Annotated in this window: 47 protein-coding genes (2 of these 47 cut by a window edge); 26 read left to right on the forward strand and 21 right to left on the reverse strand. The window is 38.9% G+C overall.

Annotated elements, in window-relative coordinates:
• On the reverse strand, positions 1 to 1,725 hold the 5' portion of the coding sequence (locus ABFX33_RS20750) for a M56 family metallopeptidase (protein ID WP_346087978.1). The gene continues 360 nt to the left of window position 1, outside the view; only the first 1,725 of its 2,085 coding nucleotides appear in the window; its start codon is at positions 1,723 to 1,725; the stop codon falls past the left edge of the window.
• A gap of 4 nt (positions 1,726 to 1,729) precedes the next feature.
• On the reverse strand, positions 1,730 to 2,092 hold the full coding sequence (locus tag ABFX33_RS20755; protein WP_120260072.1) for a BlaI/MecI/CopY family transcriptional regulator: 363 nt from the start codon (positions 2,090 to 2,092) through the stop codon (positions 1,730 to 1,732).
• Positions 2,093 to 2,409: 317 nt separating this feature from the next.
• On the opposite strand from ABFX33_RS20755, the gene ABFX33_RS20760 reads away from it, so the two are divergent.
• The 14 genes from ABFX33_RS20760 to ABFX33_RS20825 all read left to right on the forward strand — a co-directional run bounded on the left by ABFX33_RS20760 (position 2,410) and on the right by ABFX33_RS20825 (position 17,334).
• The gene (locus ABFX33_RS20760; RefSeq protein ID WP_346087979.1) at positions 2,410 to 3,780 is read left to right on the forward strand and encodes a hypothetical protein; all 1,371 of its coding nucleotides are present in this window, start codon (positions 2,410 to 2,412) and stop codon (positions 3,778 to 3,780) included.
• Between the two features lie 5 nt (positions 3,781 to 3,785).
• Positions 3,786 to 4,793 (forward strand): SPFH domain-containing protein, encoded by a 1,008-nt coding sequence (locus tag ABFX33_RS20765; RefSeq protein ID WP_346087980.1) that lies wholly within the window; start codon positions 3,786 to 3,788, stop codon positions 4,791 to 4,793.
• 6 nt (positions 4,794 to 4,799) lie between these two features.
• Positions 4,800 to 5,045 (forward strand): hypothetical protein, encoded by a 246-nt coding sequence (locus ABFX33_RS20770; protein ID WP_104383962.1) that lies wholly within the window; start codon positions 4,800 to 4,802, stop codon positions 5,043 to 5,045.
• Positions 5,046 to 5,236: 191 nt separating this feature from the next.
• Positions 5,237 to 6,523 (forward strand): citrate synthase, encoded by a 1,287-nt coding sequence (locus tag ABFX33_RS20775; RefSeq protein WP_108635060.1) that lies wholly within the window; start codon positions 5,237 to 5,239, stop codon positions 6,521 to 6,523.
• Between the two features lie 315 nt (positions 6,524 to 6,838).
• Positions 6,839 to 7,912, forward strand: a complete 1,074-nt coding sequence (gene nuoH, locus ABFX33_RS20780; protein ID WP_346087983.1) for an NADH-quinone oxidoreductase subunit NuoH — start codon at positions 6,839 to 6,841, stop codon at positions 7,910 to 7,912.
• Between the two features lie 3 nt (positions 7,913 to 7,915).
• Positions 7,916 to 8,479 (forward strand): NuoI/complex I 23 kDa subunit family protein, encoded by a 564-nt coding sequence (locus ABFX33_RS20785; protein WP_120260076.1) that lies wholly within the window; start codon positions 7,916 to 7,918, stop codon positions 8,477 to 8,479.
• 4 nt (positions 8,480 to 8,483) lie between these two features.
• Entirely contained in the window at positions 8,484 to 9,026 is a 543-nt protein-coding gene (locus ABFX33_RS20790; RefSeq protein ID WP_346087985.1) for an NADH-quinone oxidoreductase subunit J family protein, read from the forward strand.
• Positions 9,023 to 9,331, forward strand: coding sequence for an NADH-quinone oxidoreductase subunit NuoK (nuoK, locus tag ABFX33_RS20795; RefSeq protein ID WP_104383957.1), 309 nt, complete (start codon positions 9,023 to 9,025; stop codon positions 9,329 to 9,331). The genes ABFX33_RS20790 and nuoK overlap by 4 nt, the downstream gene beginning before the upstream one ends.
• Positions 9,332 to 9,334: 3 nt before the next feature.
• A complete protein-coding gene (locus ABFX33_RS20800; protein ID WP_346087986.1) occupies positions 9,335 to 11,389 on the forward strand; it encodes an NADH-quinone oxidoreductase subunit 5 family protein in 2,055 nt (684 codons plus the stop codon).
• A gap of 3 nt (positions 11,390 to 11,392) precedes the next feature.
• Positions 11,393 to 12,994, forward strand: coding sequence for a complex I subunit 4 family protein (locus ABFX33_RS20805; protein ID WP_346087987.1), 1,602 nt, complete (start codon positions 11,393 to 11,395; stop codon positions 12,992 to 12,994).
• 6 nt (positions 12,995 to 13,000) lie between these two features.
• Entirely contained in the window at positions 13,001 to 14,482 is a 1,482-nt protein-coding gene (locus tag ABFX33_RS20810) for an NADH-quinone oxidoreductase subunit N (protein WP_346087989.1), read from the forward strand.
• Between the two features lie 110 nt (positions 14,483 to 14,592).
• Positions 14,593 to 15,198 carry a DUF4254 domain-containing protein gene (locus tag ABFX33_RS20815; protein WP_120260081.1) on the forward strand — a complete coding sequence of 202 codons (606 nt, stop codon included), beginning with the start codon at positions 14,593 to 14,595 and terminating at the stop codon, positions 15,196 to 15,198.
• A 4-nt stretch (positions 15,199 to 15,202) separates the two neighbouring features.
• Entirely contained in the window at positions 15,203 to 16,228 is a 1,026-nt protein-coding gene (locus ABFX33_RS20820; protein WP_346087990.1) for a glycosyltransferase family 9 protein, read from the forward strand.
• On the forward strand, positions 16,225 to 17,334 hold the full coding sequence (locus ABFX33_RS20825) for a glycosyltransferase family 4 protein (protein WP_346087991.1): 1,110 nt from the start codon (positions 16,225 to 16,227) through the stop codon (positions 17,332 to 17,334). Before ABFX33_RS20820 ends, ABFX33_RS20825 begins: the two co-directional genes overlap by 4 nt.
• On the opposite strand, the gene ABFX33_RS20830 is transcribed toward ABFX33_RS20825, so the two are convergent.
• From ABFX33_RS20830 to ABFX33_RS20840, 3 genes are all read right to left on the reverse strand, one after another.
• Positions 17,331 to 17,996 (reverse strand): glycosyltransferase family 32 protein, encoded by a 666-nt coding sequence (locus tag ABFX33_RS20830; RefSeq protein WP_346087992.1) that lies wholly within the window; start codon positions 17,994 to 17,996, stop codon positions 17,331 to 17,333. The two genes, ABFX33_RS20825 and ABFX33_RS20830, sit on opposite strands and share 4 nt — an antisense overlap.
• A 4-nt stretch (positions 17,997 to 18,000) precedes the next feature.
• Complete coding sequence (locus ABFX33_RS20835) at positions 18,001 to 19,071, reverse strand: glycosyltransferase family 4 protein (RefSeq protein ID WP_346087994.1); 1,071 nt, start codon at positions 19,069 to 19,071, stop codon at positions 18,001 to 18,003.
• A gap of 103 nt (positions 19,072 to 19,174) precedes the next feature.
• Positions 19,175 to 20,353 carry a glycosyltransferase family 4 protein gene (locus tag ABFX33_RS20840; RefSeq protein ID WP_346087996.1) on the reverse strand — a complete coding sequence of 393 codons (1,179 nt, stop codon included), beginning with the start codon at positions 20,351 to 20,353 and terminating at the stop codon, positions 19,175 to 19,177.
• Positions 20,354 to 20,698: 345 nt separating this feature from the next.
• Between ABFX33_RS20840 and ABFX33_RS20845 the strand changes: the two genes are divergently transcribed.
• Genes ABFX33_RS20845 through ABFX33_RS20860 form a run of 4 tightly spaced genes read left to right on the forward strand, consistent with a single transcriptional unit; the run spans position 20,699 to position 24,735 of the window.
• Positions 20,699 to 21,865 carry a glycosyltransferase family 4 protein gene (locus ABFX33_RS20845; RefSeq protein ID WP_346087998.1) on the forward strand — a complete coding sequence of 389 codons (1,167 nt, stop codon included), beginning with the start codon at positions 20,699 to 20,701 and terminating at the stop codon, positions 21,863 to 21,865.
• Positions 21,866 to 21,867: 2 nt separating this feature from the next.
• Positions 21,868 to 22,887, forward strand: a complete 1,020-nt coding sequence (locus tag ABFX33_RS20850; RefSeq protein WP_346088000.1) for a glycosyltransferase family 2 protein — start codon at positions 21,868 to 21,870, stop codon at positions 22,885 to 22,887.
• A 2-nt stretch (positions 22,888 to 22,889) separates the two neighbouring features.
• Positions 22,890 to 23,747 carry an alpha-1,2-fucosyltransferase gene (locus tag ABFX33_RS20855; protein ID WP_346088002.1) on the forward strand — a complete coding sequence of 286 codons (858 nt, stop codon included), beginning with the start codon at positions 22,890 to 22,892 and terminating at the stop codon, positions 23,745 to 23,747.
• Between the two features lie 19 nt (positions 23,748 to 23,766).
• A complete protein-coding gene (locus ABFX33_RS20860) occupies positions 23,767 to 24,735 on the forward strand; it encodes a DUF6492 family protein (protein WP_346088003.1) in 969 nt (322 codons plus the stop codon).
• On the opposite strand, the gene ABFX33_RS20865 is transcribed toward ABFX33_RS20860, so the two are convergent.
• Genes ABFX33_RS20865 through ABFX33_RS20875 form a run of 3 tightly spaced genes read right to left on the reverse strand, consistent with a single transcriptional unit; the run spans position 24,698 to position 27,142 of the window.
• The gene (locus ABFX33_RS20865) at positions 24,698 to 25,786 is read right to left on the reverse strand and encodes a DegT/DnrJ/EryC1/StrS family aminotransferase (protein ID WP_346088005.1); all 1,089 of its coding nucleotides are present in this window, start codon (positions 25,784 to 25,786) and stop codon (positions 24,698 to 24,700) included. The two genes, ABFX33_RS20860 and ABFX33_RS20865, sit on opposite strands and share 38 nt — an antisense overlap.
• The gene (locus ABFX33_RS20870) at positions 25,752 to 26,153 is read right to left on the reverse strand and encodes a sugar 3,4-ketoisomerase (RefSeq protein WP_346088007.1); all 402 of its coding nucleotides are present in this window, start codon (positions 26,151 to 26,153) and stop codon (positions 25,752 to 25,754) included. The genes ABFX33_RS20865 and ABFX33_RS20870 overlap by 35 nt, the downstream gene beginning before the upstream one ends.
• On the reverse strand, positions 26,153 to 27,142 hold the full coding sequence (locus ABFX33_RS20875; protein ID WP_346088009.1) for a glycosyl transferase: 990 nt from the start codon (positions 27,140 to 27,142) through the stop codon (positions 26,153 to 26,155). The genes ABFX33_RS20870 and ABFX33_RS20875 overlap by 1 nt, the downstream gene beginning before the upstream one ends.
• Before the next feature lie 129 nt (positions 27,143 to 27,271).
• Here ABFX33_RS20875 and ABFX33_RS20880 point away from each other — a divergent pair, with 129 nt between their 5' ends.
• Complete coding sequence (locus ABFX33_RS20880; protein ID WP_346088011.1) at positions 27,272 to 27,763, forward strand: SixA phosphatase family protein; 492 nt, start codon at positions 27,272 to 27,274, stop codon at positions 27,761 to 27,763.
• Between the two features lie 47 nt (positions 27,764 to 27,810).
• Here the strand turns inward: ABFX33_RS20880 and ABFX33_RS20885 are convergent, their stop codons facing one another.
• The 7 genes from ABFX33_RS20885 to ABFX33_RS20915 form a co-directional block, all read right to left on the reverse strand.
• On the reverse strand, positions 27,811 to 30,384 hold the full coding sequence (locus ABFX33_RS20885) for a phosphatidylglycerol lysyltransferase domain-containing protein (RefSeq protein WP_346088013.1): 2,574 nt from the start codon (positions 30,382 to 30,384) through the stop codon (positions 27,811 to 27,813).
• An 83-nt stretch (positions 30,385 to 30,467) separates the two neighbouring features.
• Positions 30,468 to 32,987: a DUF5686 and carboxypeptidase-like regulatory domain-containing protein gene (locus ABFX33_RS20890; RefSeq protein WP_346088014.1), complete on the reverse strand. Its 2,520-nt coding sequence runs from the start codon at positions 32,985 to 32,987 to the stop codon at positions 30,468 to 30,470.
• A 51-nt stretch (positions 32,988 to 33,038) separates the two neighbouring features.
• Complete coding sequence (locus tag ABFX33_RS20895) at positions 33,039 to 33,734, reverse strand: AcvB/VirJ family lysyl-phosphatidylglycerol hydrolase (RefSeq protein ID WP_346088016.1); 696 nt, start codon at positions 33,732 to 33,734, stop codon at positions 33,039 to 33,041.
• Positions 33,735 to 33,767: 33 nt separating this feature from the next.
• Positions 33,768 to 34,586 carry a DUF4249 family protein gene (locus ABFX33_RS20900; protein WP_120260102.1) on the reverse strand — a complete coding sequence of 273 codons (819 nt, stop codon included), beginning with the start codon at positions 34,584 to 34,586 and terminating at the stop codon, positions 33,768 to 33,770.
• Between the two features lies 1 nt (position 34,587).
• Positions 34,588 to 37,158 (reverse strand): TonB-dependent receptor, encoded by a 2,571-nt coding sequence (locus tag ABFX33_RS20905; protein ID WP_346088017.1) that lies wholly within the window; start codon positions 37,156 to 37,158, stop codon positions 34,588 to 34,590.
• 18 nt (positions 37,159 to 37,176) lie between these two features.
• On the reverse strand, positions 37,177 to 38,190 hold the full coding sequence (locus tag ABFX33_RS20910; protein WP_346088019.1) for a FecR family protein: 1,014 nt from the start codon (positions 38,188 to 38,190) through the stop codon (positions 37,177 to 37,179).
• A gap of 2 nt (positions 38,191 to 38,192) precedes the next feature.
• Entirely contained in the window at positions 38,193 to 38,807 is a 615-nt protein-coding gene (locus ABFX33_RS20915; protein ID WP_223582039.1) for an RNA polymerase sigma factor, read from the reverse strand.
• Between the two features lie 234 nt (positions 38,808 to 39,041).
• Here ABFX33_RS20915 and ABFX33_RS20920 point away from each other — a divergent pair, with 234 nt between their 5' ends.
• From ABFX33_RS20920 to ABFX33_RS20945, 6 genes are all read left to right on the forward strand, one after another.
• A complete protein-coding gene (locus ABFX33_RS20920; protein ID WP_346088605.1) occupies positions 39,042 to 41,042 on the forward strand; it encodes a thioredoxin domain-containing protein in 2,001 nt (666 codons plus the stop codon).
• Positions 41,043 to 41,079: 37 nt separating this feature from the next.
• Positions 41,080 to 41,577: an FKBP-type peptidyl-prolyl cis-trans isomerase gene (locus ABFX33_RS20925; RefSeq protein WP_077438840.1), complete on the forward strand. Its 498-nt coding sequence runs from the start codon at positions 41,080 to 41,082 to the stop codon at positions 41,575 to 41,577.
• A gap of 193 nt (positions 41,578 to 41,770) precedes the next feature.
• On the forward strand, positions 41,771 to 43,042 hold the full coding sequence (locus ABFX33_RS20930; protein WP_346088020.1) for a S41 family peptidase: 1,272 nt from the start codon (positions 41,771 to 41,773) through the stop codon (positions 43,040 to 43,042).
• 179 nt (positions 43,043 to 43,221) lie between these two features.
• Positions 43,222 to 44,721 carry an MAC/perforin domain-containing protein gene (locus ABFX33_RS20935; RefSeq protein ID WP_346088022.1) on the forward strand — a complete coding sequence of 500 codons (1,500 nt, stop codon included), beginning with the start codon at positions 43,222 to 43,224 and terminating at the stop codon, positions 44,719 to 44,721.
• 554 nt (positions 44,722 to 45,275) lie between these two features.
• Positions 45,276 to 45,965 (forward strand): SMUG2 DNA glycosylase family protein, encoded by a 690-nt coding sequence (locus tag ABFX33_RS20940; RefSeq protein WP_346088024.1) that lies wholly within the window; start codon positions 45,276 to 45,278, stop codon positions 45,963 to 45,965.
• A 648-nt stretch (positions 45,966 to 46,613) separates the two neighbouring features.
• Positions 46,614 to 47,348, forward strand: a complete 735-nt coding sequence (locus ABFX33_RS20945; RefSeq protein WP_346088026.1) for a hypothetical protein — start codon at positions 46,614 to 46,616, stop codon at positions 47,346 to 47,348.
• A gap of 225 nt (positions 47,349 to 47,573) precedes the next feature.
• Here the strand turns inward: ABFX33_RS20945 and ABFX33_RS20950 are convergent, their stop codons facing one another.
• The 6 genes from ABFX33_RS20950 to mnmC2 form a co-directional block, all read right to left on the reverse strand.
• Complete coding sequence (locus ABFX33_RS20950; protein ID WP_346088028.1) at positions 47,574 to 48,719, reverse strand: metallophosphoesterase; 1,146 nt, start codon at positions 48,717 to 48,719, stop codon at positions 47,574 to 47,576.
• A gap of 11 nt (positions 48,720 to 48,730) precedes the next feature.
• Positions 48,731 to 50,182 carry a RagB/SusD family nutrient uptake outer membrane protein gene (locus ABFX33_RS20955; protein WP_346088029.1) on the reverse strand — a complete coding sequence of 484 codons (1,452 nt, stop codon included), beginning with the start codon at positions 50,180 to 50,182 and terminating at the stop codon, positions 48,731 to 48,733.
• 113 nt (positions 50,183 to 50,295) lie between these two features.
• Entirely contained in the window at positions 50,296 to 53,616 is a 3,321-nt protein-coding gene (locus ABFX33_RS20960) for a TonB-dependent receptor (protein ID WP_346088030.1), read from the reverse strand.
• A gap of 161 nt (positions 53,617 to 53,777) precedes the next feature.
• Entirely contained in the window at positions 53,778 to 54,971 is a 1,194-nt protein-coding gene (locus ABFX33_RS20965) for a FecR domain-containing protein (protein ID WP_346088031.1), read from the reverse strand.
• A gap of 197 nt (positions 54,972 to 55,168) precedes the next feature.
• Positions 55,169 to 55,747, reverse strand: coding sequence for an RNA polymerase sigma factor (locus ABFX33_RS20970; RefSeq protein ID WP_257087267.1), 579 nt, complete (start codon positions 55,745 to 55,747; stop codon positions 55,169 to 55,171).
• A 112-nt stretch (positions 55,748 to 55,859) separates the two neighbouring features.
• Complete coding sequence (gene mnmC2, locus ABFX33_RS20975) at positions 55,860 to 56,525, reverse strand: tRNA (5-methylaminomethyl-2-thiouridine)(34)-methyltransferase MnmC2 (RefSeq protein ID WP_346088033.1); 666 nt, start codon at positions 56,523 to 56,525, stop codon at positions 55,860 to 55,862.
• A 420-nt stretch (positions 56,526 to 56,945) separates the two neighbouring features.
• Here mnmC2 and ABFX33_RS20980 point away from each other — a divergent pair, with 420 nt between their 5' ends.
• Positions 56,946 to 57,671 carry the 5' portion of a dicarboxylate/amino acid:cation symporter gene (locus ABFX33_RS20980; protein ID WP_346088035.1) on the forward strand. 534 nt of this gene lie beyond the right edge of the window, so the window shows 726 of its 1,260 coding nt (coding positions 1-726); it begins with the start codon at positions 56,946 to 56,948; its stop codon lies off the right edge, out of view.

Genomic DNA, 57,671 nt, shown 5'->3' on the forward strand with positions numbered 1-57,671 from the left:
ACCAGTAAACGTAGTTGCTTTGCCTTGACTCCCATCTGTTTTGGATTTCCCCTCAAATGTTACCGTCTTAACATCCTGCTTGTCTTCATTCGCTTTATAAAAGGCAGCAAGTGGCAGAGTCTCTCCTACTTTATTTTCAGACTTGAGTTCCTTAGCAACTTTACTGACCTTATCCGGATTTTCCCTAGCCCATTTTTTTGTGGTCACTTCAATAACACCATTTTTCCCTTCACGTCCATATTTTACCATAGCTGAAGCATCCTTTAAAACATTAATACTTTCAATATTATTGGGATCAACACCCTTCATATCCTCAGAACTCATCTTAACCCCATCAATCACATACAAAACATCAACAGGATACTTTATCGTATGGGATTTTGTTGTACCAACGGAGTCCTGCTTAACTTGAAAACCCACCACCTTGCCCTGAAGGTTATTTTCAGATTTTTTTGTGGCATTTCCGGCTTTAGTCGTAAGCAACACAACACCTTTTTCTCCTTTTTCTCCATAGATTGCTGTAGCTGACTTGTCTTTCAATACAGTTATTGATTCTATTCGTTCCTGAGCAACTGCATCCAGTTCCTTTTTGCTAACAACTACCCCATCCAACACAAATAATGGATTTCCAATTACGGCAGAAGTACCTCTCAGTCTCAGAGAACCAATCTGATCGCTTAATAAATCAGTTGTATTCTTTGATCGGCTTGTATCGATCTTCACCGTATCCGTCCCCATAACCTCTTTCAATAACTTTCCTGCTTCGCCAGCCATCTTCACTGACAACGTGGAATCCCGCTGTTGATCGTCCAATTTAAGAAGCGTAGTTTCATTAGCCTTTTCAACAACCCCTTCTATGCTGCCCTCCGCTTTGCTTACAGTAAATGCTGCCCCCATTAGTAAGAATATAGGCAAAAGGAAGGCATATTTACTCAGTTCTATCTTGGATGATCTTTTCTTATTCATCATCATAATGCGACGTTTTAATAGTTTAAAATTAAATTGATTGCTCAACCCTATTGAAGTGCCCTTTTTGGACACATTCAACAGGCTATATTGGTACGTCTGTTTGTCAATTCCTTTATTGAGCACCTGTTGATCAGTCAGAAACTCCAAATTTTGGCGAATGGCCCTGCGCATGAACCAGACGAAAGGATTGTACCAACAACACACCAATATCATTTCAAACAATAAAATATCCAAGCTGTGAAGGCCTTTCACATGGATATCCTCATGCTTAAAAATATCTTTCAGTTCAGCATCCATATGCTGCCCTTTATTGACATAGATTTTATTTAAAAACGAAAATGGAACAATAGGAATAAACACATTCCGAAAAAAATATGTTTTCCATTGATCCGCAGTGGAATGAAAATGAATCCTCAATAAACTCAATAATTGAAATAGGAACTTCAGCAATAACAACACTGCCCCCAAAATAAACACCATCTCCACCAATCCCGCCAATGTAAGCTTTTCTTGAACCTCTTGTTCCTCTATATAAAATGAAATCTGCTCACCGACCAAGCCCATGTCTAACCCACGCTGTACAAACAATGATTTTAAATCCAAAAAAGGGTAAATAAAAGCAAATAATCCGCCTATTAAAAAATAGCCTCTATTTAATGAATAGAATGTCAAACCCTTCAATAGCCCTACATAACCTAAGTAGATTATGCTCAACAACAGATTGACTTGTATGATATAGGTCAGTAGATTTTCCATTGTATTAAGATTTGTTGTTTTTGATCATATCCATGATCTCCTTAAGTTCGCCCTCAGTCAGCTTTTCCTCTTTCACGAAAAAAGAAACCATCTCTTTGTAAGAATTCTTGAAATAATCACCCACAAAAGAATTCATAAACTTAGCTTTATAATCCTGCTCACTGACCATAGGCTCATAACGTTTTGCATTAGCATAACGCACCGCTTTCACAAAGTCCTTACGCTCCAAATTCTTTACTGTCGAGGCCAGTGTCGTATAAGGCATTTTCTCGCCCTTGACATTATCTAAGATCTCTTTAATAAAACCTCCATTTAGGCTCCAGATAGATTGCATTGCCTGCTCTTCTTGTGCTGTTAACTTTTCCATGTCTTAATCTTTCTTTACTATTCTTTCACCAATCTACGAATAATTCGTAAATATCAAAAATATATTTTTATTTATCATGTAACCTATCTAAGCGGGTCATAGCCCAAATATTCTTTGTAACATTACAATCGCTATCATTTCTCGACGTATTTAAAATCAGTCCCATCGAATATAAGTTGACTGGCCGAAAATTTGCTATTCCTTATTTATTATTTATAACTTTCACCTGTAAATCATATTCTTCCAATACACAAATTCCATCTTGGTAGAAATGATATTTTAAACAGCGGTAATTCAAAACAAATACAACAAGATAAATGGCCAAAAGCATCAAAGCGATCAAATGTCCTCATTGTGGCAGCATAAAAGTCAGCACAATACGCCCCGACTATTACAAATGTGACAGTTGTGGAACGGAGTTTTTCTTAGATAGCGATGATATCAATATCAATCACAATTACAACTATCCGCGCAACAACCCGGATCAGTATAAACCAATACGTATCGTATTATTTGCTGTTGTGGGCTTTATTGCCCTCATGTTTTTAATCGGAGCCTTAAGTGCCATTTTTTCTAAAAAACCTGAACCGAATTATTCGACCTATAGTTCGTCCAACACTGCCGACAAAAAAGAAGAAGCCATTACCCTGGAATGGAATTATGCCTCAAACGAATTATTTTTGGATAAAAACAATATTCCCCATATTGTCGTGGTGGGCAATGTCCGGAATTCAAAAGCAAGATTTGACGAAGGCAAAGACAATAAAGTCTATATCGGATTATTTGACCCTAAAACTGGTAAAAAGGAATGGATAAAACAATTGATGGATACTCCCGTCGAATTATCGAGTAGCGACGTTAAATTACAGGTCTTTGAAGACCAAAACCTATACATCATCGTCAAATCCAAGTATATCTATCAATTGGACAGAAATAGCCTAACCTACAAAAGTGTTCTTGAAAATTATGTCAAAGATGCACCATCACTCAGCACGGGCATTGCCAAAGTTGAATTTAAATACGAAGATTATGGATCTTCCTATCAAATTATAAACAATGAAGGGCAAAATCTTGCCTATTACCCTTTAATCAATAAATCTATACCGGATAAGCAACTTTACGATGAAAGAAGGAAAAAACTTCCCAATCCAACGACAAAAACGGAATTCACTTTTTCAAGTAAATCCAGTTATTACCCCGAGGAAAAAATTCAGTTAATCCAATACAGTTACCAATATCAATATGGATTTCCCAAAGATAGTCCGCGCTTTTCCTGGGATAAAGATTATGGCGGATCAGGCATTTTTACCGACCGCGATCCTTACAAAAAGGTACTGATCAATCCTTGGCAATTTAAAGGAGCCCGTCTGATTAGCTTTAAAGATTTCACACCGGGAAGACTCTATTTTGAACCTGTCGTGCTTGCTCAGAATGACAAAACACTTTTGATTGCATACAAACCAACACCAGCGGAAGATGATCCTCTACAAATCCAACTATTGGATATTTCTACTGGTGCTATACAGAAAACAATCAGCACAGAACTTAAATCCATTTATGGAAATGGCTCCCTGCTCAAAGATGGTTTTATTGTCAAAGGTTCAAGCGACTATTACTATTTTGATAATAGCGGAAAACAAATCAATAAATTCGAAGGGTATAATCCCAAATTCGACTCATTAAATTAAACATTATGGGACTATTCAATCTTTTTAACAACCAACTATCAGAGGTCATTGAGTGGAAAAATCAAGACCCCCGTGTATTATGGTATAAATTTCCTTCCGAAAGAAATGAAATTAAAAATTCCAGTAAACTTATTCTTGCCCCAGGACAGGGCTGTATCCTTGTTTATGAAGGGAAAGGTGAAAGCTTGCTCACAGAGGCCGGTACCTATAATTTAAAAACGGATAACCACCCTTTCTTTACAACCTTGGCCAGGTTGAGACAAAATTTTGAGTCTGAACACAAGCTGTATATTTACTTCTTTCGTACTGCAGCTATTGTCAATCAGTCTTGGGGGACAGGAAATCCAATAAAATACATTGACCCACAATATAATCTTCCAGTGGAAATAGGCTTGAACGGTACTTTTTCTTACATTATCAAAGAACCCGTACATTTCTATAAAAACATCGTTGCCAATCAAAACACAGTCAGCACAGCAGCGATTCAGGATGTTATCAACAATCGGATTCCGCAACAGATTATCGCGCAGATTGCCCAAAAGAAATTGGGTTATAATGAAATCGATAGCCAACTCCCCGTTTTGTCCATTGGCATAAAAGCGGCTGTCGAACAGGATTTTAAAGATCTCGGATTAGAAATTACAGATTTTAAGATCCTAGGAACTCAGTTTGACGCGAACACACAACGTAGAATTGGTGAAATTGCTGATTTGACGACGCAAAATCAGGCCGCGCAGCAAGCAGGCTTGAGCTATGTGGAATTGGAAAAATTGCGCGCGCTCCGGGATGCCGCAAAAAATGAAGGTGGTCTGGCCGGCATTGGCGCACAACTGGGTGTCGGCATGGAGCTGGGAAAGCAATTTGATCTTCAAAAAGAAGATATCAAAGACAATATACAAGAAGAGGGTGATTTTGTCGAAAAACTGCAAAAACTACAATTACTGCTACGTGAAAACATCATCACACAGGACGAATTCGACACACTCAAAAAACAGATTCTCAACAAAATATAACCCATCATGAAATACATCTTTGGTATATTATTCACCTTGGTTATCCTATTTGTAGCCACCTATTTTCTATTGGGGCTCTGGGGTATCCATTTCCTGGATGCTGAAAATTTCAGCAAGATCCTATGGACAACAGGTATCCTTACCCTTACATCTATTATTTTGGTCTGCTTCGTTATCTTGCCTTTTTTTGGTTCGGGCAAAAACGGAAAATATGAGGATAAAGGAAAAGTCGCCCAGCGAAAAATAGATTAACGTTTTAGGTATAATAAGATAGTGTTAAATTTGAATAAACTATTTGCTTATTTGAGTAAATAGTTATTCAATATTATCCAAAATGACGCAATGATGTCATTTAAATTCCAAAAGAACTTTCAGTTTTAAATATCAAATAGTTAAATTTGTGAGATTAGCATACAAAATCAGATATAAGATAACATATAAACATGTCAGATAAAGCATCTATAAATTTAGACGGCACTTCTTATGACCTTCCGGTCATTGTCGGTACTGAAAATGAAAAAGCAGTTGATATTTCAAAATTAAGAGATCTAAGCGGATTTATTACGTTAGACCCAGGATACAAAAACACGGGTGCAACAAAAAGTGCGATTACTTTCCTTGACGGTGAAACAGGTATATTGAGATATAGAGGATATCCAATTGAGCAATTGGCAGAGAAGTCTACGTTCTTGGAAGTTGCTTATTTATTGATCTACGGAGAACTTCCGAAAAAAGAGGTATTGGAAAAATTCAGAGCTGACATCAAAAAGCAAATGATGATCCACGAAGATATGAAGAATTTCTTCGCTGGATTCCCATCCAAATCCCACCCAATGGGCCAACTTTCTTGTTTAGTGGGCGCATTATCAGCATTTTATCCTGAATCTTTAAATCCAAACTTAACTGACGAAGAAGAAGATCAAACGATTATCAATCTTTTGGCTAAAATGCCTACTATCGTTTCCTGGATTCAAAAGAAATCTTTAGGTCATCCAGTAGTTTACCCTAAAAACAATTTGGGTTATATTGACAACTTCTTGAATATGCTATTCGGCGAAGTTAACGACGAAAAAACATTCGATCCGGTTGTCATCGATGCTATGCACAAATTGCTTATTTTACATGCTGACCACGAACAAAACTGTTCGACATCAACAGTTCGTATCGTAGGCTCATCCAATGCGAATCTTTATGCTTCTGTTGCCTCTGGTATCAATGCATTATGGGGTCCTTTACATGGTGGTGCCAATCAAGCGGTAATCGAAATGTTGGAAGCGATCAAAAATGATGGTGGTGATGCTGAAAAATACCTTGCAAAAGCCAAAGATAAAAATGATCCATTCCGTTTAATGGGATTCGGTCACCGTGTATACAAAAACTTCGATCCACGTGCTAAAATTATCAAAAAAGCATGTGACGATATTTTAGAAAAATTAGGTGTTCAAGACCCAGTATTGGATATTGCTAAGAAACTAGAAGAAGCAGCATTGAATGATCAATACTTTATCGATAGAAAACTTTATCCAAACGTCGATTTCTATTCAGGTATCATCTATCGTGCGTTAGGATTTAAAGCAGATATGTTTACCGTATTATTTGCTTTGGGTCGTCTTCCAGGATGGATCGCACAATGGAAAGAAATGCGTGAAAACAAAGAGCCTATCGGCCGTCCAAGACAAGTATATGTTGGACATACCGAACGTAATTACGTTGAGTTCTCAAATCGTTAATTCGATTGATCTCCATAAAAAAAAGCATCCCAAGGGATGCTTTTTTTTATGGAGATCAGGTTACAGCGTCTATTCAAAAACACTATGCGATAGCATGTTATATAAACAAAATGTGTATTATATTTATGAGAATATCATCAGCCAGCGGCTTACACAATCGAAATCTTAATACTCAAATCTAAATACTAGCATCCCTAATATGTCACGATAATCTACTTGTTAAGTATATTTTAATTTTTCCCTATCGAAATTCCCTGTTTTTCGTTAAGTTTGCGTATTCATTGGACGCTTATTAAAAATCATTATAAATAAGACTTGTTAGATACAATACTACATATCTTGGTTCCCATTGCTATTTTCACCTTTATAGCAGCATTTACCTTATTTGCAGTATATGCCGAACGTAAGATTGCGGGATTTGTCCAAGATCGTCTCGGACCAATGGAAACCGGGAAATATGGCAGTCTCCAGACCATAGCCGATATCCTTAAATTGCTTCAAAAAGAATTAATCACCCCTTCTTTAGCCGATAAAGTTCTCTTTAGAATTGCCCCAATTATTATTTTTGTAGCAGTCTTTACTGGATTTGCTGTTATTCCTTGGGCCAAAGATTTTATTCCAGCCAATACACACACGGGATTATTCTTTATCATGGCTATTATCTCTATTGATGCCTTAGGGATTCTAATGGCTGGTTGGGGATCCAACAACAAATATTCACTGCTCGGATCCATGCGTGCAATTGCCCAAATGGTATCCTATGAAATACCGGTCGGGCTCTCATTGATCACCGTAGTGATGCTAACACAGACCCTAAACCTCAATGAAATTGCTATTGGTCAAGGCATTCTGACCAACGGAAGCATCAAGTTTTTAGGCTTTTGGGAAGTCAATGAGATTGGTGGTTTCTTCGCTTGGAATATTTTTCAAGCCCCACATTTAATTATAACCTACATCATATTTTTTATCGCAACACTTGCTGAATGTAACCGGGCTCCCTTTGATATTCCGGAAGCGGAATCCGAATTGGTTGGTGGTTTTCACACGGAATATGGTGGGATTCAATTTGCCTTTATTTTCCTTGCCGAGTATGCCATGATGTTTTTGGTAGCGATGCTGGGTGTTGTCCTGTTCCTAGGTGGCTGGAATACACCTCTCCCAAATATTGGGGCGATACGATTGGCAGATTGGACAACAGGCCTAGCCTGGGGAATCTTTTGGACCTTAGCCAAGTCATTATTTATTGTAGGGGTACAAATGTGGATTCGGTGGACTTTACCCCGATTACGTGCCGATCAATTGATGAGCTTATGTTGGAAGGTATTGACACCCTTAGCTTTTATTTGCATGGCAATTTCGGCCATTTGGAGAATTTTAATTATAGCATAAGATATGATATTTAAGACGGCTTCCCACGCATTTCGTACGGCAATCAAAGGATTATCTTTGACTGTCAAACACTTGTTTGGCGCTCGACGTTCGCGTCAGGAATTAAATATCAAAAACGACAACTACTTCGACCGTCAAGAGGGCATTGTCACCGTACAATATCCCGCCGAAAAAATGCCTATCCCCGAAGTCGCTCGCTATCAATTGCAAGTAGATATTGATGATTGCATCGTCTGTGACCTTTGTGCCAAAGCATGTCCTGTAGATTGTATTGAAATTGAAGCAATCAAATCACCAGAAGCGATCGGAAAGACTTCAGACGGTAGCGTCAAGCGGTTATATCCAGCCAAGTTCAATATTGATATGGCCAAATGTATGTATTGTGGACTATGTACGGTTGTCTGCCCTACCGAATGCATTGTCATGACCAATGAATATGATCGTAGCTCGCAAAAGCTAACTGATCTGATCTATGGCTTTTCAGACATGACCGACGAACAAGTTGCACAACGAAAAGCAGAATGGACACAATTTCAAGCTGAAAAGGAGGCGGCAAAGCAAAAATAAAAGTATGGAAACTATTTTATTTTATGCCTTTGCCACACTGGCAATCGGATCTGCCCTTTTACTGGTAAATCTTAAAAATATAGCCCGCGCCTTATTTCTATTTTTCATTGTACTCTTTGCCATGGCTGGCCTATACCTATTTGCACTGGCAGATTTTGTTGCTATCACACAGATCATGGTCTATGTAGGCGGTGTGCTGATCCTTATGCTATTTGCCTTTATGCTTTCCAACAAAGAACTATTGAAAGATCTTCAAGACAGCAGTGGCTCATTTTTGAGCATGCCCAGGTGGCAAGCAGTTGTATTGGCAATAGGTTTTCTAATACTCATGATCTTTGGTATTGCAGAATGGCATCAGTCCATTCCTACCTGGATCCAACAAGCCAAAGAAAATAATACTGAGATTATTCCAACAGATAATAATATCCAACAAATTGGATTACGGTTTATGACCTTTTATGTACTACCCTTTGAAGTCATATCGGTCTTTTTAATGATGGCGCTTATTGGAGCATCACATTTATCCAGAAAGGAGCGCAACAGATGATTACATTAACGCATTTTTTAGTTGTCAGTGCTTGCATCTTCTGTATCGGCCTTTATACCGTTCTTTCCAAGAAAAATGCCATTATGATTTTGGTAGGTATCGAATTGATGATTAATGCGGCTATTCTAAACTTTGTAGCTTTCGGCAAATACGATAAGGTCAGTTATGGCGGACAGATTTTCGCCCTATTTGCTATTGTTCTTGCTGCTGCTGCGGTTGCGGTTGGCTTAGCATTGGTGTTAAATGTCTATAGACACTATAAAACCATCAATCCGGATGAAATCAATGAATTAAAAGATAAGTAAGAATTGGATCAACTGGCTCACATATCACCTCTATACACAGCACTGTTTACAGTCGCTGCGCCATTTATTGCATTTCTATATCAGGCAGTAGCGGGCAAGCGCGATCAGTCAGGGATTATCTCCCTGATCGCCATTATCTTTAGTTTTATATTTGGCGGACTTACCTGGTTAGCAATCTGGAATAATCCAATGGTCTCTGCCCAAATAAACTGGTTTACCATCGGTGAAGCTACTTTTAAAGTCGGCATCCTATTAAATAACCTGAATGTACTCATGCTGTTTCTGGTCCCAACAGTTGCCCTTCCGGTACACATCTATTCGAGAGCGTATATGAAAGGGGATTCGGGAATCCATCGCTATTGGATGTATCTTAGTCTCTTCTGTTTTGCTATGTTGGGATTGGTCGTTATGGATAGCCTATTGCTCATGTATATCTTTTGGGAATTGGTAGGTTTCGCCTCTTACCTCCTTATTGGTTTCTGGTTCACACGCGAAACGGCTGTACAGGCCAACAAGAAAGCATTTATCGTAAACCGCATCGGGGACCTCGGTTTTCTGATCGGCCTAGCCATAATATTTACACAATTTAAAACCCTCAATCTGGTCGACCTTTTTGGTGAAGGAGGTCTTATTTATCAATCTAGCATCACTGGCGGACTATGGGTTTCTCCGGTCAACAGCATGGACCAGATTTGGTTAACGATAGCCGGACTGGCATTTTTCCTTGCCGCTATGGCCAAGTCAGCTCAATTTCCTTTACATGTATGGCTACCTGATGCCATGGAAGGGCCAACATCAGTATCTTCACTCATCCATGCTGCCACAATGGTTGCAGCAGGTGTGTTTTTACTCGCCACCGTATTTCCGTTATTCAACGAAAGCGCTTTGTTGTTTATTGCTATCATAGGTACGATTACAGCGGCTTCCGCTGCTTATTTTGCATTAGGTCAATACGATATTAAACGTATCCTAGCCTTTTCAACTATTTCACAATTGGGCTTTATGATGGTGGGAATTGGGATAGGAACCTGGGATGCAGCATTATTCCATTTGGTCACACACGCCTTCTTTAAATGTCTCTTGTTCCTGTCCGCGGGAGCTATTATTCATGAGATGGCACATCTCAAATCACACAGCCAGCTTGACTTCGATCCACAAGACCTGAGGAACATGGGCGGACTGAAGAAATACATGCCGAAAACTTTTATCCTGATGAGTATTGCCTCATTGGCACTAGCTGGGTTTCCACTCACATCAGGTTACCTTTCCAAAGATAGTATTATCATATCTTCCTTTGAATGGGCTTTGTCAAAAGGCGACTTGTATCTCATTATACCAATAAGTCTTATTACAGTCAGTATTCTAACCGCGTTTTATATTGGTCGCTTAATCCTTAAGGCATTTTTCGGCGATTTTCGAATGCTGGAGCAAGTCAAGGGTAAATTGCATGGAACCGTCCTGCATGAAGCACCAAAAACCATGTTGATCCCTATGTTTATATTGGGTATTTGTTGCCTATTCCCACTATTTTCACTCAATCCATTATCCTACCACGACTCCTGGTTGATGGATGGTCTATTATTGGATGAATATACCTTTGCTCCAAGCCATAGCGCTCACCTGATTATTCCATTGATCTTATTGATCGGTTCCGCCATCAGTTGGACAATCGGCTGGAAATGGTATGTACAACATAAATACCCCCTCAACGCAAATAGTTTTGCACTGAAAGCATCGCTCAATCAAGGTTATATCAATGAGCTATACCAATGGATATTTGTTAATGGCACACTAAAACTGGCTCAGTTCTGTTATTGGTTTGATCGCTTTGTTGTAGATGCCCTAGTCGCTTTTATTCAGTTTATCATCTTATCCTTCTCCCAGTTGAGTGTGTGGATAGACAAATATATTGTAGACGGCTTTGTCAATGCTGTTGCTTCTGTAGCCTACTGGACTGGTAACCAAGTTCGCTTGGTACAGAACGGCAAACTACAGACGACATTGTATTCCGTTTTTCTATTCGTTTTACTTGGTTTAATTTATCTTATATTTTTTTAGGAAATGCCTATTTTATCCTTACTGATATTTTTACCGCTTCTGGCGACGGCGTTTATCCTCGCCCTACCGACACGATATAAATCGAGTTACAAATATATTGCCTTAGCATTTACAGCAGTGCAATTTGTACTTGCGGGCATATGCTATGCAAAATTTGACGCGAGCCAAACAGGGATCCAGGACTTGGCAGGATACCAATTTGTTGAACAACTTCCCTGGATTCGTCTGAATCTGGGCGCTATCGGAAAACTAGAAATAGATTATCTCATCGGAATAGACGGTATTTCCATGCCATTATTACTCTTGAGCGCTTTTGTCATGCTGATGGCGATCGGTGCCTCCTGGAATATACAGAAAAGCCCCAAAGGATATTTCGCCTTACTTATGGTACTCAACATGGCTGTAATGGGTATTTTCTGTGCGTTGGATTTCTTCCTGTTTTATTTATTCTATGAGGTCATACTCCTGCCACTCTACTTCCTGATTGGTATCTGGGGCGGGGCGCGCCGTGAATATGCTGCCATAAAATTCTTTCTCTATACACTCTTTGGTTCGGTATTTATGCTATTGATCATTGTAGGCTTATATTTTTCGGTTATCAACCCCGTAACCGGAGCACATACCTTCAATATGATCTACATGATGAATCCCCAGAACTATTTAGGAGACTCGATCTTCTCTTGGGATGGTTATCAGGAAATATTGGGTATTTCGGCCAGATTGATTGGTTTTGTGGTGCTCTTTTTTGCTTTTGCGATCAAAGTACCGATAGTACCATTACACACCTGGCTACCTGACGCACACGTAGAGGCACCAACACCAGTATCCATTATTTTAGCAGGTATCCTGTTGAAAATCGGTGGCTATGGTATTATCCGCATCTGCTATAGCATCTTCCCGGACATGGCTGCACTATCCAATTGGTGGCTTGGACTGATCGGCGTCATCTCCATTATCTATGGGGCATTAAACGCCCTGACTCAAAAAGATTTAAAAAGGATGATCGCCTATTCATCGGTCTCTCATATGGGTTTTGTATTGCTTGGCATAGCCTCATTGACAGCCGAAGGGGTTTCTGGTGCGATGTTCCAGATGATTTCCCATGGTTTTCTATCAGCGGCACTTTTCTTTCTTGTTGGCGTGGTTTATGACCGTGTGCATGATCGAAACATCTATAGCTTCAGAGGTTTAGCCCAGCTCATGCCCAAGTATACCGGCTATGTTGCTATTGCTTTCTTTGCTTCATTGGGTCTTCCTGGGTTCTCCGCATTTATCGGTGAGGCATTTGTTATCATCGGTTCGTTCAATGCGGCGAGTGTCGGTACGGGGCTCCCTCGCTGGATGGCCTTAGCAGGTTCAATTGGTATCCTCTTGAGTGCTGCCTATTTGCTATGGACACTTCAACGGATGTTTTTTGGCGAGATCAGGCTCAAAGGTGGCGAATCTTGGGCCAATAAATTGACCGATGTCAACAGCCGTGAACAACTGATTCTATTTCCTACCTTGGCTCTTGCTCTTTTACTGGGTATTATGCCATCCTTGGTATTTAGCAATCTAAATGCAAGTGTATTGAATCTCGTCAGCTTTATCCAACAATTTATTTAAACCCGCATGCTCGCATTCAGTCCATATATCAGTTCATTTATTGATCAAATTATCGTTAGTATTCCCTATTTCAAACCAGAATTAACGCTGATCATTACTTTTATAGGCATTATTATCGCGAGTCTTTTCGTTGATAAATACTGGGACAAAGCATCTTTTACGCTTACAATAGCTGGATTATTGTTGAGTGGTTGTTACCTATTGGGACAAGGATTAAGCCATGTGGAGATGGTTGGATTCTTCGATATGATCCACATTGATACATTCGCAACATCGGCACGCATGATCATCCTGCTGTCGACCCTACTGATTACGATCTTTATTCAACAACGTCATCAGCATGATCGTCCTTTGGGCGATTTGTATGCGGTTGTATTGACCGCAACCTTGGGATTGAACCTCTTGACCATGTCGAGCAACTGGCTGATGATCTTCATCGCAGTAGAGACAGTATCGATCAGTTCTTACATTATGGTCGGTTATTTTTCGTCCAATAAAGTACAGTCCGAAGCAGCGATGAAATATGTCCTCTTTGGATCCATATGTGCTGCCGTTATGCTCTATGGCCTATCGCTGCTTTACGGTTTCACGGGGAACTTAAATTTTGATGCGCCAAGCCATATTGCAGGGCTGATGGAGGCCCCTAAGCTAATGATCAGTATTGCCCTCCTGTTTTTATTGACTGGTATTGGTTTTAAACTGAGTTTTTTCCCGTTTCATGTTTGGAGCCCTGACGTTTATCAAGGGGCACCGACTGTGATTACCACGTACTTAGCGACCGTACCTAAAATTGCCGTTGTCGTCCTGCTATCCAAGTTGCTTGCTGCCTGGCTTGCAGTATCCTTTTATTTCAGTGATTTCTTGGCTTATGTTATCATCATTATAGCTATTGCGACCATGTTGATTGGTAATCTGGCGGCCCTGCGTCAACAGGATGCCAAGCGCATGATGGCCTATTCTTCTATTGGCCACACGGGCATATTGTTGATGGCAGTACTGGTTTATCAAAACAATGAGTCAAACGTTTTGCTGTTCTATTTATCAATTTATGCATTGATGAATATCGCTGTTTTTATATTTATAGACAGCTTGGAGGTCAGTCTAGGCAACACTTCAATAGACTCTTATAAAGGATTGGGCAAACAATCACCTCTATTGTTCACCTCATTTTCGATCGTCTTAATCGCATTGATAGGCTTGCCCCCTACTGCGGGATTTGTCGGAAAGCTACTCATATTTTCAAAAGTATTCGAGCAGTATCAAAACTTCCAATCCTTTGGTTTACTTGCCTTATTAATTGTAGGAGCACTAACATCCGTGATTTCACTTTTCTATTACTTTAAGATTCCGCTGAATGCCTTCTTAAGAGACAATGTAGACCATTATTCGGTCAAGTCCAATCCTTTACTCCTCGGTATTGGTCTATTTTGTACGATTGCCGTGATCTTACTTGGGTTATTCCCAGACATCTTACTGTCTCTATTTTAAAAAAACATTTTAATTCTTTTCTTAATACTTGGTTTTTCCAATTCATTTTACTGTTTTTATACAGCACCTGAAGTTAAGGATAACTCCATAATATATTTTATATTTGTAACATGATTAGTGCAATAGCAAATCCCATTTTTCAACGTGCTATCCAGGATTACCACGTATACGATCAGATTGATCATCCAATCCAGAATCCGTATGACAAACAATCCCTAGAACATCTACTGTACCTAAAGTGCTGGATTGATACCGTACAATGGCACATGGAAGATGTTGTACGTAATCCTGCCATTGATCCCAAGGACGGTTTATATTGGAAGCGACGCATCGATGAGTCTAACCAGTACCGCACAGATACTGTAGAATATATCGACAGCTACTTTTTACAGAAATATCAAACTATCGAAACACTGCCTTCGGCGAAAATCAACACTGAAAGTCCAGCGTGGGCCATTGACAGACTGTCCATTCTGGCGCTAAAGATTTATCATATGGAGCAGGAGACACTTCGTTCAGATGCTTCTGAAGCGCATATTTCTGCTTGTCAGCAAAAATTGAACATCTTGCTGGAACAACGTACAGATCTTTCACAAAGTATCGACGAATTGTTAACAGCGATTGAATCAGGTGAAAAATACATGAAGGTCTATAAACAGATGAAAATGTATAACGATCCTGAACTGAACCCTGTACTTTATACATCCGGAAAATAAAGACATGTCTTTGCCGCAGCGAATCATAGTAACCCGGTTTTCGGCCATGGGCGATGTCGCCATGGTGGCTTCTGTATTGAAAGAATTTTGTCAACAATACCCCACGGTAGAGATTATCATGGTGAGCCGTCCTTTCTTTGCCCCATTCTTTGATGGCATAAAGAATGTCAAATTTCATGCAATTGAACCCAAGACAACCCATAAAGGCCTTTTGGGATTAATCAGATTAAAAAATGAGCTGGCTAAATATCGTGCGGAAGCTGTAGCTGATCTACATTTTAATTTACGTTCGCGTATATTAGATGTATTATTTTCTCTTTCTGGAATAAAGGTCAAACAACTGGACAAAGGTCGCGCAGAAAAGAAAGCCCTGACGCGCAAAGAACATAAGGTTAAGCATCCATTGAAGCTAACTGTAGAACGCTACGCAGATGTATTCCGTGCTTTAGGTTTTCACTTCGAACTGAGTCACAAATTGGCTTCCAATTTGCAGGATGTCCCCAAAGCAGCATTTAGCATGTTTGGCAATTTCGAACGAAAAAAAATTGGTATCGCGGCTTTTGCGCAACACCGATATAAAATCCTGTCACTCGTAACGATGGGACAGATCATAGACCATCTGACACATCATGGGTATGACGTACTGCTCTTTGGAGGAGGTAAGGAAGAGTTTCAAATCGCGCAAAACTGGACTGAAAGTTTTCCAAACACCTACAATACCATTGGAAAATTTACGTTGAGAGAGGAACTGGATATCATATCAAATCTGGATCTGATGATCAGCATGGATTCCTCTGGGTTGCACATGGCTTCTTTGATGGGAATACGATGTCTATCACTATGGGGCGCGACTCACCCATACGCGGGATTTACCGGCTATGGGCAACAATATGATGACTGTATCCAAGTGGAACATCCCAACCGTCCGAGTGCTGTCTATGGGAACAAACCTTGTGATTGCGATGGTACAGAGGCGATTGATTTAATTACAGCAGAAATGGTGATCGAAAAAATAACAGCGCTACGATGAGGATAGGATTTGATGCAAAGCGTTTTTTCAACAACGCGTCAGGCTTGGGCAATTATAGCCGGGATCTGATACGCATTTTATCAACGTTTGCTCCGCAAAATGACTATATCCTCTATACACCCAGTACCTCTGTCGAAAGGTATACTGATCTCGTCAACCCTGAGCAGATTAAGACGCCAAAAGGATATATTAATCAAAATTTTCCAAACCTCTGGCGCACAAAAAGAATAGTATCGGATTTGAAAAAAGACCAGATCAATATTTTTCACGGTCTTTCTGGAGAAATCCCTGTTGACTTAGCTCCTGCTAAAATTAAATCCGTTGTTAGTATGCACGATTTAATCTTTATGCGTTACCCAAATCTCTATCATCCGATAGATCGTTGGATCTACAAAAAGAAATTCGCGCATGCCTGCCGACGGGCAGATAAAATCGTTGCGATTAGTAAACAGACCAAAAATGATATTGTTGAGTTTTTTAATATTCCGCAAGAAAAAATAGAAATCATCTATCAGGGCTGTCATGAGGCGTTTAAAATTCTAAAAACAGATGCGGAAAAGCAACAGCTTAAGAATAGTTTAGGCCTCCCGGATGAATTTCTATTAAATGTAGGAACGATAGAAGAACGTAAAAATGCACTATCAATTGTAAAAGCGATTGAGCACATCGATATTCCCTTAGTTATCGTGGGCAGAAGCACGAAATACCAGCTTCAGCTACAAGAATTTATCCATAAACATCGGATGGAAAACAGAGTGTACTTTCTTAGTGGTTTGAATATGCAGGAACTTTCGGTTCTATATTCCTCAGCACTTGCATTTATCTATCCATCTATTTATGAGGGTTTCGGTATTCCTATTATTGAAGCCTTATATTCCGGTACACCTGTAATTACGACGGATTCGGGCGTTTTTCCAGAAGCTGGTGGCCCAGCTTCGTTATATGTACGACCGCACGATATTGGTCAGATTCAGCATGCAATTGAATCTATTTTAAGCGACAGCAATTTACAGCAGGAAATGTCTGTAAAAGGATTAGCCTACGCACAACAGTTTAACGATGACAATCTCGCTGCACAATGGGAAAAACAATATTTAACACTTTAGTCCTCCAATTTCAAAACAGTTACTACTTTCTGTAGTTTTTTCCAGTGTTGAGACCGGTCTCCATAAATCAATAATTTGCCAAGCTTGTATTTAAATTTCATTATTCCTTTATAGTCATCGGCTACAATGCGATAAGAAACTGTTGGGTCTTCATGGATGATATCATTGACGGCCCTCGTATAAACTGTTGGTCCGGTCATGCCATGCACGTCATGTGGGTATTTATTTTGCTGAATATTTTCAACAATATACTTTATTGTTCGCTCCAGAAAAGGATGTCCTTTTTCAAATACCAGCGCCCATTGCGCAAAAAGATTTTGGTGGTTCTTTTCGCGCGTGATGACGGCTTGGTCATCCTCTTGCAGGTATTTATCTAGATTAACGAGAATGTCACTATCTAGATCCAGGTATACTCCCCCATATATATATAAGACGGCATATCGAAAAAAATCAGCTTTTGCCGCTCCGATCTGCAATCTACTATACGCTTTATACACCTCTTTATCAAATGATTCCTTTATAAATGCATCTACGCGCTGGTCATCATAAAACTCATAGCGGTAGCTTTTATTCTTACGTCTAAAGCGCTTGATATATAACTTCGTTAACCAAGGGATTTGGTTCGTCTTAAATGTCTGATAGATTACTTTTGGTATTGCCATTCCCTTATTTCAAAAGTTTCTTATAAAGTTCCCAATATTCACCTGCTGCTTTATCCCATGAAAACTGGGCAGCCCAAGATTTAATTTCAGGTGTACGATCCTCACCATGGATAATATCCATCAGCCTGGATTTCCCAAATTCGATCAAATATTCTGGGTCTGTGGATTCCAAAAAGAAAGCTTCAGGACCACCTATTTCAGGTAGACAGGTATAGTTAGATAGCAGAACCTTTTTACCAAAGGACATGGCTTCAATAACCGGTAATCCAAAGCCTTCTGCAATTGAAGGAAAAGCAAATAAAGCACAATTTTTTAAATAATTATATTTCTCTGCTTCTGTTATCGGCCCAGTGAGCCGCAGACGTTCCGCAACCCCAAGTTTAGCGGCTAAATCAAGGATATATTGATTATAATCTGGTTCTGCTATAATGCCACTAATGATCAATTCCAAATCATTCCCAACCAATAAATAAAGCAACGTATGAAAATTTTTCTTACGGTTTATGGTGCCAATAGAATAAATGAAAGGTTTATGCTCATCACTTTTGTGCGATGGATCTAACTGATCCAAATATTTCTGTTCAATATTATTTCCATTATAAATCACATGAAGTGGCTTTCCTTGTAAACTACAATAATCTGCGAGGTCTTTCTTTACATAATGGGAAATTGCTACAATAACATCTGCTTTATCCAAATTATTCTGCAAGCTTTTTAAATATTTTTTTTCTTTTTCGACCGACTTATTTTCTTTTAGGAAGTTCAGGTCATGGATGGTAGAAAGGACCTTAATTTTATTATTTCGTGGAAAATATGAACTAAGTTGGAACGTAGAATGCCAAAGATCACTATTGGAAAATCGCGGCATACAGAATTTCTGCAGCGATTTTTGCTGATAATAGCTTGCCTTGGAGCCAAAATCTTCATTGGCAGGATTATTTGTATAAAATACCATTGCATAAGGATCGGCCGTCTTGTTCAATAAAGCATTTCCTAGTTGTTTACAAAAGTGATATAAGCCCGTATGAGGATATTTCATCCGTTCGGCATCAAATATAATCTGTTTTTTCTTCATTCGCTATCGTTAAACAAAGATAGGCTGTTCGGTTTGTTTTTCATATTTTTTATCCCAAATCATCATTTAAAATTCTGGGACGGGGTCTACTTATTGAATTATTTTATCGATGGCCGGATAAAAACGTTGCGTTCAAAAACTCTTCTTCCTGTGCTATGGTATGATTACCAGCAAAATATGCTAAACCTTCTTGACGGATTTTATGATAATAAGGCTCATCCAAAAAAAGGCGATTGACTGCTGACGCAAATTCCTGCCCGGACTGAGTTACAATACAACCATTCTGTTTTTTATTAAATAAACCATCTATTCCGCGCGGGTTAGTAACGACAGGTAGGCCATAGGACAAGGCTTCTACAACCTTGATTTTTATTCCGGTACCGCTGATCATCGGACATATCGCTACTTTGGAATCTCGATACTGTGCATCTAGATCATCTACCATTCCTAATTTTACAATCTGTTCGGTATCGGGAAAATACCCACATATTTTACCGATCACAACAATCTTTATATTGGCATCGATATATTGTAAAGCATTTTTCAGGAACCAATCCGCTCCTCTAACATTATGTGGGTTATCGCTGGCGATATAGATAAGTTTAGCAGAGGTACTGTCCTCTTGTCCTTCTAAAATATTTTGTTTAAATGAAATGGGAAGCTGCAGTACTGAACGACTAGTAAATTGCTCAAAAATATATTTTTCCTCAACCGAATAGGTCCATATCTCATCAAATTGATTGAGAATCTTGAGTTCGTTCTTGAAGATACCCGATATTTTCGAATGATTTCCTTTATGGCAGGTGGCGTATTGGCCGGTGATAAAATCGTGCGTGTCAATAATCGCCTTTTTGTAATTTTTCAGCTCCTTGATCAGATTTCCCCAATGAACATAGCTGATTATCGCAAAATCATATATTTCATCCTTCGTAATCGACCTAAAATTCTTCTTTAGATACCAGGTTGTAAAATCTATTTTATGTCTAAAGTAATTGAACAATACTTCGGGTATTTTATATTTGAATAAGTACTGAAGAAAAGTCGATCGCGGAACTTTACGGTCAATTATTTTAAGGTTGATTGTGGGATAAGCAATCCTAAATTTTTCAATAGAGGCATCATCCCAATTTCCCCAGAGTCGCTCAGTCACATAGTCTACTGTAAATTCTTGGTTATGGTGATTAAAATAATCAAGCATCTGAGTGAATCGAGTGATATTACCCGCTCGACCCTGATAAGGATTATCTGGCACAAAGTAGAGGATCTTTTTCTTGTTAGACATTTTAGTTTAAGATCTATGAATGTAAAGTCATTTTAACTATCGAAATAGGGTTTACCGATTTCAACTACTTACATGATTGTTATCATTAATAACGGCAATAACAACAAAAATGTGACAATGAAATAAAACAATTCTTCTATAGTTCGACTTCGGTAAAACACAGTAGTAAATATTTAGATATTACGCTAGTTAATTGCTGCTAATGAACACCTCTTTAAAATTCCCATATCCATTGTATAAAATTCCTTTAAATATTTAGTATTTTTATAAGCGATTTTTTTTCGAAATAATCTTTGTAAAGATATTAAAACTCCACACCTTATCCCACTAAATAGATCATTGGAAATGCATAAATTAAAAAAATGGGCACTAACGATTTCTTCATTAGTCAAGTATCCCGTTATCAAACGAAAAATAAAAGCTATTGATTCCGAAATAATCTTTATTTTCCCGGTAATGGATATTGGAGGTGCTGAAAGAGTACATATAGAGATTATGAAAACCATCGGAGATAAGCATCCAACCTGCATTATTACAAATCATTCAAAAAATAATGATTTGAGGCCAGAATTTGAAGCTGTTGCTCACATTATTGAACTAGAGCGATGGGGGTGGAAAGCAAATTTTCGTAAAAAAATGGCAAAAGAACTAGCCAAAAAAATCAACTCTAATCCAAATAGTGTGGTATTTAGTTCAAATAATTACTTTTTTTATGATCTTCTTCCTTATCTAGATGATAACATTTTGAAGATAGATCTTTCACATGCCTTTGTTGGAGAAAATACAGCTTCTTTTGACAACTATTCACTACCTTATATTAGTAAGATAGACAAAAGGATAATCTTAGGCGAAAATCAAAGAAAAAAACAGATCCAATTCTATATAGAAAAAAATATAGACCCCACATTTCAATCAAGGATCAAAATCGTTAGGAATAAGATAGAAAAGCCAAATGATGTTCCAAAAAAAGATTATTCGAAAGATCTTACTATTTTATTCATAGCGAGGAACTCATATGAAAAGCGACCAGGGCTCTTAGTTGAGATTGCAAATATCTGCTATAATCTGAAATTACCTTTTAATTTTAAGATAATTGGCGATTTTGAGAATTTTAAGTCAGAAATTTCACAAAATACAGAGATTATTGGAAGAATTTCGGACAGAAAACAACTAAACGAGTACTATAAATCTGCACATCTGATTGCCATAACTTCACTTTTTGAAGGTTTTCCAATGGTCTTACTTGAAGGTATGTCTCTAGGTGTTATTCCAATTAGTACTAATGTAGGCGAAATCGCTTGTTTTATTAGCGAGCAAAGTGAAAATGGTTTTATTATAGAAAATACAATGGACGATAACGACATTATCAATGCTTTTATTGATAAACTAAAATATATTAATGACAATCGCTCTCTATTAAATTGCTTTAGTACGAATGCCATGAAATTGGTAGATGAGGAATTTAGCGAAACTATGTTTAACAAACAGTACAGAGGGTTATTAATTAAATAAAAATGTTAAAAAAAGCAGCTATCAAAACACCTCCTATTATAACCGTATTTATGCCTGCCTATAACGCAGGAAAATACATTAAGGAATCCATCTCCAGTATTTTAAATCAGACATATACCCACTTTGAGCTTTTAATTATAAATGATGGATCGACAGATAATACACTTGAAATTATTAGCGGCTTTAGTGATCAGCGAATTCGAGTAATTAATAATGCTCAAAATATGGGGTTGCTGTATACACGAAATCTAGCATTAATAGAGGTAAATACCGAATTTATTGCTATTATGGACAGTGATGATGTTGCAATGCCAGAACGATTAGCAATCCAATTAAAAGAGTTATATGACAATCCAAATATTGCATTAATAGGATCACAAGCATCCATGATCGACGAAAATGGGAAAATTATCCAAGAAAAAATGTATCCGGTAATAGATGAAGAGCTGTTAAAGGCTTCTATTCCCTTTTATAATGCATTTGTCCATTCTTCAGTAATGATAAGAAGTAATGTTTTGAGAGATTTAGGTGGATATAAAGAAGATTATGCTGAAGATTATGATCTATTTCTAAGAGCCGCTACTCAATATCGAATAAAGAATCTACCGGATATTCTTATTCATTACCGAAATCATGTTTCAGGTATATCAAAGGAGCAAGTTGATCAAATGGATGGTAATATCGAGAAAATTAAAGCAAAATATCTTTCTCTTTTACAACTGCCTTCCGAAAAAAAATACCAGAAAATGCTAACACCGCCGTTTATATGGGATAATATTGAAATTAATGAATACAAAAAATTCTATATTCAATTGTTTGATCGTATTACTGACTCAAATAAACGTCCACTTTCAGTTCAAAAATTTATATTTGAAAAATGGCATGATGTGATCATGAAAAATGGAGGAAAGGATACGCTCATTTTATTTTTTACCAAACCATTCTTTAATTGGAGTTATTCAACAGTTAAGCAGTTAAGAAGAGCTTTCAAAAATTCCATTAAAAATATACTAGAAAAATAGAAATGAAGATTGTTAAATTTTTAGGAGGCTTGGGTAACCAGCTATTTCAGTATGCTTTCTTTTTGGCATTACAACAGAAGTTTAAGCATGTAAAAGCCGATTTAATAGATTTTGAAGATTATCATTTACATAATGGATTTGAATTAGAGCGTGTATTTAATATCAGCCTTCCAGAGCTAAGCACATTCGAAACAAATATTTATACCAGAAACAATAACAAATGGCTATGGCGAAAATTAAGGCGATTATATAATACAAAACATATCTATATCGAGGAAACGATTCCGTTTTCTTATATGAAAGAAATTTTTGAGGATAAAAAAAGCCACTACTATTGGGGATACTGGCAACATATCGAATATATTAATCAAGTAGCTCCAATTCTCCGCCAGCAGCTTAAATTCCCCACCTTGGAGGGCGCTGAAAACATACGTGTACAACATTTAATTCAACAACAGAACGCAATTTCATTACACGTCCGAAGAGGAGATTACCTTCAGGAATCACTATTTAAAGATATCTGTACAGAAGAATACTATCAAAAGAGCATACAGTATATGCTTGAAACAAATGAATCACCACTATTTATAATATTTTCCAATGATATAGACTGGTGCAAAACTCATTTTAAAGATTTAAATGCAATTTTTGTTGAACACAATAGTGGAAATAATAGTTTCAGAGATCTACAATTAATGTCACAGTGTAATCATCATATTATTGCCAATAGCAGCTTCAGTTGGTGGGGTGCCTGGCTAAATGATAGTCCTGACAAAATTGTTGTCTCCCCACGAAAATGGGTAAATGACCCCACTTTAGATACGTCTGGCCTAGTTTTACCAACATTTATTACTTTTTAACTTGTTTTAATTACTATTAATGCAATCATTAGCTAATAATTTACACTACGATGTAGTCATCTGCGTCGGCCCACAACACATCGAAATTGCGAAGATCGTGATCAATCAGGTTAAGCGATTTTTTCAAGCACAACAAATCTATGTCATAACACACGCTTCTCATTTCGAAAAATTTCAGGTTTTAAGTCTATCCAACTTAGTTCTTGTTAACGAAAATGAATTATTTGACCAATTCAATTTTCAATCCGTTGCTGATTTTCTAAAACAAAGAATAAATAATGGAGATCGCGCCGGCTGGTACTTCCAGCAGTTCTTAAAAATGGAAATTTCCAAAATTATCCAAAGTGATTATTATCTGATATGGGATGCAGACACCATCCCATTAAAACCAATCGATTTCTTTGATAAAGAAGAAAGGGCACTTATCCACAAAAGTGAAGAAAATCACAATCCTTATTTTGAAACATTGGAACATATTCTTGGCCTGAAAAAAACAGTCAACTACTCGTTTATATCTGAACATTTTATGGTTCAAACTAAACTGATGCAAAACATGTTACTTGAGATCAGCACAAACGCTGGGAATCAGGCCTGGCCATATTATATCCTTGAAAACATAACCACCAAAGATCTCGCACTTTCGGGATTCTCAGAGTATGAAACTTATGGTAATTTTCTTAATTCAACCTACCCAGACAATTTTCGCTTACGGACCTCACCTTCGGAATTACTAAATACAACCAGAAATGGCAGCATGATTTTGGGCACGCTACCAAACACAAAAGACCTCAATTTTTTAGAGGTCTTAGGTTTACATTATGCGACGTTCGAAATCTGGCAAGATATTAATCCTAAAAAGATTAAAACCAACAAAAGACGTATTGCCTTATTTTTTTTCCTGAGAAAAATTCCCTTGATAAAATCTCTGCGAAAATCAATCATAAAAAGATTTAGGAAAACTTATTCATTACCTCAATCACCCTATTAATATCCTCCTCTGTATGGCCGTAGGAAATAGGAAGGCTAAGTACTGTTCGATGAATTTCTTCTGAGATTGGATAGCTTGCTCCGGATAAAATTCCGTTCATAGCTTTCTGTTGGTGTGGAGCTATTGGATAATGAATCTCTGTTCCAATATTGTTATTTAGTAAATACTTTTTTAGCCGATCTCGCTCAGCATGGCGTATAGCGAAAATATGGTAAACATCCTCAAAACCAGCTTGTACGCCTGGAAGAATAAAATCAGATTTTAGTTCTCGTCGATAAATTGCGGCTAATTTCTGTTTATGTGCCGTAATCTTATCCAAATACTTCAATTTTACAGATAAGAAAGCTGCTTGAAGCTCATCAAGCCGAGAGTTGTAGCCCACTTCATCAAATACATATTTAGCTGAAGAACCATAATTCCGTAATGTACGAATAGATTTATTTAGTTCATGATCTTTACAGGTGATAGCTCCCGCATCCCCCAAGGCCCCTAAATTCTTTGTTGGATAAAAGCTGAATGCACCAAAATCGCCAAATGAGCCGGCCTTTTGTCCTTTGTAAATAGCCCCATGCGCTTGCGCACAATCCTCAACAACTTTTAAATCATATTGTTCCGCAAGCAGTAAAATGGGATCCATGTCACACATCTTTCCATAAAGATGTACGACAAGAATCGCTCTCGTACGTACTGTAATAGCAGATTCAATTTTTTCTGGATCAATGTTGTAAGTCGTTACATCGGGTTCTACCAAAACTGGTTTTAGGCCAACCTGCATAATCGCGAGTATCGATGCGATATAGGTATTTGCCGGAACAATTACTTCGTCTCCCGGCTTAAAACCAAAATAACGTAACGACAAAACCAGCGCGTCCAACCCTGATGCTACTCCAATACAGTGTTCAACACCGCAATAGCTCGCAAATGATTGTTCGAACTGCGCAACCTCTTTTCCCAAAATATACCAGCCTCCATGCAATACCCTCTGGAAAACTTCGGTATATTCATCCATAAATTCCTTATTGACTTGCTGCAAGCTCTCGTAAGCGATCATGTATAAAATAGGGTTCGTAAATATAATCTGTTAAATCAAAATATTCGGAAGCAAGAACCATAAGAATGGCATCTTCTGAGAAGTCAAACATCTGATGCCAGTCCTTGGGTTCCAAAATCAGGCATTGATCTGGTGAATTCAATTCAAAAACGCGTTCATTAATTCCGTCCTGGTTATAAATAGCACAACTTCCTTTCAGGCAAATTGCCGCCTGTATTGTTTGATGATGTCGATGTCCCCCACGGGTAGATCCATCTACACCATAGATATAAAATATCCGCTTCACATCGAAAGGAATTACTTTTTCGATCACCGTTAGATGCCCCCGATCATCGGTGAATGTTTTTAGATCAATTTGGTAAGCCATTATCTTAAAAAGTAGGATTGGTGGTAATAGTGTTGAAATTTTCCGAATACATACAACTTAAACATACGGCGAAGTGAGGTTGTAATGCGCGGAATTCTATCTGTTTCATGAAATTTTAGAGAATGCGATAGTAATCTGATCTCTCGACCAGCATCTCTCAAAACTCTTATATAGGGTTTGTATAAAAATTCTATATCATTGTCGCTAATTGCATATCCTCCCGCTAGTGTAAATGAGTTTTTTTCTGCATATTTTAAAGCTTGAAAATGATAGAATATCACAGGAAATAATTGTTGGCTAGCAAGTTCTTTACCCCAAATCTGACCGATTTTTCGTTCGAAATCATATTGCTGAACATTCCAGGGGGCTACCCCTCCACCTAAATGTTCCAGGACATGTATGCCTGTAAACATTGTCGTCCATAGATCCAGGTATTTTTGATCGCCAAAACGGCCTGGCTCCCTCCGATTATAGCACCATTCTATACAGGCTGCACGCCACCACTCCAACACTGCTATACCCTCAGATGAATTCTTAAAGTAAACAAACTGGACACAGTAGGTTCCACCCGATTCACTATCCTCATACATTGGCGTATATCGGTGTGGGGTTATAATTACCGACGCACCCTTAGCCTCTTCTATTAACACTATAGGATCAGCATAGAAAAATAAATCGGCATCTAAATAAGTGCAGTTGGATAAACCAAACTTTCGAATGCTATATAAAATAATCGAAGGTGTGCATGTCCAACAATATTCGCCTGCTGTACGTGTAGGTTTTATAGCCAGTAATTGCTCGTCTTCAAAATCTGACAAGGGAATAATAGTTGCTTTGGGAAGCATCAATCTTATCAGTGTATCATAACATTCATCATCAAATGCAAAAATATACAGATGAAAGTCCCGCGCGCACTTTTCAAGCGAACGGTACATAGCCAATCCCCTTGACAGATACAAGGAATTAAATAGGGTGCAAAAATTATTCATATATTATGTACTTTTTCAAAACTTCGTTTATTATTATTTGTATTCATATGCAATACTCGCTTCTCTTCTCTCAAACACAATGAAATGGGGAACAAAAGCGTTAATAGTATAGAATCAAAAATTTTAATCATGGACAACAGTAAAAAACTTTATATCATCCGACATGCCAAAGCCGAAACTATTCCCGGGATAAATGACTTTGATCGTGCATTGACATCCGAAGGCATACAACATGCAAAACAGGTCGCGGAGAAGCTGGCAGCTAAAGTGACACTCAATGAAAATAGTGTCGTTATCAGTTCTCCTGCCAATAGAGCCTTACAGACCGCCCGTGTTTTTTTGGATGTAATGGGATCTCCTTCTTTTGATATTCAAATTGAAGAATCCATTTATGAATGCACCTACAAACACTTACTTTCGGTCATCAATACCATCCCAGATCATATTGATCATGTCTTACTCTTTGGCCACAATCCCACATTGACCGACCTGGTTGAATTTCTAACCAGAAAGTCAGCCTACCTCCGTACTTCATCATTTGCGGAGATTAAACTCGATACCGGTTTTACTTTTCAAATGCTCAGTGGCAATTGTGCCGATCTTGTACAGATCATTGATTAAAATTCTATTCAAAGAACAAATTTGTCTACTGACAATTGATCGTCTTATCACTTCACGGCAGTTGATTTCATAGCCTTATCAATCACTAAAGGCACTGTTATCAAATCCAGATCATGTGAATAAACCACAAACTTCTCCACCCAACAGGGATCGAATTTTTCTTTAAATTCCCTCAAACCTTTGGGTTGACGGAAGTATGTATTATTCTCATATAAGAAGTTGATAAGACGTTCCACAAGCCCTTTCTTCTTGTCGAATCCAGAGAAAGGAGCCAACCCCATATTCAAATACGAATAGCCTTCTTCTTTGCAATACTCCAAAAAACGGATAATTAACACATCCATATTCCCTCCAGGGGCATCCTGCAATTTGCGTATCAGATCATAAGTCGCTTCATCTGGAGCATAGTTGGGAATGATATTCAGAAATGCCAAAATCCGACCTTCGTTGTCTTCCAATGTAATTACGTGGCTATTTTTAATCTTTCCAAGATCAAACATTCCCTGTGAGAAAACACGCTCCGAACGTTTCATATCCCTCAACCAATGGTCTGAAACAACCTGCAATTTCTGAAGTAAGCCATTTGACAAAGGAGCGCGATATAAATTGGATACAAATCCCTTCTTTTCAATACTATTTACCGCATTCCGCAATGACTTTCGTTTCTTGCCTTCCAATGAAAAGCTGTCTACATTTACAATAGCTTCCTCGCCGATTAAAAATGATTTCTTCCCTAGCTGTTTGAAAATTCCTAAGTATTTCCCATCAACACGATAGTATGCTGTTTTTAAACTCGATCGACGACAGTACCGCTCAAAGGAATTAATCAGTTCTTTTATCACAGACTCTCTATCCTCACAGACTGGTCCCTCCAGGACAATGGCAAAACCATAACATTTTTTGTAGGCTATAAACCCAGTTTCTTCATCATTCAGAAAAATTTCTTTGTCACCATAGGTCTTAAAATAGTCTACGGGAGATTTACCATAACGTTCAAGCAACTTTTGAGCAAGTTCTATTTTTCCTTCCACCTCCACTACAGCTGCCTGACAGGGATTGACCAGCCAATAAAATAATGCGGAAAGACTAACTACACTGAAAAAGTTAATAGAATACAAAAAATATTGCCCGATAGCAGTCTGCGGTTCGGCTACATCTCCATTCAATAGTACAAAACTGTGTAATGTACTAGCTACTGCATTTACGATCGTAAAATCCATATTGAAATGCCTGGCGTTAAGGAAGTAAAATCCGATGATCCCATAGAGCAACACAACGCCAATAGGCCATAAAACCAAACCTAGATTAGGCATCGTCAGCTTACGGTTGCTCTGTACAAAATAATGTCGCGATGAATAAAGCAACATTAGCAATACCAGAAAGGCAAACCAAGCTTCTTCAAAATCAAGTCCTTTGGATAGATTAGCAACAATGGAAAGTGAACACAATGCAACCGCAACGTACCAGGCCGTACGAAGGCCTTTTAGTAAAAATCCCGAGCACATAACCAGCAAAATGCCAAAAAACAGTACTGCGGCATTGGAAAAGTTGAGCGCATCATAGGATATAAACTGTTTGAGCACCGCAATCCGGCTATGAATTGCGGGCGTTAACACCGAAATAATATTGATGATACCCATCGCGAAGATAAAAACCGAAGGAAGTATCCGCACGAAAATATTGTTTTTATTAACGAAGAAGCTCATTCCACCCAATGCAAGCGGCCCCCAAAACTCAAATAGACGGTATAACAATGAGATTGAAATAGCCTGCTCTTCGGTGTACCCAAAGCTGCACAAAACTACGACCATGGAAACTTCAATTAGCCCTACACCCTTCATCAGTGGAGAAAAACAATAAACCAATGTTCCCACAGCATAGGTCACAGTACAAGCCAACAAGGAAGTGTCAAAACCGAGCGCAAGCATAGCAATGTATATATGCAATATACCCACAAATTCAATCGCTGTTGCCCAGAGTAAACTTTGAAAAACAGCTTTAAAGTCTACACCATTTTCCCTGAGTTCTTCCCAGATTGTCGCTACCGAAGGAAAATAGCGTACAGTTAAATGAAATGCTTGCCCCTGCTGATAAAATGAGCGGCAATACCATCCAAAGGCAACCAACAACGCCGTAAAAGCGAGCATTATCCCAACCAATTGCAAGTTGAGCCCAGCGATTCCTATAAAAAGAAAAACTACGAGGCAAAGTATAAAGAGAGAAACCAAGCTAATAACTGCATAAATCACTGAGGCAAGATTGGTACTCGAATCAGAGATCCCTTCTTGATTAACCTCCCTCTTGAAAAATGCTAAGGAAGTAAATCCACCTGCAGGTAAGAATACACTAATAAAGTTTCTTTTCAGAAACAAGCGAGTAGCCCCACCAAGTGAAAGTTTTTGTCGCAAAGATTTGAAACTATAGACGTAAACCAACCCCTGCATAGCGATATAGGCTAAAGAAATCACAATACCTACTGCGATCCAAAATAGGGAACTCGATTGGATAAGCTGTAAAGAAGAGGCAAGTTCCTGCCGTTGATTGGCAAAAAAGTATAAGGCTCCAAAGATCATTAATAGTCCCAGAAAGGATTTCCAGATCAACATTTTGTTCTTCATCATGCTACTGCGCTACTGTTGTTTCTTACTGCTATTTATGTAATGACACCATTTCTTGTAAATAGTCCCAATACATTTTTTTCTATTTAAAAATCGACACCAATTTTCGCCCGTACACCCCAGGGCGATACCCCCGGATTGTCCAGATAGGTAAAACGACGAACCAGATCTACACGCAGGATCTTGAAGATATTACTCAGCCCCACGCTACCTTCCACATAAGCCCCACGATTGAGTGAAAATAACTGCGGTTCGCTGGGATGCTTAGGAGTTGTATCAAAGTTTTTGGTATAGCGATTGGATGCATCCACTCTGCCATAAAGCACTTTTACTGAAGCGATTTCACGAAGGTCCAACTTCTTAAGGAGTGGAATCTTATTCAGAAAAAAACCGTTGAAAGAGTGCTGTAGCAACAGCGATGTATATTTATCACTCATAAATTCCATCGAATTCATCAAATTATACGAATTCAACTGATAGGAATAGGTCTGGTTTGCACGATGGATAATCATGAGCGGATAGGGAACCTTGCCAAACTGCACCCCAGACTCGAACACAGCATCTGTAAAACCAAACTGTGATGCGTAAAATCGCTTATTTGCGTTAAAGATAAAACGTTGATAATTGTAATCTCCGCCCAAAATGCCCTTCACACCTATCTGTGCCGCCAATGTAAAAACAGGTTTCCCTGTATTAATGATACGTCTATAGCGTTTTCCCTGATAAAGTTTTTCCTCAGGAGCCCAACGCAGCTCTCCCGTAAAAGCTGAGGTCCACAACTCGTTGTCATGACTCCGTCTGAATGCGCTATGGTCAAACTTGAGAATCCCCGCAGGACTTAAAATCTGATTGAAGAAACCCAGTTTAAACGAAAGATGGTTTTCAAATTCCTGAAAGTATTCCACCTGTCTCCGTTGCAGATAAAACATCTTATCATTTTCGCCCCGTCTAAAAGAAAGCAGAAAATTATCATTGTCAATAAAATTAAGATCCTGCCCCGGTACCTGAACTTCTTTATTCACTTTTACACTGAGCAGCTTAACCGGAAACTTGTACACGGATTGCTTATTAAAAGAATAGGTTGCACCCAGATTATATTTCCATTGCCTATCTCTGGTACCGTATGCTGCATACCCTTCCAATAGCAAGGTTTTACTAAATGCATCAGTTGTATTGCCCCCAAACTTAAACCGGCTACCCTCTATTGGATTAAAACTGTAAAATGAAGGAACAGATCCAATCTCAATCACACCACGACCATAGTAGCCCGACATGATAAAAGATCCTAAAGCCATCAGGTTTTTAAAAGACCTGGATTGTTTTAAACTGTCAATATTCGTAAAAGCCTGCTGTTCCAGCTTACTTAACTTTTCAGGCCTTGCCTGTTCCCAATTGACAGCATTGGGGTTCTCAGTCCCCCGACCGGTTACACCTTTTACATTCAATGCTAGTTGTAGAGAATCCTGCACAGAGCGAGTGGTTACTTTCTCACCAAACAATCCCATACCATCCTTGAAAATCCCTAGATCTATCCGAAGCACACCTCTACTGAGAAAAAAACGGTGCGCTTTATTTTCCGTATAATTTAACTCAATATTCAGACCCCGCACCCAATTGATGTTCGTAGCTTCATTGATCGATAGTTCAGCCTGGTCCAAGGCATAGGTACCATCCAACCGAATATAGATATATCCCGAAAACAACGCATCTTCCTTATTTCGTGGCTCCACCCTAATTTTAACGTGCCATGGCTTTTTCTCTTTTAAAGTATCCACCAGATAATATTTATAAAAGGACGGCCCCAGTGTGGCAATGGGGCTTAAAAAGCGTCTATTTCCTATTGACACATCCGTATCATAGATATTTGTTTCGCCGTAGATCTTATCCAGGTATTCATCAATACCATCTTCATCCAGATATTGGTCTACACGTGATTGGTTCTCCCCCAATAATACAAACGTATTTCCCTTGGCCTTATCCAATTGGCGCTGTCCGATTTTTTCGTCCATAAATATCGGCACCAATGATCTACCAGGATATTTCAAAGTATCCATACCCTGTTTTAAAAAACCAAAACGTTTCAATAAACGGGATTTATCTACTTTTTGATTCTGGATAGCGAGCGACATAGAAAGCTTCTCGTATTCTCGGTAGTTGCCAATGGCTGCATTCAAAGCATTATTTTCATCGCGCCTTTCGATCACTTTACGGATCAAATCCACCGTTGGATTATGTTTATTTGAGTATTTTTTTCTCTTGGGTGCAAGTACGACAACCTCATCCAAGCTTTGTTGCTCATCTTCCAATCGGATGATAAGCACTTTCTTTCCTTGTGCAACACTCATCGGGAATAGCTGTTTTTTGTAACCCACGGCGCTGAATATCAACGTCCAGTTATCGGGCATAGAAGACATTGAAAACTGTCCCTCTTTGTTTGTACCAACAGATTTTGTGGTATTGGAAAGCTTTACTGTTACACCTTGGATTGGTTTTTCGGTTGTAGCGTCCAGGACAATACCTGTCAGTGAAGCTCCTTGTCCAAATATTCGAGAAGTAAAGAACACTAAAATCAATAAAAAACGATATCGCATAAAAAAACCTTGCATCTAAATTCAGTAAGATGACAAGGTTTATCTAAAAAAGTCCTAATAAGAATCTTATCTTAATCGAATGGTATTGTATATTGTTTTAAAATCGCGATTGTAGTTATGTGGTCCGGCCAATACATCGACTTTTAGTCCCGCATTTCGGTACATTTTCACAAGATCTTCCTCTCCCTCACGACAAAACACATAAGTAGCCGGAAATTGCTTTAGTTTCATAATTTCAGCGAGCACATCATAGCCATTTGCTTTCTGCTTCCAGTTGAGCATGGTCGAAATTGTTACCTCAAAACTCGCATACTGATCTGGTGATAAAAAAGTCACATGTCTGATCGTTTTTTTTAAAGGATCTGAAAAGTTACTGAGGACAAAAGGTAACACACCCGCTGAAAATGAATGACCGATAATGTAGATCTGATCGCAATTCCATTCCTTTTTGAAATGATCAATATACCGTTCAAAATCCCGCCCAGCTTCCTGTGGATCTTTCCTCTTCCAAAAATATTTTTTAGCATCAATCACCAGCCGGGGATATCCCTCCTGTGTAAAATAAGCAAGTAAACTCTTGCTAAAATCATTATAGCCACCATCCCCTGTGATAAATACCAGCATGGTTTTCTGTTTATTCGTGTTATCCTTAAGTGGTATTACATAGTTTGGAAGATTGCCTGCCTGGATAAATCCACTCAAACATAAGCAGAAAAACAAAAGCATAAGTAGCCTGACCGCTCTAAATTGTTCAGTTTTCATTGTTGTAAAATGATAAATTGGGTATATATAAAATTATTTGCTGTTTCTAATATCTTTTATCGGGATCGTCTTATAAACTCCATCCATAACATAGAAAAAGCCAAGCGTATTACCTGAAACATTTCCTTCCACATTTGCAGGAACCGCAGACAATAGGCCCTTCCATTCCGTCTCTTGAAAGAGGTTGTAAAGGAATCGTGCATAGCGTGGTGACACAGAAAGCTTAAACACCATCAGACTATCCTTTTTTGACATCTCGTAATTATAGGTACGTCCAAGCAATGTATTGAGTACATTAGGGGCTCCTAAGCGATAGCTATAACTAAACGGTAACCGGAAGGTAGAGATATCTTCATTTGAAAAATCTTTCTGAGGTATAATCAACCATTTATTGGAAGTTTTCATACCAAATAGATGTTTGCTGACCTTCACTTCCCAACTGTTATTTATGCCTCTCTTTTCAACTGGCAAAAACGCCTTTTCAATAGGGACAGTTGGCACCAATTGGTCCTGTGCTTCATACACCTTACCGTTCAATGTTATCCGTAACTGAAAGATATTTCCGACTGTATCCTTCAAGTTAAATAGCTCACCCATATAGAGCCCTTCTCCCAATTCTTTGAATTCGATTGTATTTGGTCCGTTAACGATCTGCACAGTAGCACCAGTAACCCCGACAGCCATCCCATTTGAATGCAATCCATCTAATTTTTTCAATTGAATATACTGTTCTTTATACATCGTATTGATCCCACCTTCGACGATCATATCATAGGACTGTCCTGTATCCACCTCTGATTTCTTGCAAGAAAGTAGCAGGCAACAAGCGATAAAAATCAAAAACACTCTCATATTAAAACCTCATTGCGTAACTGATTGATGGTACCCGTCCAGAGAACGAGTTTTTTTTGATAGCTAAGTTTCCATTACTATCTTCCGAAAAACTATAATAAAGCGGATTCCGCTGATTAAAAACATTGTATAAACCAAAATTCAATGTATGCCGTGTACCCCGTTGCCGCTGTTGACTAGTTTCCAGATCTACTGAGCAATTCAGATCCAATCGACTAAAAGTGGGCATACGCTGAGAATTACGGCTGGAATAAACGGGTACGTAGATCCCCTCGTATTCCATAAATCCAATTGGATAAGTTAAAGGTCTTCCAGTATGAATTGTATAGAAAGCACTAAAATGAACACTGCGTCCCAAGTCATAAGACAAATTACTCTTAAGCACGTGAGGGATATCAAAGTTAGCTACATATTCCTTCCCTTTGTTGATCCCATTTATCTTGCGGAAAGACCTCGACCAACTATAGAGCATACTAGCCGACAGATCTCCAAAGCGCTGGTTGATGGACAATTCCAATCCATAAGCCCGACCATTTCCCTGTCGCAACTGCGTTTCGATAAAAGGATTGAGAATGAGCTGTGCATGGTCAATCAACTCAACCTGATTTCCCATTTTCTTCCAATAGCCTTCCAAACCAATATTGCCTTTATACATTAATCTATTGACACGAAAAGAAAATACATCCGCATACTGCGGTTTTATATTTGGCCCCGCGGGTACCCATGCCTCCAAAGAGGAAAATGCGAGCTCATCATTTTGCAAGAGTTGCAAGTATTGATAGCTCCGACTATAACCCAATCGTAATGCATAATCTGCTCCCAATTTATATTGTAGCGAGAGGCGAGGCTCCAAACCATAATACGATTTCTTTTTTTCAGCATCATTTGCCAATGGTTTTGATTGCCCAGTACCAAGAAGATAATAACGTCCAAAAGACGTATTAAAGAAAGCATTTACCCTGGTCCCAATGATAACGCGAAATGCAGAATCTACTTTCCAGTTGAAAGAAATATAACCCGCATAATCATAGGCCTGTGCCCTAAAGATATTATCTTCGTTATTGCTATTTATAGGAGATATCTCCCCTGGTTTAAAACGATGCAGTGTCCCCTGAAGTCCAAAATCCAAGGTACGGTCTAAAGCCATAAAATAGGTGAAATCCGATTTCAAACTGAGATCACGTATTCGAGTCAGCCAGATTTGATTATCCGGAGATTCCGGCTTACTGATATCCAACTTATTATGGTAATCGCTGAATATCGCGGAGAGGTTTAGAAACAATCGCGAACTATGCACATGGTTCCAACGTAAGGTTGAGGTCCAATTGCCCCAGCGATTTGTATTTTTATTCGATGAGGTAACTTTATCCTGGCCATAATACCCAGATAAATAGATACGATTTCTATTGTCAAGTGTATAGTTCAATTTGATATTATAGTCGCTGTAGTTACCTTTTACATTGAACAGGCGATAATCCGTATTCAATACATTGGATAGACTGGTCCGTGCAGTAGCAATAAAGGCACCTTTACCTTTTTTAATAAAGGGTCCCTCTGCTCCTAGTCGTGTAACAAGCAAACTGGCTCCACCAAAAACATGGAAATTATTGGCATCACCATCCCTCGTGCTCATATCCATAATGGAGGAAAGACGTCCACCTAAATTTGCAGGAAGTGCATCTTTATACACTTGCGTATTTTTTAAGATATCTGAATTAAAAACAGAGGTTAAACCAAATAAATGCGAAGGATTATAGACCACCGCCTCATCAAGAAGAATCAAATTCTGATCCTTACCACTCCCGCGAACAAATAAATTACTTCCTCCTTCCGTCAATCCGTTGATACCATTTTGCATTTGTAAAACCTTCATAATATCGGCCTCACCTTTATAAAATGCATTTCTGCGCGCTCGAGGCCAGTTGATTTTATCAGTAAAATGACCGGTATATTGGACTATCAACGAAGAATCTATATCCACCACAACCTCATTTAGGCTCAAACCAGCAGGTGCAAGCTTAATAAGTACGTAGCCATCCTCCAGTTGGGAGTTCAATCGAACCGCACGGGTCTTATAACCCAAATAGCTAACAAAACAACTGTAATCTCCTTGCGGAAGCGTAAGTGAATAAAATCCATATTTATTGCTCAGGCTGCTTTTATTCTTCTCAGGGATCATTAAGGTCGCACCGATCAAACTCTCCCCACTTAAACTATCAACAACACGTCCTTTAATGGTAAAATCCTTATCTTCCTTATAGAAAATCAATGCCCGATTGATCATTGTAAAACCGATTCTAGAATCCCTCAGCAAATAATGTAGTACTTCCTCCAGGCTGGACTTATTGAAATTTCTGCCATAGATGATATTTTTATTGAAAATCTGCTCATCGTACGACATTGACAGACCATAGTTTCGATGAATCTCTGTCAAAATCTGAATAATCTCTTTATTTTGGGTGTCAATGGAGACTTGGATATCAGCTAGATTATTTTGACCCAGTGATTTCGAACCAGTCAAAATAAACAGCCCGAAAAAAAGGAGAAAACGATACAGAACAATACCCTTCATATCAATAATCCCTGGTCGCTATTCGTAGATACTATACCCTTTTTTACTCGCTTTCCATTTCACATTTAAAGTCTTGGAAAGAATCTGCACAATTTCATTAAGCGATTGCCCATCGAAATACATACTCAGCTTCCGTGCTTTCAGCTCCTCACCGACCACAATGATATTCGATTGAAAACGCTTTTCAAGATCCAAACAGATATTATCTAAGCGTTCATTTGAATAGCTAAGTTTCTGCGCTACTTTATGATCATTGTCCAGAGGGCCAAGGTCAATCTTTGACAGAGATGCTGTCTCACGTTTAAAAAATCCCTTTTCATTCTTTTGCAGAATCAGTTCTTTTGCTGCAGGTCCTTTTCCGCCACTCAAGGCCACAACCCCCTCTTTCACCAAGACTTCTACATCTTCGGCGATCAAATTGATTTCAAAGGCAGTCCCTATATCGCGTACATAATTATTGGCCAGGTCGACCACAAAGGGAGATGTCCTCCCATGCTTCACATCAAAAAATGCTTTTCCTTTTTTTAGTTCTACAAAACGTTTCTGGTCGAACGTACGCTTATTGAATACAGCTTCAGCACCAGCATGTAGTATCATGACCGAACTATCGGGCAATATAATAGGCTCCTCTGCAGCTGACCCATATAATCTGACCTCATAGCCCATCCAGCGATCGAAGTTCAGGTAGCTAGCAAACCCAATCAATAACAACACTGCCGCTGCAACGAGTTTCATCCAGGGGTTCCAGATCGTTTTTATAGGAGTAAGTTTTTGTTCCTCTTTATCTGTGGTCTTTTTATCCAACTGTTGTTTAAATCTTTCCCATTGATTATTGGCATCCACTTTTTTATACTGCTCCAACACTATAAGGTCACTGGATATCATGCTGACTTCATCATATAGCTTACGATTCTCCAGATCCTCAGAAAGCCAACGTTCAAGCAACAGCCTTTCCTCTGCGGAAATAACCCCATCCAATTCTTTCTGGATCAGATCATAAGGAATAAATCTTGAAGTATTGTTTTCTTCCATATCTATAAGATAATAAACTGAACAAAAAGTCCTAATGAAAAAAATAAAAAGCCAATTAAGAGCAACAGGTATGTTCTTTGTTTGGCCAATGCGACCCGAATTTTATCATAGGCAATGGTCAAATGATTTTTAACGGTTTTGATGGAAATCCCCAATTGATCGGCAATTTCCTGCTGCTTCATCTTATCATACTTACTCATCAGAACGATTTTTCGACACTGAGGAGGTAGACTCTCCAGTATACTTTCGATCATCAACAGTTTAGATTCGTATAGCGCAGCGAAATCGGCTTGATCTTCATCGTCCGTCAGATCCAGATCCTTGATATAATCATTATTTCGATCCAGCAGACGTTGATTCTTTTTGAGGTGAGTAAGGGAGAGATTGATGACACTGCGTGATAGATAAGCTCCGAGTGATAGATTAATAGCTAGCTTGCCCGCATTTTCCCATAACATCATAAACACATCGTTTGTCAACTCTTCGGCGATCGCTTCATCTCTCACGTACCGAAAAGACAATGTATACAATTTACGGAAATGGGCTTTATAAATAGTTTCAAAAGCATCTCTATCTTTATGAACTATCTTTTTGAGCAGGTCAACGTCGTTTGACATAGGACTTCGGTAAAGCTAATAATAATCGCATGTAAAAGTAATGAAATTCATCAAATTAACCTGTTCTTATTGAAATGAAAAAATAAAGTTCTTTTCTTGCGAAAACAAGACATTCTCCAAGACAACACGTTAAATAACAATCAGATTTCTTTTTCTGAATATCTCTTCCTAAACGAAGAAACAGAAAGCTATGCTACAACAAAATCTTTCCTCCATTTTCACTACCTTCGTCTTATGGCGAATCAACTGCAGTTTGAAAACTCCCCTTATCTTAAGCAGCATGCACACAATCCAGTGGATTGGATGCCATGGGGAGCCGAAGCCTTAAAAAAGGCGAAAGACGAAAATAAACTTATCATTGTTAGCATAGGTTATTCGGCCTGCCATTGGTGTCATGTGATGGAACGAGAAAGTTTTGAAAATTCGGCTATTGCTCAGACCATGAACAAATTTTTCGTGTCCATCAAAATCGACCGAGAAGAACGTCCAGATATTGATCAAGTCTATATGCTCGCCGTCCAACTGATGACCAATGCCGGCGGGTGGCCTTTGAACTGTATATGTCTACCTGATGGCCGTCCGATTTATGGCGGCACCTATTTCAAACCGCACGATTGGCAGAATATCCTGTTACAAATTGCTCAAATGTGGGAAGAGAAACCTGAAGTCGCTTTGGATTATGCCAATAAGTTAACCAGTGGCATCCAACGAGCAGAGAAACTTCCCATCAACCCCATTCCCGAACAATACACAACCAAAGATCTCGAAGAAATCATCGGCCCTTGGAGCGAAACCTTCGATAAGAAAGAAGGCGGCTATACAAGAGCTCCTAAATTTCCGCTCCCCAACAACTGGTCTTTCTTTTTAAAATATGCTGTACTCACTGGCGATCAAGCTATATTGGATCATGTACATTTTACGCTGAAAAAAATTGGTTCTGGAGGAATCTATGATCAGATTGGTGGTGGTTTTGCCCGCTATTCAGTAGACCACTATTGGCATATCCCTCATTTTGAAAAAATGCTGTATGACAACGGCCAGCTACTTTCGCTTTATGCCGAAGCTTATCAACAAAATAAGGATCCATTCTATAAAAGAATAATCGAAGAAACGGCTATCTGGATTGAGCGTGAAATGCTTGCCCCCAATCATGGCTTTTACAGCGCATTGGACGCCGATAGTGAAGGAATCGAAGGGAAATACTACTCTTTTTCAAAAGCTGAATTCGACGAAATTCTGGGTGAAGACGCGGCGTTGTTCATTCAATATTTTAATATCACCGAAGGTGGCAACTGGGAAGAAGAGCGTACAAATGTCCCCATTTGCGCCATTAATGCAGACCAGTTAGCGACAAAGGTCAATATGTCAGCTGACGAATGGGCAGGTTTTTTAAAAATTACGAAGCAAAAACTTTTTGATTACCGCGAACAACGTGTTCGACCGGGACTCGATCATAAACAATTGACGACCTGGAATGCCCTCTTATTGAAAGGACTAATAGACGCTTACCGCAGCCTTGGCTCGAAGCATCTATTAGATCTCGCGCTAAATAATGCCGCGTTTATTTGTGCGGAACTCATTCGGGACAACAATTATTTATTGCATCAACCAAAAGATGAAAATCGTGCAATAGCGGGGTTTTTAGATGACTATGCATTTACAGTAGAGGCCTTTATAGCCCTCTATGAAGCTACATTTGACCTAAAATGGTTGACCATTGCCCGGCAATTGGCAGACAGGGCTATTGCATTATTTTATGATGTGAAGCAAAAAACATTTTACTATACTTCGGCCGAAGCCGAAGAACTGATCGCTCGAAAAAGTGAGATCATGGACAATGTGATCCCTTCCTCTTCCTCAACAATGGTGCGTCAGTTGAAGCGCTTAGGTTTGCTTTTTGATAATGAAAATTATACCGCAATAGCTGATCAATTACTAGCTAATGTATTTCCGCAAATCAAGACTTATGGTTCCGCCTATTCAAATTGGGCAATATTATTGCTAGAAGAGATACATGGGATCAATGAGATCGCGTTGACGGGTGAGGATGCACTAGCTTTTCGCAAGGAACTGGATCAACATTATATCCCTAACAAAATTGTGCTCGGCGGCATGGAAGAAAATCTTCCATTGTTAGAGAACAGAATCGGAAAGGAAACAAAAGCATATCTTTGTAAAAATAAGACTTGCAGTCTTCCGCAAGATTCCATAACAGCGTTAATAAATTATATTTAATAAACGGTAGCCTCAGGCTCCCAAAAATCAAAATCAGATGGCTATAAAAGCAAACGACGTCGTAGCATTGACGTACAGACTTCACACAGTAGAAAACGGTGAAAAAGTTTTCGTTGAAGAAACAACTGCAGAACAACCTCTAGACTTCTTATATGGTGTAGGTATGATGTTGCCTAAATTTGAAGAAAACATCGCTGACTTAAACGTGGGTGACAAAATTTCTTTCGAATTGGCACCAGAAGATGCTTACGGTGAAAAAGACGAAAGAGCATTCGCGCAATTGCCAGTAGATATGTTCAAAGAAACAGGTTTACCTCCAGTAGGTGAAGTATTGCCTTTGCAAGATAACCAAGGAAACCAATTCCGTGCTGTAGTTGCAGAAGTAACTCCAGAAATTGTTATTGCAGACTTAAACCACCCAATGGCTGGTAAAACGTTGAATTTCGATATCGAAATCTTAACTGTACGTCCTGCTACTGAAGAGGAATTGTCTCACGGACATTCTCATGGTGTAGATGGCACGCAAGGTCACTAATAAGAGACTTAGATATAAACAGGAAAAGGGCGTCAATTGACGCCCTTTTCCTGTTTATTATAAAATGACATATCCTCGATTTATATGACCTAAACTCTTTAAAATAATTCGACCAATACTAACTGGCCAATCCGCCGACATTTACTTCCAATGAAAATTTTTAAGAAATATATTAAGATCTTATATTTGACCTATGAAAATTTTCAATTGGCCCAAATTAAAGAGCAACAGTTTTATATATCTGACAATAATAACCTTTCTTATAGGTATTTCCTCATGTAAAAAGGATAAAAAAGAGGACGAAAATATCTCTCCAAAAACAGGATCGAGAACTGAACTAACAATAGATTCATTGTATCTTTATGCAAAGGAAATTTACCTATGGAACGATGCGCTCCCTAGTTATGGCTCCTTCTCGCCCAGAGAGAAATATGCGTATATATCACCGGAAATAAATGCATTAAATAAGGAGTTATTTGATATATCACAGCTAAAGATTAACGAGAACACCAAATTACCTTTTGAATATTCATATGCTGGAATTCCTCGATATAGCTATTTGGAAACGAATTTTAATCGCGATATCAGAGCTGAAACGAAAACGATTTCCAATATAAAAAATAATGATATAATAGTTTCTTACAGCAATGATGTAGTATATTTTGCGATATCATCTTTCCCTAAATTGGATATCCTAAAGAAGGATCTAGACAATATATTCATTGATATCGCTGAACGACATCCTTCGACGATCATCCTTGATTTGCGCTACAATAGAGGAGGTTATATAGAAACTACAGAATATCTCGCCAACCTGATTGCACCGAGCAAATTACATGGTAAAATAATGTATTATGAAAAGTTCAATGATATACTAAGTACCGGAAATACCAAAATACTGAAATATCAGCCCTATCTAGATGTTAACGGTAATTACGTGAAGATAAATGGAAGGCAGGCAACGATGGCTGACGTTGATTTTAGTGAAAAGGGAAATACCTATCATTTTAGTAAACAAGGAAAATTAGAGAGTATAGAAAACATATATTTCATAACATCAGGATCAACTGCTTCAGCAAGTGAATTATTAATCAGTATTTTTAAACCCTATTTCAAAGTAAAAACAGTAGGGCAGAAAACTTTCGGAAAACCGGTAGGTTTTTTCCCAATTGATATTGATCGATATTCACTATATCTCAGCAGTTTTCTATTAAAAAATGCGGATGGTTGGTTTGATTATTTTAATGGTATCGAACCAAATATTATTGTAGACCTTCCGAGCAGCCCTATTCTCGGGGATCCAGATGAAATCGGTTTTAGAAGCATACTGTTAGATTTAGGAATGAGTAGGAAACATGCATCTAAAACAAAAGATGCATCGCCAAAAATCAAAAAGATAAAAATAGAAACAAATCTCCTTCCAAAAGAAACACTTTCTATTGAAAATAGATTTAAATTAAAGTAAGACTTATCCTTCCACATAAAAAACTTAAAAACCTATTTAAAAGAAAACAACAACAATCTATTGATAACCCTAAAGTAAAAAAAAATTTTAAAAACATTTAATTTCAAAAAATTAAAATAAAGTGATCAATAATATTAAAATATAAATATTATTACGTTAATTTAAATAAAAATAACGTAATGATGAAAAGAATTAATCTAATTTACACGTTGATAGCTTCAACAATGTTTCTTACTAACTGTAAGAAAAATGAAATTCCGCAAGACAAACTACTCAACAACAATTCCGAAAAGAAAGCCAGCGGTGGCGACGGCAAATGGGATGTTTTGGGATATGGATTAGATGTTACTGGCGATATACTCAATATCAACAGCATATCTGATGCCCCTATTTTTGATATGAAAAAGTTTGAAAATGACTATATACATAGAATTGATGTAAATTCGACTACCGAAAATGGGGACTACTTCTATATTGGAGCATCGGCCTATGACTATTTAAAAGAGATTAGTACAGGCAAATCCTTTGGAGCTGGTGACACTGCAGCTATTAAGGGAACAGCATCTCCATCAGGAGAAGTCGCTACTGATATATTGAACTTTAAAGGCAGTATAAACAAAAATAGCTCAGACCAAAGCATTAACACGTACTCAAGTAAATATTCATATGCTACATACGAAGTTACACAACGGATAAAAAGAATACGATTCAATCAAGATGTCGACTTAAATTTGCTAATCCAATATTTAACCCCAGAATTTCTAAACAATATTACGAATCAAAATGCTGATGCCCTTGTACAAAGATATGGAACCCATGTGATGTTGGACATTAGTATTGGTGGTCGATTAAGATTTAACTACAGCGGTGCAATTTTTAATGAAAGTAGTTATGAAAACAAGAAAGAAGCTGTAAAATTAGGGTTAGGAATTAGTTTGTTCAATGTTATCGGTTTAAACATCACCTCAAATAAAACGAAAGAAGAAATAACAAAAATTGTCAACGAAACTCGCAGTAAAGAATATACAGGACAATTCTTTGGAGGAACAAACTCAGGCAGGTCAATAACAATTGATAATAATGGTAATTCAAGTGAAACAATTAACATCGCAAATTGGCAGCAAAGCATTACCGATCGAAACGCCGCATTGATTTCTGTAGGTAAAACAATTTTCCTCTATGATTTGATAACCAATCCAACCAAAAAGGCTTTGGTTAAAACTGCTGTCGAAAAACACATTAAAAACGCTCAAGTGAAGCTTGCAGCAATGGAGGTGTATGGTTTCTATAATCAAAGTGCAGGAAGGAATGCTTACTCTCTAGACCCTAATATGCATGATAAATATCCCGGTTCTGGATGGTCGCCCGACAATCAATCATTCAAAGCATATCCCTTCCCATACTACAGCGCTGTCCCGATTTATCAGTTCATGAGCCATACATATAACAACAGAATATTAACACCGAATATAAATTTAAATAAAGCAACTTACCAATATGATGGAATTATGTTCTATGGATATACTTCACAGGTACTGGGATCTATACCAATTTATCAATTTCAATTTCCAACTAGTAAAGGTGGACCAAACTATTTTTATAGCTCAAACCCCAACGCCACAAATGCTTGGCCGGGATGGATTAAAGAAGGTGTTGCTTTCTATGCATTTCCAAATTAAGCTCACCTCGCGTGACAATTACTTAATTAAACTAGGTTAGATATTTACTGAAAACACAAATCTGAAAATAGCCTATTTTTTTAAATGCCTCAAAAAGTCAAGCACTTTTGAGGCATTTTTATTGTAAAAGAAACGATAATTGAGACACACGAAACCAATCGGTTCCCCTTACCCCCAAAACATAGCACTAAAACAACCATCAGTATGTTCATAACATTCCTTCACGAGACATCTGAGCAGTTTTCTACTGAAAAATACAGATGAGTGGCTTAACCATATTGAATCAAATATAATTGTAAGTCTTCCAGTCAGCCCTGTTAAGGGATCCTAATGAATTGATTTTAGGCGTATATGTTTGATAAAGCAGCCCAGAGACGTAAATCAAAGAAGTACTTCCCATCAGAAAAAAACTTCAAAAATTATTTAAATGACAACAACAACCTATTAATAACCATAGATGTGCTTTATTAAAATTTGGTGATATCTTTGACATACCACTCGATCAATACTATTTTCCTCTTTTAAATGACTATCTTTCTGCTAAAGCATCCATTATGGTCACATTTGCTCAAAAAGTAATCACATTTAACAGACAGCTCCATTATTCGGGAAAACTTCCAGCGGATTTTAATGTCATCAACCCCTACCTCGACAATCCTGAGACATTGGTCGTCATGCAGCAATTTTACAATAAGTATTATAACGACAATCTCAAACGTAAATTTATCATTGGGATCAACCCCAGCAGACATGGTGCGGGCGTAACAGGTGTTCCTTTTACCGACACCAAACGATTGTACAGTGCATGTGGCATAAAAATGCAATCTGCCCATACACATGAAATTTCCTCGGTCTTTATGTATGATATGATTGAAGCTTATGGCGGCCCTGAAACCTTTTATAAACAATTTTATATCAACTCCCCTTTCCCGCTAGCAATCGTTAGACATACAAAACCTGACAATTGGATTAATGCAAACTATTACGACGATAAACAGCTCTTCGAAATGGTCAGATCATTTATGGTTGAATCCCTAAAAAAACATATCAACATGGGACTCGAAACGGAGGAAGTATTTGTTCTAGGAAAAAAGAATGCCACCTTTTTGGCAAAAATCAATCAGAAAGAGAAACTATTCGGAAAAATGACCATTTTGGATCATCCGCGTTATATCCAACAATATAAATCAAAAGATAAACAATTATACATTGACAATTATATCCGACTATTAAGCGGCTTGTAAAATGTGGAAAATCATGTTAATTAACTTAAAACCAACATCAATGATGTTGATAAGATGAATTGCAAACAATACGATACACTACGCTAACAAGACAAGTAAAACACATCAAACTAACGTGTATTTAAAATCTAAACAAAATAATAGAATTGTTGAAATAATTCAAATTAAATCAATAGAAATTAAATACAAATACATATAATATATAATTATTTAAAAATTAATACTACACATACGAACCGTTTTTCAGAACGAAGTCCGTGTTATGCAAGCTATTTGACCATCCATCGGGAGGGATTCGGGACATCTTTGGGCCTTATTTGTATCTTAAAGCAGGTAAGAGCATGATCTTACCATAGTGCCACCATCATATATCCGTGTAAGACTCGGACTCACCACGGACTCATATCGCTCGCATCACGTATGCAATCTGACGCAGTGACGACGATGGGTCAAAGCAAGTACGAAACACGATCATAATAACTTGCATGCCGTCGAATCTAATTCCTAACAACTTATCCATTATCAATTTAACAATTGGCCTTCGACAACAATTATCAAATTTAAAATACGTAGCAAAGCCCTATTTTCAATTCGCTAAAAATAAATAATTATTTGTTTTACAGTTACTTAAATATTTAAATTTGAATTATGGCAATAATAGAAAATGGAAATCTGAAAGGCTTAGTTGGAAACGTGGTCTTTCGACAATCGAACGACAAAACAATCGTACAAACAAATCCTCGCCCTAAATCAAAACAGAGTAAAGGGACGAAAATCGCTGCAACAGGCTTTGGAGATACCAGTTCAATAGGGGCGTACATTCGACGTATGATGGCTGAAGTACATGTGGATTTACATGATAGCAGTATGCACAATCGGTTGATTACACACCTTCAAAGAGCATTGGGCCCGAGGGGACAGCTAAGTAAGGAAGAAGCCATACGTAGCCCTAAGATAAACCGCTTGGTTAATTTTCAATTCAACGAAAAATGCCATCTGCAAGACTTTATGCATTTCGATCCAGAATTCAAATTATTGGACAATAAACAACTTACCATCCAGTTCCCAAAATTTGATAAACAAAAGGACTTACGCCAGCCAAAAAATTGTGATCTTTTAATCATCAACCTCTCCGTTGCTATGCTCAACTTTGATAAACAACAATATATTCAGGTCCATAGTCCTCAGATCCCCATCAACTTGCATACGCGGCCCAAAATGGTCGAATTAGAACAGCTATCTTTTGATGTAAACGATAAAGATGCTACAACCGTACTGGTTGGTATGAACATCGAATATTATGGATTCCATCGTCAAAAACATCTATTACTAAATAATAAAAGCTTCCACCCAGCCGCAATTGTGGGCGCTTGGTCTATTTGATTACAAGTCATCCGAATCACACAACAATAATCTCACCATACGCTTGCGGGTGCCACGGACTTAGACAGAAGAAGACTACCTAATGGGAATATAATAAACATCAACAGTTTTCGAATTTCTTTAATTATTCATGGTAAAGAACGCAGATGCACATAACTAATAACCCAAAAAAGGCCAGAATTATTAAATTCCGGCCTTTTATCATTACTGCGATGCCTAAGCGATCTAATTTATTACTTTATTCTTGGTAATATCATCGTAGATTACCTTAATTTTACCGCCCTCAATGAGCAGCCCTCGGCTACGTCCTTTCAGTCGGTTGGATTCGTTACTGACGTTCACACCGTACACTTTCCCTTCATAAAAACTACTTACATCAGGGAAAATGGTATGCCCTACAAAAATCTGCTTAGCACCATATATTTTCATCATGTTATTCAAATCCTCTTCACCCAACGGATGGTATTTTTCCTCCTTTACCACCATACCACGGTACCATAATGGACCTTCGCTACCAAAAAGAAATGATGCCGCCTCCGACTGCTGCCGCTCTTCTTTCGTGTGGAACAGATAACGGCGAACAGAATCATTGACTGCAGGAATAGTCCATTTTGGATCCAACATTGCCGTACTCAGCCCCGCATGGACAAAAAGATAATCACCTATTTTCTCCATCGTATTCTTGCTCTGCAGCCATCGTCCCAATTCCGTCTCTGATGACCAAAAATCACGGTAGCTTCTACCAATGGAATCCGCTAACACCTTATATTTATCCTGCGTATATTTATAATTCCCACGCATCAACATTTCCTCATGATTGCCCAGCAAAAAATGAACCTGTCCACCAGCCTTAACAGCTTCATGTTCCAATTTATAGATCAGCCAAAAAATAGGCAGGACATCTTTTCCCCGATCAAACACATCTCCTATAACGACTAGCTGATTATTTCCAAAAGTCCACCCATAGTTCGCATTAACCACCTTTTGCGCCTTTAAAATAGCATAAAAAGAGGCAAAGTCACCATGCGGATCGGAAAGTACCATGATCTTGTCGCTAGGACGATAAACCTCTTTGGGAACTGTTATAGGATGGCGCGAAACCTCAAAGTGATACTGACCATCTTCGGTGGACACCGAGAAAGGTTCTTTAAGTGAATTATCGACTTGTATCTTTCCATCAACTACGCGTACAGATTTGGTATTCCCCGCTTCGTAGAAGAAATAAGGGCCATCATGTTGCCCCAACTGCTGTTGAGTCTGTGCATGCAACTGCTGAAAACCAAACAATATAAAAAGTAAAAAGTACCCTGTACTGATCCAAACTGGATCAGTACATAGGTGTTTAAGATTATATTTCCGATTGTTTTGCATCGTGACGTATTTTAATAGCCGGTATTTTGAACAATATTTGGATTTACGTCTATTTCCCTTCTCGGAATAGCCATCTGCGTTTTGAAGTATGTTCGGTCAAATGACTTTGTCTCAGGTCGCAATAAGGGCGAAACGTGCGCCTTACCTTTACGTTCTATCCGTAGGTTATTACGCATTGCATCAAATAAACGATGACCTTCACCAACGAGCTCACGACGACGTTCTTCCATCACACGGTTCAGGTCTACCGTTCCACTTACCGACTTGGCCGGATTGGCGCGCTTGACAATGGCATTTAAATAATTAAGTGCATTGCTATTATCACCCAATTTCACCGCTGCCTCAGCCGCAATCAGATATGCTTCCGATAGCCGAAGAACCGGAATATCAGCAAATTCAGGATTTTCATTCTCCGCCGTGTTGCCCGGATATTTATTCAAATAGTAATAATCGACCTGCTTGCTGGTATATTTGGTAATCACTTTCTGACGCACATCATTCGGATCATCTTTCAGCAAATTCAAATAATCATCTGAAAGAATAATGTCATTGTAGCCCAAGCGCCATAACAGGTTTCCAATCCCCTCTTTTGAGTCACTGGCCTCCACTTTGGTATTAGACAACTGAAACAATATTTCGCTTGTAAAGTCCTTCGACCACACCGTCGCATATTCCTCATTTTTCCACAATTGGTACTGCCCTTTTTTTGAACTTGCCGCAGCTTCAGCATTTTTAATCAATGTGGCTGCCATAGCAAAGGCTTTCGCATTTTCTCCTGTATACAGGTAGGCACGTGCCAATACTTGCTCTGCAGCAAATCTATTCAACTTACCATCATTTCTTGCCGTACTCAACAAGCTGTCAGCACCTTCAAGATCGGTGATAATCTGGGCATATACCTCTTTAACGGTATTTCGAGCCGGTTTGCTTGTAGACACATGCTTCTCCGTCTCAATAGGCACCCCTAAAGAAGCGCCTTGATTTACGGCATATGGCGCTCCAAATACTTTGACCAAGTCAAAATGGGCCATTGCACGCATGGTTAATGCCTGTCCCTTGATGTCCTTGAGCACATCGGTCATTTGGTCGGCAGACACACCATTTACATAGGCCAATACTCCGTTGGCATTACGGATCACACGGTAAGGTTGATACCAAAGTGAGGATGGTGTATTATCCTTATTAAAGTCAAAAAGATAATAACCTGCAGCACGCTTTGTGTCACCATTGGCGAGCATATCCTCGCCAGTGACATCAGCGTAGTACGTCATGCGCGCACCATAATATTCATAGCCACGCATAATATCGTAAATACCATTTAATGCGTAACTCGCCTCATTTGCCGATTTAATGGCCTCCGAACTTTCGGTTGAGGTGCTTGGCTGTGCTGTCTCCAGCCATTTGTTGCCACAGCCTGTCAGCAATGCACAGGACAATAACGCTATTGATACTATATTCTTCATCTCTATTTTATTTTTTCCCATCATACCGATGGGGTGATTACCATGATCATATTTTAAAATTCCTTTCTTCTGAAAAATGAAATTATAATCATGAACGAATCAGTGCTTACTCCTTAAAATTTAACATCCAAACCGAAGGTTACAGTCTTCAATTTAGGGGATTCGAAATATACCACTCCATTTACAGGTACTTCGGGGTCGTAGTTTTTATAAGCCGCAAAGGTCAGTAAGTTCATACCGGAACAGAAAGCCCGAATATTACTCACTTTTAGTCTACGGGAGATATGCTGCGGAATAGAAACCCCGAAAGTCAGATTTTTCAAACGGATATGGTCCGTAGAATGCACACGACGTGTATTGGCCACGCTGCTCATGTCATATTTATTTCCGACCATAAACATCTCGATATCGGTTTCATCACCCGGTTTTTGCCATCTCCGCTCGTAATATTTTGGAATATTGTCATAACCCGTTTTACCACCCAACTCCGTTTTCTGCGCACCACTGTCATAGGAATTTCCACCCAATGAATAAGTCCAAGTGAAATTCAGATCCAAAAATTTATAACGGAATGTATTCGTAAAACCACCCACCAACTTGGGATCCGCACTCTTATACAATATCCGCGTTGCAGCAGTATAATCTTCGGTGGTTTCTCTGGAACCTGGATTCGCGGGATCATTGATATAATATTGTGGCACACCTGTTTCCTTATTGATCCCTGCAAATTCGATTAAATAATAGCTATACCATGGTTGTCCAATGCGGTGAATCTGTGTTCCATCCCGCAGTTCCGAACTACCATCAGATAAGGCAATCGTTTTATTACGGTTCATTCCAAAGTTTAAACTCGACGTCCATTTAAATGCCCCATTTCGCAGAATATCTGCATTCAGGTCGAGCTCAATACCCGAATTGCGAATCGTTCCAATATTGCTCAGATAGGATGAGAATCCCGTTGTATAAGATGTAGGAACATCGTTCAACAAATCCGATGACTGACGTTGGTACCATTCAAAGGTAAGCCCCAGTCTTTCAAACAAACGTAAATCCAATCCTATATTGAGGTTATTCTGTTTTTCCCATTTCAGACCCGGATTTCCAATCTGGATCTCCCGCATACCAGGATTGTTCCTGTACGGAAAACCAAAGCCTGTCAAATCCATATAGGTATAAAATTCGGATGGCAAGGTTCCATTGGTACCATAAGAAACACGGATTTTACCGTCACTGATCACATCATTTAAAGATGCCATAAAGTCTTCTTTTGTAAACTTCCAAGCTCCCGACAATGACCAAAATGTCCCCCAACGGTTGCTGCGGTGGATACGTGAGCTACCATCCATACGGATACTACCTCCTAAAAAGTACTTGTCATCATAATTATAATTCGCACGTGACAGGTAAGACAGCAAACGCCACTCCATATTAGATCCAGACGCATTTGTCAAAACCGAACCGTTGGACAACACTGTTTTATCCACGGTTGGAAAATTGTCCTTAGCACCATTAATTCCTTCCCGACGATAGGTATTTACCTCATAACCGCCCAATATATCCAGATGATGCTTCTCCGCCAATGTTTTGGTGTAGGTTAGACTATTGCGCCATACCATTTGTTTATAGTCCGAAAAACTTGTGGTCAAGGAACCATTCGTCTTTTCGCCATCCGAGGTGCGAGGATCCGACCAAGAGTTGTAACGCGTTGTTGTATGATCTAAGCTAAAAGTTGTATTAAAAACTAGCCCATCAATAAATTTATAGTTGGCAAAAACCGTATTGAATGAGCGGTCACCTTTTTCCCGTCGGAAATTGTACAAGGAAGAAGCCTTGGGATTACGTGGGCCATTAGAAAAGAAATCCAGGAAGAAAGATCCATCTTCGTTATAAACCGGCTCTGATGCTGTAATCTTATGACGCGAAGAATAGATTGGCGAGGTATAGCCTCCCCCTTCGGAATTGACATCCTGTGTAATATTGGAATACAAAATATTGGCCCCCAACTCCATCTTTTCACTCATTTTGTACTTGACGTTCAGTCTTCCAGTGAGACGTTCGAAGCCCGACTGATAGGATAATCCCGTCTGATTGGTATACCCCATGGATGTATAATAGGAAAGCTTGCTATCTCCACCCGAAGCAGATATATCTGCATTTCTGAAAGGCGAGTTGCGACGAAACAGTTCTTTTTTCCAATCTGCCCAGCCGCTTGTCGGAATAGGTGCATATTTATCAATATTCGCCTGCGCATAATCTTCAATCTGGGTCTCATCCGTTAACTTATCTAAATAGCGAGCTCTATTGCGCAAGCCTTCCAAAAGCATCTCACGTCGTTGTGGCCCATCCATCACTTCGCGAAAATCTGTTGCCTGACTGGATAGCCCATAATCTCCCTTCACTGAAAACACGGGTTTACCTGCTTTACCGGATTTGGTGGTAATTAAGATCACACCGCCCGCCGCACGTGAACCGTAAAGGGAAGCTGCAGCAGCATCTTTAATAACAGTAATTTGCTCGATATCGGAGCTATTTATGGTCGACATGACATCCAATCCAGCATTATTCGACTCACTTGAAGCAATATTTTCGGACATTACGGGTACGCCATCAATGACAAACAAAGGTTTGTTTGAGGCGTTAATGGATCCCATACCACGAATACGGATATCGGTCGCTCCTCCGGGTTGTCCCGATAAGGAGTTCACCTGAACACCGGGTGCATTGCCCTGTAACATGGTTGAGAAGTTTACTGCCGGAACATCTGCCATGCGATCGGTCCGAATCGTCGAAGCCGATCCCGTATAATCTGCCTTCTTAAAAGTTCCATAGCCCGTGACAACTACTTCCTCCAGATTGGATTGGCTAAACTGCAGGCTCACGTTGAGCGTTTCCCCGCTCACTTCAACCTCCTTGCGATCGTAGCCTAAAAAACTGAAAACTAGCGTCGCCCCGCTGTTGGCAGCAATCGAATAATTTCCGTTTTGATCGGTACCGACAGTCGCTTTTGTACCCTTTACGGTAACACTTACACCTGAAAGGACCTTACCTTGCTGATCGGTGACCTGACCATGAATATTCTTTTGCAGCTCAAGCATGTTGTCTTTCGCCGTGCTATGCGAGCGATCAATCGCCAAATCAGTCTTTCCAGCCTTAACAACGATTGATTTTCCCTCCTTAAAATAGGTTAAACCATGTGGAGTAAGGAGCTCTGTCAACGCACGATCCAAAGGAACGTTATTGAAATCAACCGTAATAGCAGGTGTATTATTTACGATTTCTGATTTGCACAGAACAGTATATCCGGTCTGTTTTTTGATTTCACGAAATACGTTGACGATCGAACTATTCTTCTTTTTAATATTTACTGTCTGGGCAAAACTTCCGGCATGGAGCTGTCCCAGTGTAAATAAAAGAAGCATAATAATCATTTTCATAATAATGAGGTATTTATACTTTTTCATTACATTTGATTGGTTTGTTAGTTTAATAAACAGTTAAGCGCGTTTCATAAAATTTCGGACCAAAATGTGCTGGGGAAGTACCACCTTCCTCAGCTTTTTGATAGACGAAATAGGATATAGGTAATTTTTGGTTCTTATTTCATCAATCGGACCCTCCTTCCTTCGATTTGAACCTTAATTTTATCATCGGTCATCTTTATGATTTTTAACACTTTATCAAAATTATCAAGTCGTGAAACTGATCCCCATAGTTTCATCTTGGCTACACTTGGGTCAATCTCAATATCAATATCGTACCAGCGTGCTACCTGAGCCAGTGCTGTTCCCAAAGGCTCGTTGTTGAACATAAATTCGTCATTCTTCCAGGCAATACTTTCATCCACAGGTACCTGTTGTACAGAGAGCTCTTCTCCTTGTACCGAAGCTTGTTCCCCTGGCTGAAGTAGCCTTGTCTTTCCTGCAGGAACGGAGACTTTTACTTTACCCTCCAGCAGAGAAACTTTAGACTCCTTCTCTTTTGGAAAAGAATAGACATTGAAATGAGTTCCCAATACTTCCACTTTTTCCTTTGCCGTAACAACGATGAATGGCTTTCCAGCCGCTTTGGCTACTTCAAAATAAGCTTCCCCATCCAGTTCGACCACACGTTGTTTATCCGTAAATTTATTGGGGTAGTGCAGGCGTGTATCAGCATTGAGCCAAACCTTGGTCCCATCTGCAAGGGCGATCTGATATTGTCCACCACGGGGAGTTGACAAGATCATCATGCGTTTTTCATCTTTTGCAGTCGCCAGGGCAACTGAACCATCTGTATAGGTAATCTCATCGCCCATCACAATCCCCACCTGCTGTTGATCAAGTCCGATACCGGTACCATCCGCAAGCTGAAGGGTGGCTCTATTTCCACCGGGAAGAAGATTTTCTGCTAATTTAACCGCATCAACAGGAGTAGCTGGATCCGACGTATCTATCCCATCTCGTTTATTTATTTGCCATATTCCCAGGCCAACAACAGCAATAAAACAAGCCGCGGCAGCGTACCAACCATACTGCATCCATCGGCGTTTGGGCTGTTGATCTACCTGGGCCTCGATTTTATCCATAATATTCGACAGAATCCTTTGTTCTTGCGCCGGATCTGACGTTGAAAACTCTTCATAAGCCTGTAATTCCTCGCGCAAATTTGCCGGATCTTCCAATTTCTTAGCCAAGTCCTGTAATTCCGGATATTTTTCAAGCAGCATGCCTAATTCGGCATGCTCATTAGGGAGAATCTCCCCTTTTAGGTAAGCTTGAAGTAATTGAATAATATGATCTATCGTATACATGATGTTCTTTTCATTTCCTTGTTGACGATAGAAACACGAAGCATAAGATTATCTTACAGAAAAAAACATAAAAAGAATTAAAATACTGTGTATCAGATAAATATTTTCAAAAAAAAAAAAAAAAGACATTAAACCCTATATTGCATAAGCAATAGATTCTGTTAAACTTTGATTTCCGGGTTTCTACTTGCTGTCTGTTACTTACTGACAAAGGATAGGAATGCAATAAGTGTTAAAGCATCCTTTGCCCCCAAAAGCCCTCTAATCGTACTCACTGCGCGGGAGCGGTTCGTGTATACAGCGGCTGGACTCATCTGCAGCTGGTCTGCAATTTCTTCTACAGTCTTGTCCTCCAGATAAGTTAGGTTAAAGACTTCTTTTTGCTTTTCCGGCAATTTTTCAACTTCATTAAAGATGGCATGTACCAGCTCTGCATGAATCATCTTTGAAAAAGCATCGCGATCATCCGTAAGTAGATCCTCATAATTGGATAAAGGTTCCTGAATACCCTTTGTACGTTTGTCCCGAATAGCGTTGAGACTGGCGTGTTTTGCCGTAATATAAATAAAAGCCCTCAGACTTTCCATGGAATGAAAATCGGATCGGCGGGACCATACCTTGACAAAAACATCCGCTACGATCTCTTCAGCGACATCGACCTCTTTCAGGTAACGCAAAACAAAGAAAAGCAGCTGTTTATAATGCTTATGATAAATAGCCACAAACCCTGTCTGGTTGTCTTCCTTCAAACTGTCTATCAACTGTGAATCTGTCATGAGGTAGTGGAAAGTGAACTATTAGGTTAGCCTTAATATCAAGGCTAAATTAGAAAACACTTTTTAGATTATCAAACAGTTAACAATAATTTAAAATAGAACAATAGGCCGTTTAAAGTTTTGTAGCCCGCAACATTTCTCTTTTTCCAGGTGCACCCGGAGCCTTTTCAATGGAAAAGCCCAAAGATTTCATACTGCGTTTGAGATTACCTGTAATGGCATAAGTAACAAAAACACCACCTGGTTTAACGAATTGCGCGACATGCGCCAATGCCACATCGCTCCACATTTCGGGCTGATGTATGGCTGCAAAAGCATCAAAATACACCACATCAAATCTTTTTTCGGATTGGAAATCCATCAATAACGTATGGGCAATGCTGAGTTGTAACCGCTCGTGAATTTGCACCTGCTGCAGCAACGCGGCTTCATAGTTATCCAGATAAGCCGACCAGACAGGTGCAGCTACGTTCTCATTATACCCTGTCTCAGCGATGGTCACCAGTGGTAATGGAAAACCTTCAATTCCGACATAGTCTACCTGATACGACTTGTCCCCAATGTGTTCAGCTGTTTGCAGAAAGTTCAGTCCGGTACCAAATCCCACTTCCAAAATAGCAACCTTTGAAGCCCCCGTTTGTTGTACGAAATGATCCAAACCAGTTTTGATAAATACGTGTTTACTTTCCTGAACAGCACCATGCTTAGAATGGTAACATTCACCTATCTCCGCATTGTACAATGTTTTGGAACCATCTGCGGTTGTTACAAAATCCATTTTCGTCATTATATTTTTGATAAAGTAAATATCCCCTACACATCACCCGATCTAACAAGCGGTGCAGCAGACCACCACAACAACAGTGTAAGCCCGTAAAGTAGGCCGTGTTCACATTTCCAGGTTCCACAGCAATAGTGATGGTCTTCTGTAGGTATATCCGCCCAAAGATAAAAAGCTGGCTCAAATAAATCCCAATTAATCTTTATCCAGGCATTATGAAGTGAAACTATCGCGATTTAACTCAAACTGAGGGAACCGAACGAATTGAGTTCACGAATACCCTAAAATACCCATTAACAGCGTAAACGAGTTCATTTATGCCAATACGACTAACACTTATAATTCATTTAAATGGATAGAAATAATAGATAAAAAGATTATTTTAGCGTCATAAACGCTAAACAATCACAGAACCTAATGGAATACTCTACAAAAACTTTTATACAGAACTATGGCAGCATCCTGCTCCTACTTCTTGGCATCGGTATCGGAAGTTTAATTGGGGTCTTTTTTCCACATTTTGTGAATAATCTGAAGCCAATTGGGGATATCTTCCTAAATCTGCTCTTTGTCAGCGTCATACCGCTGGTCTTTTTTGCCATAGCTTCATCTGTAGCCAATATCGAAGGTGACAGCGTATTGGGCCGTATTATCGGCATGATGTCACTCGTATTTGTAATCGGCATTGTGGTTGCAGGTGTAACAAGTGTTATTTTCCTTTACCTATTTCCTGTCAGTTCCGATCTCCCTATCGAACAAGCGAAGGAAATCATTGACACCGCCACACAGGACTCCTGGGGCGAAAAAATGGTCCGGTTCCTGACTGTAAGTGAATTTTCCAGTCTATTGTCCCGGCAAAATATGCTGGCCTTTGTTATATTTTCATTTTTAGTGGGGATTGCGACACGTAAATCGGGATCCGCAGCGGATATGTTCCGAAAATTTATCAACTCCGGCAATGCTGTCATGGGCAATTTATTGGTCATGGTCATGAAGCTGGCCCCCATCGGACTGGGAGCCTATTTTGCCTATCAGGTTGGAACACTTGGCCCACAGCTCTTCGGTTTCTATGCCAAACCCATTGGTCTGTACTATATTTTTGGTCTATTCTATTTCTTTACAATATTTAGTTTATTTGCGTTT

Origin of the sequence: Sphingobacterium ginsenosidimutans (assembly GCF_039536865.1) — a bacterium.
Classification (GTDB): domain Bacteria; phylum Bacteroidota; class Bacteroidia; order Sphingobacteriales; family Sphingobacteriaceae; genus Sphingobacterium; species Sphingobacterium detergens.

Bases quoted from the DNA above. Each gene is read 5' to 3' on its own strand.
- ABFX33_RS20755 (WP_120260072.1), bottom strand. From the start codon at position 2,092: ATGGAAAAGTTAACAGCACAAGAAGAGCAGGCAATGCAATCTATCTGG.
- ABFX33_RS20760 (WP_346087979.1), top strand. From the start codon at position 2,410: ATGGCCAAAAGCATCAAAGCGATCAAATGTCCTCATTGTGGCAGCATA.
- ABFX33_RS20765 (WP_346087980.1), top strand. From the start codon at position 3,786: ATGGGACTATTCAATCTTTTTAACAACCAACTATCAGAGGTCATTGAG.
- ABFX33_RS20770 (WP_104383962.1), top strand. From the start codon at position 4,800: ATGAAATACATCTTTGGTATATTATTCACCTTGGTTATCCTATTTGTA.
- ABFX33_RS20775 (WP_108635060.1), top strand. From the start codon at position 5,237: ATGTCAGATAAAGCATCTATAAATTTAGACGGCACTTCTTATGACCTT.
- ABFX33_RS20785 (WP_120260076.1), top strand. From the start codon at position 7,916: ATGATATTTAAGACGGCTTCCCACGCATTTCGTACGGCAATCAAAGGA.
- ABFX33_RS20790 (WP_346087985.1), top strand. From the start codon at position 8,484: ATGGAAACTATTTTATTTTATGCCTTTGCCACACTGGCAATCGGATCT.
- nuoK (WP_104383957.1), top strand. From the start codon at position 9,023: ATGATTACATTAACGCATTTTTTAGTTGTCAGTGCTTGCATCTTCTGT.
- ABFX33_RS20805 (WP_346087987.1), top strand. From the start codon at position 11,393: ATGCCTATTTTATCCTTACTGATATTTTTACCGCTTCTGGCGACGGCG.
- ABFX33_RS20810 (WP_346087989.1), top strand. From the start codon at position 13,001: ATGCTCGCATTCAGTCCATATATCAGTTCATTTATTGATCAAATTATC.
- ABFX33_RS20815 (WP_120260081.1), top strand. From the start codon at position 14,593: ATGATTAGTGCAATAGCAAATCCCATTTTTCAACGTGCTATCCAGGAT.
- ABFX33_RS20820 (WP_346087990.1), top strand. From the start codon at position 15,203: ATGTCTTTGCCGCAGCGAATCATAGTAACCCGGTTTTCGGCCATGGGC.
- ABFX33_RS20825 (WP_346087991.1), top strand. From the start codon at position 16,225: ATGAGGATAGGATTTGATGCAAAGCGTTTTTTCAACAACGCGTCAGGC.
- ABFX33_RS20830 (WP_346087992.1), bottom strand. From the start codon at position 17,996: ATGGCAATACCAAAAGTAATCTATCAGACATTTAAGACGAACCAAATC.
- ABFX33_RS20835 (WP_346087994.1), bottom strand. From the start codon at position 19,071: ATGAAGAAAAAACAGATTATATTTGATGCCGAACGGATGAAATATCCT.
- ABFX33_RS20840 (WP_346087996.1), bottom strand. From the start codon at position 20,353: ATGTCTAACAAGAAAAAGATCCTCTACTTTGTGCCAGATAATCCTTAT.
- ABFX33_RS20845 (WP_346087998.1), top strand. From the start codon at position 20,699: ATGCATAAATTAAAAAAATGGGCACTAACGATTTCTTCATTAGTCAAG.
- ABFX33_RS20850 (WP_346088000.1), top strand. From the start codon at position 21,868: ATGTTAAAAAAAGCAGCTATCAAAACACCTCCTATTATAACCGTATTT.
- ABFX33_RS20855 (WP_346088002.1), top strand. From the start codon at position 22,890: ATGAAGATTGTTAAATTTTTAGGAGGCTTGGGTAACCAGCTATTTCAG.
- ABFX33_RS20860 (WP_346088003.1), top strand. From the start codon at position 23,767: ATGCAATCATTAGCTAATAATTTACACTACGATGTAGTCATCTGCGTC.
- ABFX33_RS20865 (WP_346088005.1), bottom strand. From the start codon at position 25,786: ATGATCGCTTACGAGAGCTTGCAGCAAGTCAATAAGGAATTTATGGAT.
- ABFX33_RS20870 (WP_346088007.1), bottom strand. From the start codon at position 26,153: ATGGCTTACCAAATTGATCTAAAAACATTCACCGATGATCGGGGGCAT.
- ABFX33_RS20875 (WP_346088009.1), bottom strand. From the start codon at position 27,142: ATGAATAATTTTTGCACCCTATTTAATTCCTTGTATCTGTCAAGGGGA.
- ABFX33_RS20880 (WP_346088011.1), top strand. From the start codon at position 27,272: ATGGACAACAGTAAAAAACTTTATATCATCCGACATGCCAAAGCCGAA.
- ABFX33_RS20885 (WP_346088013.1), bottom strand. From the start codon at position 30,384: ATGATGAAGAACAAAATGTTGATCTGGAAATCCTTTCTGGGACTATTA.
- ABFX33_RS20890 (WP_346088014.1), bottom strand. From the start codon at position 32,987: ATGCAAGGTTTTTTTATGCGATATCGTTTTTTATTGATTTTAGTGTTC.
- ABFX33_RS20895 (WP_346088016.1), bottom strand. From the start codon at position 33,734: ATGAAAACTGAACAATTTAGAGCGGTCAGGCTACTTATGCTTTTGTTT.
- ABFX33_RS20900 (WP_120260102.1), bottom strand. From the start codon at position 34,586: ATGAGAGTGTTTTTGATTTTTATCGCTTGTTGCCTGCTACTTTCTTGC.
- ABFX33_RS20905 (WP_346088017.1), bottom strand. From the start codon at position 37,158: ATGAAGGGTATTGTTCTGTATCGTTTTCTCCTTTTTTTCGGGCTGTTT.
- ABFX33_RS20910 (WP_346088019.1), bottom strand. From the start codon at position 38,190: ATGGAAGAAAACAATACTTCAAGATTTATTCCTTATGATCTGATCCAG.
- ABFX33_RS20915 (WP_223582039.1), bottom strand. From the start codon at position 38,807: ATGTCAAACGACGTTGACCTGCTCAAAAAGATAGTTCATAAAGATAGA.
- ABFX33_RS20920 (WP_346088605.1), top strand. From the start codon at position 39,042: ATGGCGAATCAACTGCAGTTTGAAAACTCCCCTTATCTTAAGCAGCAT.
- ABFX33_RS20925 (WP_077438840.1), top strand. From the start codon at position 41,080: ATGGCTATAAAAGCAAACGACGTCGTAGCATTGACGTACAGACTTCAC.
- ABFX33_RS20930 (WP_346088020.1), top strand. From the start codon at position 41,771: ATGAAAATTTTCAATTGGCCCAAATTAAAGAGCAACAGTTTTATATAT.
- ABFX33_RS20935 (WP_346088022.1), top strand. From the start codon at position 43,222: ATGATGAAAAGAATTAATCTAATTTACACGTTGATAGCTTCAACAATG.
- ABFX33_RS20940 (WP_346088024.1), top strand. From the start codon at position 45,276: ATGGTCACATTTGCTCAAAAAGTAATCACATTTAACAGACAGCTCCAT.
- ABFX33_RS20945 (WP_346088026.1), top strand. From the start codon at position 46,614: ATGGCAATAATAGAAAATGGAAATCTGAAAGGCTTAGTTGGAAACGTG.
- ABFX33_RS20950 (WP_346088028.1), bottom strand. From the start codon at position 48,719: ATGCAAAACAATCGGAAATATAATCTTAAACACCTATGTACTGATCCA.
- ABFX33_RS20955 (WP_346088029.1), bottom strand. From the start codon at position 50,182: ATGAAGAATATAGTATCAATAGCGTTATTGTCCTGTGCATTGCTGACA.
- ABFX33_RS20960 (WP_346088030.1), bottom strand. From the start codon at position 53,616: ATGAAAATGATTATTATGCTTCTTTTATTTACACTGGGACAGCTCCAT.
- ABFX33_RS20965 (WP_346088031.1), bottom strand. From the start codon at position 54,971: ATGTATACGATAGATCATATTATTCAATTACTTCAAGCTTACCTAAAA.
- ABFX33_RS20970 (WP_257087267.1), bottom strand. From the start codon at position 55,747: ATGACAGATTCACAGTTGATAGACAGTTTGAAGGAAGACAACCAGACA.
- mnmC2 (WP_346088033.1), bottom strand. From the start codon at position 56,525: ATGGATTTTGTAACAACCGCAGATGGTTCCAAAACATTGTACAATGCG.